Source organism: uncultured Tissierella sp. (assembly GCF_902479755.1).
Lineage (GTDB): Bacteria > Bacillota > Clostridia > Tissierellales > Tissierellaceae > Tissierella > Tissierella carlieri.
Genome location: NZ_CABSQO010000029.1, coordinates 1 through 52,757, shown reverse-complemented (window position 1 = coordinate 52,757; position 52,757 = coordinate 1). Strand labels below are relative to the sequence as shown.

At 31.0% G+C, this 52,757-nt stretch carries 43 protein-coding genes and 2 riboswitches; of the genes, 7 read left to right on the top strand and 36 right to left on the bottom strand.

Annotated features, from left to right (window positions below; genetic code table 11):
* The 9 genes from RDK80_RS14600 to RDK80_RS14560 all read right to left on the bottom strand — a co-directional run.
* On the bottom strand, positions 1–553 hold a 553-nt coding region (locus RDK80_RS14600; RefSeq protein ID WP_308524685.1), incomplete at its 3' end, for a DUF5700 domain-containing putative Zn-dependent protease.
* Positions 554–620: 67 nt separating this feature from the next.
* Positions 621–1,169: a hydrolase gene (locus RDK80_RS14595; protein ID WP_256310886.1), complete on the bottom strand. Its 549-nt coding sequence runs from the start codon at positions 1,167–1,169 to the stop codon at positions 621–623.
* 16 nt (positions 1,170–1,185) lie between these two features.
* Positions 1,186–2,118: a PfkB family carbohydrate kinase gene (locus RDK80_RS14590; protein ID WP_308524684.1), complete on the bottom strand. Its 933-nt coding sequence runs from the start codon at positions 2,116–2,118 to the stop codon at positions 1,186–1,188.
* A gap of 113 nt (positions 2,119–2,231) precedes the next feature.
* Positions 2,232–3,401 (bottom strand): iron-containing alcohol dehydrogenase, encoded by a 1,170-nt coding sequence (locus RDK80_RS14585; RefSeq protein WP_308524683.1) that lies wholly within the window; start codon positions 3,399–3,401, stop codon positions 2,232–2,234.
* A gap of 50 nt (positions 3,402–3,451) precedes the next feature.
* Positions 3,452–4,423, bottom strand: a complete 972-nt coding sequence (locus RDK80_RS14580; RefSeq protein ID WP_216557181.1) for an MBL fold metallo-hydrolase — start codon at positions 4,421–4,423, stop codon at positions 3,452–3,454.
* A gap of 768 nt (positions 4,424–5,191) precedes the next feature.
* Positions 5,192–7,567: a homocysteine S-methyltransferase family protein gene (locus RDK80_RS14575; protein WP_308524682.1), complete on the bottom strand. Its 2,376-nt coding sequence runs from the start codon at positions 7,565–7,567 to the stop codon at positions 5,192–5,194.
* Positions 7,557–8,234: a methionine synthase gene (locus RDK80_RS14570; RefSeq protein WP_216557184.1), complete on the bottom strand. Its 678-nt coding sequence runs from the start codon at positions 8,232–8,234 to the stop codon at positions 7,557–7,559. The genes RDK80_RS14575 and RDK80_RS14570 overlap by 11 nt, the downstream gene beginning before the upstream one ends.
* A 90-nt stretch (positions 8,235–8,324) precedes the next feature.
* On the bottom strand, positions 8,325–9,209 hold the full coding sequence (gene metF / locus RDK80_RS14565) for a methylenetetrahydrofolate reductase [NAD(P)H] (RefSeq protein WP_216557187.1): 885 nt from the start codon (positions 9,207–9,209) through the stop codon (positions 8,325–8,327).
* A gap of 111 nt (positions 9,210–9,320) precedes the next feature.
* The gene (locus RDK80_RS14560; protein ID WP_216557190.1) at positions 9,321–10,613 is read right to left on the bottom strand and encodes a homocysteine synthase; all 1,293 of its coding nucleotides are present in this window, start codon (positions 10,611–10,613) and stop codon (positions 9,321–9,323) included.
* Between the two features lie 117 nt (positions 10,614–10,730).
* A riboswitch (SAM riboswitch) is annotated at positions 10,731–10,846 on the bottom strand.
* 191 nt (positions 10,847–11,037) lie between these two features.
* A riboswitch (SAM riboswitch) is annotated at positions 11,038–11,136 on the bottom strand.
* Between the two features lie 187 nt (positions 11,137–11,323).
* Between RDK80_RS14560 and RDK80_RS14555 the strand changes: the two genes are divergently transcribed.
* Complete coding sequence (locus tag RDK80_RS14555; protein ID WP_308524681.1) at positions 11,324–13,285, top strand: amidohydrolase family protein; 1,962 nt, start codon at positions 11,324–11,326, stop codon at positions 13,283–13,285.
* Between the two features lie 50 nt (positions 13,286–13,335).
* Here RDK80_RS14555 and RDK80_RS14550 read toward each other — a convergent pair whose 3' ends face one another.
* The 3 genes from RDK80_RS14550 to RDK80_RS14540 all read right to left on the bottom strand — a co-directional run bounded on the left by RDK80_RS14550 (position 13,336) and on the right by RDK80_RS14540 (position 16,872).
* On the bottom strand, positions 13,336–14,769 hold the full coding sequence (locus RDK80_RS14550) for a HAMP domain-containing sensor histidine kinase (protein ID WP_308524680.1): 1,434 nt from the start codon (positions 14,767–14,769) through the stop codon (positions 13,336–13,338).
* Between the two features lie 3 nt (positions 14,770–14,772).
* Positions 14,773–15,447, bottom strand: coding sequence for a response regulator transcription factor (locus RDK80_RS14545; protein ID WP_308524679.1), 675 nt, complete (start codon positions 15,445–15,447; stop codon positions 14,773–14,775).
* 126 nt (positions 15,448–15,573) lie between these two features.
* The gene (locus RDK80_RS14540) at positions 15,574–16,872 is read right to left on the bottom strand and encodes a hypothetical protein (RefSeq protein WP_308524678.1); all 1,299 of its coding nucleotides are present in this window, start codon (positions 16,870–16,872) and stop codon (positions 15,574–15,576) included.
* A gap of 240 nt (positions 16,873–17,112) precedes the next feature.
* Here RDK80_RS14540 and RDK80_RS14535 point away from each other — a divergent pair, with 240 nt between their 5' ends.
* The 6 genes from RDK80_RS14535 to RDK80_RS14510 all read left to right on the top strand — a co-directional run bounded on the left by RDK80_RS14535 (position 17,113) and on the right by RDK80_RS14510 (position 26,489).
* Positions 17,113–17,757, top strand: coding sequence for an undecaprenyl diphosphate synthase family protein (locus RDK80_RS14535; RefSeq protein WP_216557199.1), 645 nt, complete (start codon positions 17,113–17,115; stop codon positions 17,755–17,757).
* A gap of 64 nt (positions 17,758–17,821) precedes the next feature.
* On the top strand, positions 17,822–18,490 hold the full coding sequence (gene sdaAB, locus RDK80_RS14530) for an L-serine ammonia-lyase, iron-sulfur-dependent subunit beta (RefSeq protein WP_216557202.1): 669 nt from the start codon (positions 17,822–17,824) through the stop codon (positions 18,488–18,490).
* 4 nt (positions 18,491–18,494) lie between these two features.
* Positions 18,495–19,364: an L-serine ammonia-lyase, iron-sulfur-dependent, subunit alpha gene (gene sdaAA / locus RDK80_RS14525; RefSeq protein WP_216557205.1), complete on the top strand. Its 870-nt coding sequence runs from the start codon at positions 18,495–18,497 to the stop codon at positions 19,362–19,364.
* Positions 19,364–24,178, top strand: a complete 4,815-nt coding sequence (locus RDK80_RS14520) for a cytidyltransferase (protein WP_308524677.1) — start codon at positions 19,364–19,366, stop codon at positions 24,176–24,178. The genes sdaAA and RDK80_RS14520 overlap by 1 nt, the downstream gene beginning before the upstream one ends.
* Positions 24,179–24,192: 14 nt before the next feature.
* Entirely contained in the window at positions 24,193–25,443 is a 1,251-nt protein-coding gene (locus tag RDK80_RS14515; RefSeq protein WP_308524676.1) for a lactate dehydrogenase, read from the top strand.
* Complete coding sequence (locus RDK80_RS14510; RefSeq protein WP_308524675.1) at positions 25,440–26,489, top strand: NAD(P)H-dependent oxidoreductase; 1,050 nt, start codon at positions 25,440–25,442, stop codon at positions 26,487–26,489. The genes RDK80_RS14515 and RDK80_RS14510 overlap by 4 nt, the downstream gene beginning before the upstream one ends.
* A 6-nt stretch (positions 26,490–26,495) precedes the next feature.
* Here RDK80_RS14510 and RDK80_RS14505 read toward each other — a convergent pair whose 3' ends face one another.
* From RDK80_RS14505 to dpsA, 24 genes are all read right to left on the bottom strand, one after another.
* Entirely contained in the window at positions 26,496–27,863 is a 1,368-nt protein-coding gene (locus RDK80_RS14505) for an MATE family efflux transporter (RefSeq protein WP_216557214.1), read from the bottom strand.
* A gap of 110 nt (positions 27,864–27,973) precedes the next feature.
* Positions 27,974–29,359 (bottom strand): NADPH-dependent glutamate synthase, encoded by a 1,386-nt coding sequence (gene gltA, locus RDK80_RS14500; protein WP_094900836.1) that lies wholly within the window; start codon positions 29,357–29,359, stop codon positions 27,974–27,976.
* Positions 29,359–30,225, bottom strand: a complete 867-nt coding sequence (locus tag RDK80_RS14495) for a sulfide/dihydroorotate dehydrogenase-like FAD/NAD-binding protein (protein WP_308524674.1) — start codon at positions 30,223–30,225, stop codon at positions 29,359–29,361. Before RDK80_RS14495 ends, gltA begins: the two co-directional genes overlap by 1 nt.
* A 161-nt stretch (positions 30,226–30,386) precedes the next feature.
* On the bottom strand, positions 30,387–32,075 hold the full coding sequence (locus RDK80_RS14490; protein WP_308524673.1) for a phospho-sugar mutase: 1,689 nt from the start codon (positions 32,073–32,075) through the stop codon (positions 30,387–30,389).
* A gap of 146 nt (positions 32,076–32,221) precedes the next feature.
* Positions 32,222–34,165 (bottom strand): CotH kinase family protein, encoded by a 1,944-nt coding sequence (locus RDK80_RS14485; RefSeq protein WP_308524672.1) that lies wholly within the window; start codon positions 34,163–34,165, stop codon positions 32,222–32,224.
* 15 nt (positions 34,166–34,180) lie between these two features.
* Positions 34,181–34,873: a DUF4956 domain-containing protein gene (locus RDK80_RS14480; protein WP_308524671.1), complete on the bottom strand. Its 693-nt coding sequence runs from the start codon at positions 34,871–34,873 to the stop codon at positions 34,181–34,183.
* A gap of 26 nt (positions 34,874–34,899) precedes the next feature.
* A complete protein-coding gene (locus RDK80_RS14475; RefSeq protein WP_094900830.1) occupies positions 34,900–35,586 on the bottom strand; it encodes a polyphosphate polymerase domain-containing protein in 687 nt (228 codons plus the stop codon).
* Between the two features lie 253 nt (positions 35,587–35,839).
* Entirely contained in the window at positions 35,840–37,255 is a 1,416-nt protein-coding gene (locus RDK80_RS14470) for an ATP-binding protein (protein WP_308524670.1), read from the bottom strand.
* 17 nt (positions 37,256–37,272) lie between these two features.
* Complete coding sequence (locus tag RDK80_RS14465; protein WP_308524669.1) at positions 37,273–37,956, bottom strand: response regulator transcription factor; 684 nt, start codon at positions 37,954–37,956, stop codon at positions 37,273–37,275.
* 135 nt (positions 37,957–38,091) lie between these two features.
* Positions 38,092–38,229, bottom strand: coding sequence for a hypothetical protein (locus tag RDK80_RS14460; RefSeq protein WP_216557231.1), 138 nt, complete (start codon positions 38,227–38,229; stop codon positions 38,092–38,094).
* Positions 38,230–38,386: 157 nt separating this feature from the next.
* Positions 38,387–38,899: a thiol peroxidase gene (gene tpx / locus RDK80_RS14455; protein ID WP_216559716.1), complete on the bottom strand. Its 513-nt coding sequence runs from the start codon at positions 38,897–38,899 to the stop codon at positions 38,387–38,389.
* Between the two features lie 88 nt (positions 38,900–38,987).
* Complete coding sequence (locus tag RDK80_RS14450; RefSeq protein ID WP_216559718.1) at positions 38,988–39,869, bottom strand: YitT family protein; 882 nt, start codon at positions 39,867–39,869, stop codon at positions 38,988–38,990.
* 152 nt (positions 39,870–40,021) lie between these two features.
* On the bottom strand, positions 40,022–40,807 hold the full coding sequence (locus RDK80_RS14445; protein ID WP_216559720.1) for an IclR family transcriptional regulator: 786 nt from the start codon (positions 40,805–40,807) through the stop codon (positions 40,022–40,024).
* A gap of 185 nt (positions 40,808–40,992) precedes the next feature.
* Positions 40,993–42,138 carry an alanine--glyoxylate aminotransferase family protein gene (locus tag RDK80_RS14440; RefSeq protein WP_308524668.1) on the bottom strand — a complete coding sequence of 382 codons (1,146 nt, stop codon included), beginning with the start codon at positions 42,136–42,138 and terminating at the stop codon, positions 40,993–40,995.
* 208 nt (positions 42,139–42,346) lie between these two features.
* A complete protein-coding gene (locus RDK80_RS14435; RefSeq protein WP_094903781.1) occupies positions 42,347–43,408 on the bottom strand; it encodes an alanine--glyoxylate aminotransferase family protein in 1,062 nt (353 codons plus the stop codon).
* Between the two features lie 138 nt (positions 43,409–43,546).
* Positions 43,547–44,953: an alanine/glycine:cation symporter family protein gene (locus tag RDK80_RS14430; RefSeq protein ID WP_308524667.1), complete on the bottom strand. Its 1,407-nt coding sequence runs from the start codon at positions 44,951–44,953 to the stop codon at positions 43,547–43,549.
* Positions 44,954–45,171: 218 nt separating this feature from the next.
* Complete coding sequence (locus RDK80_RS14425; RefSeq protein ID WP_308524666.1) at positions 45,172–45,582, bottom strand: hypothetical protein; 411 nt, start codon at positions 45,580–45,582, stop codon at positions 45,172–45,174.
* Complete coding sequence (locus RDK80_RS14420) at positions 45,569–46,036, bottom strand: YkvA family protein (protein ID WP_308524665.1); 468 nt, start codon at positions 46,034–46,036, stop codon at positions 45,569–45,571. The genes RDK80_RS14425 and RDK80_RS14420 overlap by 14 nt, the downstream gene beginning before the upstream one ends.
* Positions 46,037–46,330: 294 nt before the next feature.
* Positions 46,331–47,338, bottom strand: a complete 1,008-nt coding sequence (locus RDK80_RS14415; protein ID WP_308524664.1) for a BMP family protein — start codon at positions 47,336–47,338, stop codon at positions 46,331–46,333.
* A 78-nt stretch (positions 47,339–47,416) separates the two neighbouring features.
* A complete protein-coding gene (locus tag RDK80_RS14410; protein ID WP_308524663.1) occupies positions 47,417–48,349 on the bottom strand; it encodes an ABC transporter permease in 933 nt (310 codons plus the stop codon).
* On the bottom strand, positions 48,349–49,449 hold the full coding sequence (locus RDK80_RS14405; protein WP_308524662.1) for an ABC transporter permease: 1,101 nt from the start codon (positions 49,447–49,449) through the stop codon (positions 48,349–48,351). Before RDK80_RS14405 ends, RDK80_RS14410 begins: the two co-directional genes overlap by 1 nt.
* Before the next feature lie 13 nt (positions 49,450–49,462).
* Positions 49,463–50,968: an ABC transporter ATP-binding protein gene (locus RDK80_RS14400; RefSeq protein ID WP_308524661.1), complete on the bottom strand. Its 1,506-nt coding sequence runs from the start codon at positions 50,966–50,968 to the stop codon at positions 49,463–49,465.
* 211 nt (positions 50,969–51,179) lie between these two features.
* Positions 51,180–51,758: a dipicolinate synthase subunit B gene (locus RDK80_RS14395; RefSeq protein ID WP_308524660.1), complete on the bottom strand. Its 579-nt coding sequence runs from the start codon at positions 51,756–51,758 to the stop codon at positions 51,180–51,182.
* Positions 51,759–51,760: 2 nt separating this feature from the next.
* Positions 51,761–52,621 carry a dipicolinate synthase subunit DpsA gene (gene dpsA / locus RDK80_RS14390; RefSeq protein ID WP_308524659.1) on the bottom strand — a complete coding sequence of 287 codons (861 nt, stop codon included), beginning with the start codon at positions 52,619–52,621 and terminating at the stop codon, positions 51,761–51,763.
* Positions 52,622–52,757: the final 136 nt, after the last annotated feature.

Sequence of the window (52,757 nt, the reverse complement as noted above, 5' to 3'; positions counted from 1 at the left end):
CATAAGTATATCTATTATTAATATTATCAATAAATAAATTTTTAAATTTATTATTTAAAGAAACTAATCTACAATGAAATAATTCATGACTAATCACCTTAGTAAATTCCTCTAGGTTATTAAAATACTTTATATAATTAATAAATATATCTTTTCTATATACTGTAAAACCTCCATCTATACCTCCTGCATAAAGATAAATATTAGGTTGGATCTTTATATTTTTAGGAATAAAATTATATACCTTAGATAATGATTCATTTATAATCATCTCTCCATTCTTATCTATATATAGTAATGCTTTCTTTAATCTAGATACATTTTCTCTTAATATATAAAAATCATATATATCCTTATATTCATTGCCTTCTTCTAATTTTATTAATTCTGCTATTATCTTTGATTTACTTATATCTCTATTGAAGCTCTTTTCATGATCTATAAATCCCTTTGTACCCTTTGATTTTGTAAACTTTATTAAAGTATCATAGTTCAGGTAATTATCTTCAAATATTTTTTCTAATAATTTAATTCCCTCAATATTAATTTTCACAAGAAACTCCTCTCCTAAAGCGTTATACTAAATATATATGGCTTTAGAAGAGGAGTATTCTTTATTCTTATTTAATTAATTTAGATAATACTTTAAATTCTGGAGTACCAGCAATTTTAAGAAGATCAAATACAATTGCTTCAGTATTTGATATAACTGCTCCAACATCTTTCATCAGTTCTAATCCATTTAAAAAGTTTTCTTTGGTTCTTGAACATACAGCATCTCTTGCAATAAATACCTCATATCCATTCTCTATTAAATCCCTAGCCGTTTGGAAAACACATATATGGGTTTCCATCCCTGTTATAATTACTTTTTTCCTACCAGTAGCATCCAATGCTTCTTTAATTTTACCTATATATGCAGAAAAATTAGTTTTTTCAAATGCCTCCTTATTATCTACAGCTTCCTTTATATCAGCTATTGTAGGACCTATTCCCTTTGGATATTGTTCTGTAACGATAATAGGCATGTTCATTTCTTTAGCCGCAGTAATCAATATCTTTGTATTATCGATTATTTGTTCCTTATATTTCATTATAGAGGCTAATTTCTCTTGAATATCAATAATAAGTAATGCTGTGTTATCTCTGTTTAATGCATATCTAGCCATTACACCACTCCTCTGCTTAATAATTAATAGGATAAATTTCTATTTGACTCATAAGTCTTTTAATATCACTTGCTTCGATCTTCATTATATCTGACTCTAAATTAGATACAATATTAAATGCTTGTCCTAATCTTATGGTCATTTCAATATCATAATTTCTATTGATACCTAAGGCAAACCCCGCTGACATACCATTATAGTCTATATTAGCTATTGTATTACCTAGATAAGGAATCTCCACCCTATAACCTCTATCTTGTCCAAGTACTAGACTTCCTCTATTTTGTAAATCTATAACTATAAACTCCACACCTCTGTCAAGGATATATCTACCAGATTTAATTATTTCATTTTCGAAATGTAAACTTACTTTAAGAATATCTTCAAGTTCTCTTTGATTAAGTATTACCATATAAGGAGTAGCATCAATTCCATAGGATAATCCATCTTCTCCTATATCTAGGATAAATTTTTTCCCCCTTTTATTAGCTAAGGTTATTAAATCAAAGTAAATATCCTTTGGCACACCTTGGGGAAGAAGAGAGCCTAATCCACAGATAATATTAGTTCTTTCAACTAGCCGAGAATATAGCTCATAAAAACTCACTATTTCCTCTCGAGTAATCCTAGGTCCTTCTTCTAATATAGTTGTATCATTCTCATTATCTTTTAATCTAATTATTGTTCTAGTTTCTTCTTTTATAGGTATAAATTCATGTGCCATCTTCATCTCTGTTAATCTTTTATGAAAATATTCTCCATTTATACCACCAAGAAATCCAGTAATGAAAGAATCTTCATTAAAGGCATCTAATAAAATTGAAGAGATGAAAGCTTTTCCACTAGGGCTACAACTAGAGAATTTAGTGTTATTGTTCTTACCCAGATATACCTTGTCTAATATATAATTTCTATCCAAATTAGGATTCAAATCTATGTTTAAAATCACATTCTCCCCCCCTTTATACAGTGCACAATTGATAATTCACAATTCACAATTAAAACCAAAATCTTAGTTTCTACTTAAACAACTACTAAGTAGAAGTAATAACCTTTTTACTTTTACAGTGCTTTCTTATAGATACTCAACACATCTTCATAGTTTAAGGCTTTGAAATTACCTACAGTTCCTCCAACGTAGTCTATTACATCTCTAGCCATGATCTCAAGTTTGTCTTCACCTATGCCTACTTCTCTAAGGGTCATTGGAATATCCAAGGATTTGAAAAACTCACTAGTCTTTTCAATAGACATCTTAGCTATTTCCATATCATCAAGACTTGAATCTATATTCCATACATTTACACCATACTCTACAAATTTCCATATAGTATTTTCATCTAATACATGTTCCATCCAATGAGGTGTTAGTATTGCTAATCCTATACCATGTGTAATATCATAGTATGCAGATAGTTCGTGTTCTAATGGATGAACTGCCCAAGCAGAGTCTTTTCCATATCCTAATAATCCATTTATAGCTAATGAAGAGGCCCACATAAGGTTTGCTCTTGCCTCATAGTTTTCTGGCTCATCTATAGCAATTCTACCATATCTCATACAAGTCTTCAGAATCGATTCTGCCAATCTATCCTGTAAATATGCTCCTTTTTCATTGCTAAAATATTCTTCAAAAGTATGGCTCATAATGTCAGCTACACCAGATGCTGTCTGATATTTTGATACAGTATAGGTATATGTTGGATCTAAAATTGAAAACTTAGGAAACATTCCAGAGTGACCAATTCCATATTTTTGATTAGTTTCCATATTACTTATAACAGCACCAGCATCCATTTCTGAGCCAGTAGCTGCTAATGTAAGTATAGTTCCAATAGGTAATACTTTTTCGATCTTTGCTTTACGAATTACTAAATCCCACGGATTACCATCATAATAATATGCAGCAGCTATAACCTTACAGCAATCTATAGTACTTCCTCCACCTACAGCTAAGATAAAATCAATATTATTATCTCTACATATCCTTACGCCTTCAGCTACAGATTCTACTCTTGGATTTGGCTCTATTCCAGAAAGCTCATAATAGGGTATATTATTCTCTCTTAAAATCTCAACCACCTTGTCATATAGTCCAATCTTTTTAATACTTCCTCCACCATAAGCTAAAAGCACCCTAGAGCCATATTTCTTTATCTGTTTTCCTAGAACTTCTATTTTCCCTTCACCAAAGAAAATTTTAGTAGGAATATTATAGTTAAAATTAAGCATATCATCATCTCCCATATAATATTTATCTTACTATTAATACCCAAAGAAATCTATTTTAACTTAAAAAACAGCTTTCCTTCTCTTAATTCTTTATTTAGCTTGCCTGTACAATATAAATGTTCTAGATGTGACATAGCTTCACCTGCCGCAAACCATTTCTGTGGAATAGGAAAATCCTCCCAACCCCTAGCTCTAATACTCCAATGCATCTGTGCAGCTACATCTCTTACAGATAATTCTCCATCCTTTAATATATGAACAATTTCACCAAGTCTTTCTTTATGATGGAATATTAATTCATTTATTCGTCTAGTATGATCTCTGATTATATTTCTATGGGCAGAAAATAAATAATCTATATCATAGGAATATACTTTTGCTAAACTATTAAAATATGTTGCTAATATATTCTCTTCAAATCCCCAAAACCCTATATTAGGTGTAATCTTATCTAATATATGATCACCACAGAAAAATAGCTTATGATTTCTTTCATACAGTCCAATATGTCCTGGAGTATGTCCTGGAATATCGATTACTTCAAAAAAATATATTCCTACCTGTATGCCTTTTCCTTCTTTCAAGTAGGTAAATTCCACAGGCTCTTTTAAACAATATTTATATCCTGGATGTTCAGAAAAGGTCACCTTATCTCTTTCTAAATCAAATAAAATCTTAAATTCTTCAAACCTTTCCCAATAATCAATTCCTGTCATTTCATTAATTAATCTTCCATCTATTTCACCTGCATAGATTTTTACTCCTGCTTCTTTAAATATGGAGGCCATTCCTGAATGATCTGCATGTAGATGGGTTATAAACAGTTCTGTATCTTTTATATCTATATTCAGTTCTTCTAACCCATTGAAAAGAGCATCAATACATTCCTCTCTATTAAATCCAGTATCTATTATCAGAGATTTATCGTTACCTTTTATTACATAGGAATTTAATGCCTTTAAAGGATTGTTAGGTAGTACCACTTCTATCATATATATATCCTCATATACCTTTGTAATCAATTTTTTCACCCCACCTTAGTATATTAACTATATGATATTTTTTTATTTATGTATTGTCAAATGAATTTAAAATAGGGACACTAATATGTCCCTATTATCCTACCACACTTATTTATTAACTACATAATTCTATCTTAAAATTCTATTTTATTCAAAATTCAATGACTAAAAATCATACTATCTCTAACCCTTATATAGATGAGCTATTTATATCGATAAATTTTCCAATTCCTAGCCTATTGAACCTAGAAAATCTTTCCGTATGAATTTTATAATACACCCAAAATATAACTTGTGTTAGTATATAGTTATGGACACAAAATTAAGTGAGCCAGCAGTTCAGAAAAATTATTAGATTCCCAAGAATCACCTACGTCTGATAGGCAAAAAACAAACTTGGAAATAACCTGTAGAATATGAAGAAACATATAAAATATTGAGGAGGATATTATGGATTATATTGAGTTTATTTGGGGGATATTAGTTATGCTTATTATTTTCATAGTGTTAATAAATTTTTGGATGAAAGTTTCAAATTTTATTGGGGAAAAGCTTGTTAAAATGATTATCTTTTTTATAAGCTCACTAAAAAACAAAAAAACATAGATAAGCAATTAATATTTTTCTAGTTAATTTACAGACTATCTATTGCTAGAAGGTATTTATTCGTATGTGTTATATATTGTTCTTATTAGTTTTATTGTTTTCCATAGTCATTGCTTTTTTGAAATAAACTGAGCACTCATTTCTCACTCAGTTTATTTTATTCTACCCTAATACCTTCCTTGCTATGGTTACAGCATCCCTTGCATCTTTAGCATAGAAATCTGCCTTTATCATATTAGCATAATCCTCATTTAAAACTGCCCCTCCAACCATAACTACAAAATTGGAATTTTCTTTTTTTAAAGTCTTTATTGTATCCTCCATATTCTTTACTGTTGTAGTCATTAAAGCGCTAAGTCCTATGAGCTTAACATCATTTTTAATTGCTTCTTCTATTATCTTTTCCTTGGGTACATCCTTTCCTAAATCTATAATTTCGTAGTTATAATTCTCTAATAGGACCTTCACTATGTTTTTACCTATATCATGGATATCCCCTTTTACAGTGGCTAGTATTATCTTACCTCTAGAGATTGAAGTTTCTGATTCCTCTTTTAGATGTTCCTTTATGATTTCAAAGGAGTTCTTTACAGTTTCAGCTGATCGTATTAACTGAGGAAGAAATATCTCCCCCTTTTCATATTTGTCCCCCATCAAATCCAGTGCAGGCACTATATATTCATTGACTATATCTAGGGGTTCCCTATATAATAGTAGATTTCCAGTTACACCTTTAGCTTCTTCTCTAATTCCCTTCAATATTATATTAAACAAATCTTCTTCACTGGTTTTATAAATCTCTTTGAAATCACTCCTATTCTTTATGTTTTCGTAGGAGTTAATATATTCTTTAGCTCCTTTGTCATCATTCCATAATACTCTAGATGATATTATTGTATCCATCATTTGCTTATTCATTGGATTTATTATCGGTAAATCCAAACCTGCATATATACTTGATGCCAAGAATGTTCTATTTAGTAATTCTCTATTTGGCAGTCCAAACGACACATTAGATACCCCAAGTACAGTCTTTACTTTTAATTTCTCCTTTACTAATTCAATAGCCTTTAATGTTTCCTTTACACCTTCTTGCTGTGCTGCAGCAGTTAATGTTAGACAGTCTATATAGATATCTTCTTTATCTATCTTATACTCCTCTGCTCTTTTCACAATTTTTTCTGCAATCTTAAACCTCTCTAAAGCCGTCGATGGTATTCCTCTTTCATCTAATGTAAGACCTACCACAGAAGCACCATATTTCTTTACTATAGGCAGAATATTATCTAGACTTTCATCTTCTCCGTTTACTGAATTAACTATAGCTTTACCATTATAAACCCTTAGTCCCCTTTCAATAACTCTAGGATTAGTAGAATCAATTTGGAGAGGAACATCTAGAATAGATTGTATTTCTTTAATAACTCTAACCATAGTTTCTTCTTCATTTATCTCTGGCAACCCTACATTTACATCTAAGATATCTGCTCCTGCTTCAACTTGAGCTATGGCTTCTCTTAATATATAATCTATATCTCCTTTAATTAAGGCTTCTTTGAAAAGTTTTTTTCCTGTAGGGTTTATCCTTTCACCGATTACCTTTACTCCATCAATAACTACTGCATTTGTAGGAGTACATATACCATTTATAGGATAATATTCTCTGTCTTGTGCTACTATATTATTTAAAGAACTAACCAAAGTCTCTATATGTTTATCCGTCGTTCCACAACATCCACCTATAACCTTTACACCCTTTTCTCCAAATCTCCTTACATATAGAGCAAATTCTTCTGGAGAGATATTATAAACTGTATTTCCATCAACTATAGATGGCAGTCCTGCATTTGCTTGAACCATAACTGGTACCTTAGAAATCTTTAATATTTCATCTACTATAGGTTCTATTTCTTTAGGACCTAACGAGCAATTAACTCCCAATGCATCTACTCCTAATCCTTGCAGTACCATGACCATAGATATAATATTGCAACCTGTAAAAGTTCTTTTATCTTTTTCAAAACTCATAGTACAAAATACTGGTAAATCTGAATTTTCCTTAGCTGCTAATATAGCTGCCTTTGCTTCATATAAATCTGTCATAGTTTCTATCAGTATTAGATCTACTCCGTTTTTTACCCCCTGAATCACTTGATCTTTAAAGATATTATAAGCATCTTCAAATCCCAATGTTCCCATAGGCTCTAATAACTCTCCAATAGGTCCTATATCTAAAGCTATATATACATCTTTTCCGTCAATAGCTTCTTTTGCATTTTTAACTGCCCTATGAATTATTTCTTCAACAGTATAACCACTATTTTTAAGTTTAAGTTCATTGGCACCAAATGTATTAGTAGTTATAATCTTTGAGCCTGCTTCTATATATTTCTTATGGATTTCAACTATTATTTCAGGTGATTCAATATTTAATTTTTCTGGTAATTCACCTATCTTTAGTCCTCTGCTTTGAAGCATAGTACCCATAGCTCCATCAAATATTATAATTCCTTCATTTAAAAAATCTCTAAGTCCCACATCTAGCATCTCCCTTACTAAAATTACATGTAGCATATTTATTACAGTTTAAACAGGTAATTTCTTCTGCCTTACTATCTATGTCTATGATTCCTGCTATTGCTGTAACTGATTTTCTAGGTATTAATATACTTTCAGATGAAGCCATAAGTCCCATGAATTTTTTTGCTCCCAATACTTCCAAAAAATCACTTTGGATATTCAATGGAAAGTCTCCATAGCCAGGACTATATCTAGAAGTTAATTTTTTATTATCTTGGGCTATAATATCACTTATATCTTTACATAATCTATTACATATTTCTTCAATAGCAGCAGTAGCACAAGCATCCAATATCAATGCCTTTGTCATATTAGTTTTTTCATAGTACCTTATTTTAGTATCCACATCATGACCTAAAGTTGCAGCCATTAGTACACAAGACTCTGATTTGTTTAAATGTTTCTTAATATCATTTCCTATTAGTTTTAGACTGCTATTATCTAACAATAGCTTACCCTTCCTCTTTGAAATACAAAAAAATCTATAAATATATTTCTCTTTCTTTAAATAATTTATTTCATCTATAGATTCTTCGATTATCATATTAGTAACACTGTCTATTTCTTGATTCTTATATCCTAAATATCTTAAAATTTCAGTCTTATTTCTTTCAATTCTATCCATGAATTATCACAACCTCTTTATATCTTTATATTAAATGAAATTTACAGACTTTCAGTTCTCTTTAATGATGCTGTAACTACTCATTGATTATTAAATCACCTTTTTTCTATTTATGGAGCTTACTATAAATTCAATATTATTAGTTATACTTTTAGCTATATAAGGATTATTCATAGTATATAAATGAATTCCCTTAATCCCAGATGATGCTAAATCTACTATTTGTTCCAGTGCGAAGGCTATTCCAGCATCCCTTAAAGCAAGCTTATCATATTCATATTTATTCATAATTCTAAGGAACTTATTTGGAAGTGAAGCTCCGCAAAGGGAGATTACTCTTTCTATTTGCTTTTTATTTATTACTGGCATAATTCCTGCCTGTATTGGAGCTTTAATTCCTTTTTGTTCTGCCTTATCTAAGAGATTATAGAAATAGGAGTTATCAAAGAAAAGTTGAGAAATAAAATAATCTGCACCAGCCTCTTCCTTTAATTTAAGTATTCTAATATCTTTATCAATATCTTTTTTGCTTTCTATATGTCCCTCAGGATAGCAAGCGGCAGCTACTCCAAAATCTCCACTTTGTTTTATATATTGTATAAGTTCTTGAGAGTTATTGAACTCTCCTACTCCTATGCTTCCAATATCACCTCTTAGGGCTAATATGTTATTTATACCTTTCTCTTTTAGTTCTTCTAGTACACAATCCATATACTCTTTACTAGAACCTATACAAGTTAAATGTGCTAAAGATTCAATATTATATCTATCCTTCATTAAATGTGATAACTGACAGGTTCTGTTGTTGTTAACACTACCCCCTGCTCCATATGTAACACTTATATAATCAGGATTTAAAACACTTAATTCTTCTATGGTATCATATACTGTCTCTATTGGATAATCAGGCTTAGGGGGGAATATCTCAAAGGAAAAAACTAAGTTTTTCTTATCAAATAATTGTTTTATATTCATATTTGCCTCCTTTAATATCTCATTATAATATTTCAATTTTATATAGATAATTATTAGGCAAATTGCTAAAACTCTTGAAGTTCTAGCAATTTGTCTATAATATGTGCTGCTTTAAGATCTTACTGCTCTCTCAAGTGCTTGCTCAATGTCTTCTATTAAATCCTCTACATCTTCTATTCCTATTGATAATCTTATTAAGTCTGGAGCAACACCTGCTTTTATTTGGTCTTCCTCATTTAGCTGTGAATGTGTAGTACTAGCCGGATGAATGACAAGAGATTTTGCATCAGCCACATTTGCAAGGTGTGAAAATATCTCTAGTGATTCTATAAATCTCTTTCCTTCTTCAACTCCACCCTTTATTCCAAACGTAAATATAGACCCTGCTCCTTTAGGAAAATACTTCTTAGCAAGATAGTTGTATTTATTTCCTTCTAAGCTAGGATAATTTACCCAAGAAACTAAAGGATGTTTGTATAGAAACTCAGCTATTCTTTTTGCATTAGCCACATGCCTTTCAACTCTCAATGATAAAGTTTCAAGTCCTTGTAAGAATAAGAACGAATTGAATGGACTTAGGGCTGCACCAGTATCTCTTAAAAGCTGTACCCTAGCTTTTACAATATAAGCCGCTTCTCCAATATCTCTTGCATATACTAAACCATGATAGCTTGGATCAGGTGTATTGAATCCTAGAAACTTAGGGTTATTTAGCCAATTAAATTTTCCAGAATCAACTATTACTCCTCCTATTGAGGTCCCATGACCTCCAATGAATTTTGTTGCAGAGTGAACTACAATATCTGCTCCAAATTCTATAGGCCTTATGAGATACGGTGTACCAAATGTATTATCTATAATTAAAGGTATATTGTTTTCATGTGCAATCTTAGCCACAGCCTCAATATCAATAAGATTTATTCCAGGATTTCCTATACTTTCTATATAAACTGCCTTAGTATTCTCATTTATAGCCTTTCTAAAGTTTTCTGGATCATCTGGATCAACAAAAACTGTATTTATACCTAACTTTGGTAAAGTTGTAGAAAACAAAGTATGAGTGCCTCCATATAATGTACTTGCTGATATTATCTCATCTCTAACACCAGCAATATTCAAAATTGCATAAGTAATGGCAGCTGAACCAGAACCAACGGCTAATGCTCCAACTCCCCCTTCTAATGCTGCTATTCTCTTTTCAAAGGCATCAGTTGTTGGGTTCATTATTCTTGTATAAATATATCCTTCTTCTTTTAATGCAAATAGATTTGCTCCATGTTCAACACTGTCAAAAACATAGGATGTAGTTTGGTATATAGGCACTGCCCTAGATCCAGTAGTTTTATCAACTTCCTGTCCTGCATGTACTTGTAATGTATCAAATTTTAATTTTCTTTCACTCATTATAATCTCTCCTTTATTCAATAAAATTTATTTGCTACTAGATAATAAAAAACCTCCTTTCCTAATTTTTTAATATTAGATGAAAGGAGATTACACTCATAACAGTATGCAAACACCTTCTCATCTTTCTCTAAGTTCGATTGAACTTAGGGTAGGATTTGGCACCTTTTCAGATTAATCTGAAGGTTGCCGAAGTTTCACAGGGCCTTTCCCTCCACCTCTCTTGATAAGAATATTAAATTATTGAATTTTTAAAATTATACTTATCCATAATTTTTTCGCAGTTTCGCAACTCAAATCTATTTACTCGCTACGCTCGTATAGATTTGGTGCTCATTGCGTTTGACCTACTAAAGCTCACTCTCGTTCGCTAAGTTAGGTCATAAAAAAACCTCTTTAGCTAAAAAGAGGTAAAATAATCGAAATCTTATCTCTCAGCTAATGCTGTAGGATTTAGCACCATGTAATTAATACTGGTTGCTGGGTTTCATAGGGCCTTTCCCTCCACCTCTCTTGATAAGTCTAATTTTAAATTAAGCTAATTATATTAGATAATGAAATAGATGTCAATAGTTGTTTTATATATTTAATTTTATTTTTAATAATTGAATTCCATTAATTGTCTTTGTTTTGTAAAGACTTCTTCTTTTCTTTATGATAAAATATTACATTATGAGACAAGCTATTTAAAAAAGAGAGGAAGTGTGCAAGTGAATCTCAAAAGAGTAATTTTTTTATCATTATCAATTATTATGTTGTTAAATATAATACCCGTTCAAACCTTTGCCGATAACCCGATTATATATGACATAGTCATAAAAGGTGGAACTGTTTATAATCCATCTACGGATCACGAACTTAAGGATTATAATATTGGAATAATTGGTTCTAAGGTAGAAAAAATAACCAAGGAAGAATTGAAAGGAGAAAAAGTAATTGATGCAGATGGTCTTGTTATTTCTCCTGGATTTGTAGACCTTATATCATATGATCCAAACTCTGTGGGTATAGAGTTAAAGGTATTGGATGGTGTAACTAGCAATCTAGCTATGCATGGTGGTACCGAGGATGCTGTCTCTTGGTATAGAGCTTGGGAAAAAAATGGAGTATTGGCTAACTTTGGGGCTTCATCTTTTGTTACAAGACATAGATGGCCTATTGTAGGATATGGCGTAGATACTGAAGTAACTAAGGAAGAGGATATACAAAAATTAGTAGATGTTGTAAGAAAAAATGTTGAAGCTGGTGCATTAGGCATTTCTTTTAGCTTTGAATATGTACCTGGAGTAAAAAATGAAGTTATTCCACTATTAAATTTAGCTAAGGAATATAATCTACCTACCTTCTATCATTTAAGACATTCAGATGAAGAAAAAGGCTTAGATGGCATTCAAGAAGTAATAGATTATGGAAAAGAAACTGGCGCTATAATCCATATTATGCATATCAACAGTACAGGCGGTACTTTTGTTATGGACAAGGCTTTGGATATGGTAAAAAAGGCTAAGGAGGAAGGCTTGGATATTACAACTTGTTTTTATCCATATGACTATTGGGCAACCTATATAGATTCAGCTCGTTTCCGTCCAGGCTGGCAAGATAGGTTCAAAATCACTTATGAAGATTTACAGATAGGCGGTACAGATATTAGAATTACAAAAGATACATTCGATAGGTATCGTCAGCAACATCTATTAGTTGCCGCCCATGGTTCCATGCCTGAATCAGAACTTATAATGCTCTTAAAAGACCCTGACACTATGATAGGAAGTGATACTATCATAGAGCCAAGCTATAATAATCATCCTAGAGGCGCTGGAACTTATAGCCGTGTATTTGGTAAATATGTTAGAGAAGAAAAAGTATTATCTATAATGGATGCAATAAAGAAAGTATCTTACCTCCCTGCTAAAAGAATGGAAAGTTCCGCTCCTTCTATGAAATATAAGGGTAGAATAGAAGTTGGAGGAGATGCAGATATTACTATATTCAATCCAGATACAATAATAGACAAATCTACTGTAAAAGATTCTGGTGCTCCTTCAGTTGGAATCGAATATGTACTCGTCAATGGGGTTATCGTAAAAAATAAAGATGGTATAGTTAAAGGAGTAAAACCTGGAAAACCTGTGAAATCCTACTTTGTAGACAAAACTCCTGATAATGAACCTATTGACTTCAAAATCAAAGTAGATGATAAAGAAGAAGTGTCTATGGAAAAAATATATAAAATTGATGATAAAATATATCTTCCTATAAGAGAAACCTTTGAAACACTAAATATTCCAGTTGAAAACTCAATAGATGGTAGTATAAATATCGGAAATATATTAAATTTAGAAATTGGAAGTAGAAAGGCTAATTTAAGAGAAAAAGAATTGCAATTAATAGGTGAACCAATTATATATAAAGAAAACACCTATATTTCTCTTGAAGATCTCAATATATTGTTAAATGAGGATTATGAAATAAATCAATCTGAAAACTTATTGGATTTAAAACTAATTGCGACAAAAGACGATGCTAGAGAAGCTTTTCAACATAGTGATGATGAAAAACCAACCGAATCAAAAGAATCTCCATCAAAAAATAATAAAACTATATTTATTGTATACGGTGTTTCAGCTCTAATAATAGTTTTAGTATTATTAGGACTTAAACGAAAAAAATAACGATATAATCATTAAAATAATAGGGAAAATCTATAGATTTTCCCTATTATTTATTGTTCTATATTGATAAACTTAACTCTAAAACAAATTCTATCTTCGTAAATTTTATAGTCAATATATGCTTTGTTCTTTTCAGCTAATTCTTTACAAATGAATAATCCTAACCCTGAGCTCATCTGAGTATGTTCTCCATAATTATATTTAATAAATGGCTCTAAAAGTTTTTCTCTTATTTCCTTTGGAATAGGTAAAATTTTATTCTCTACAATAATACAGACATAATCTTCAGATTTACATTTAATGCTTATCTTTCCATCTTGACTATACTTAATTCCATTGTCAATCAAATTCTTAATTATAGTCCGTACCTCTTCCTTTATAGCAAAAATTATAGTATCATCACAATCAAAGCAGATATTAATTTTTTGCTTATTAAAAGTTAGCTCAAACTCATAGATTATTTTAGCTAATAATTCTTTAATGTTAAAACTTTCTGGTTCATATTCCTCTAATTGTTCACATCTAGCAACAACTAACATATTTTGAATAAGCTTATACATTCTTTCAGATTCAGCTATAATCCTGCTGTAAGCTCTTTCCGTTACTTCCTTGTCTAGGTTTCCTTTTTGCAATAATTGAGTATATCCTAAAATTGAAGTAATAGGAGTTTTCATTTCATGAGTTGCATAATTGAAGAAATCCCTAGATTCTTTCTCCAATTCTTCTATCTTTTTCTTTTCTAACTGTAGATATCTCATCTGCTCCATTATTTGATCTTCCATTTTATTAAAATGATCGATCAGTATGCCTATCTCATCATTATTCCTAGTTTTTAATCCATTAGAAAACTTACCTTGTCCTATAAAAGTCATGGCCGTTGCTAGATCGTTTAAAGGATCTGTTGTTTTCTTCAGCCAAATATAATTGACTAGAATCATCACTATAAATAGGATGAGTTGAATAAATATAATCCTTATCATCAAATTAACATTATTATTGTATTCATTTAAATAATTTTTTTGAAATGCAAAAATCCCTATGTAATCATCCTCAATATAAATAGGGTAAGAATAAGTAGCATATAATTTTGTTTTTTGGTTGTGAATATATAATAATGATGATTTTTTATCGCTATCTAGAACTATATTTTCTACACTTTCCTCCTCTAGCAATTCCCCAGCGAATTGTCTGAAATTATCTTCAAAATAATTCATAGACAAATATATATCATATTGTTTACTGACAGTATTTAAGACAGACCATATCTCATTTTTATTATTTAAACTATTTTTTTCACTGCTAATAGGATATTGTCTCTTTATTTCAGAAAAAACAATGTCCCTTATCTTCTCCATATCATTTATAATGAAGGTTTGTAAATTATTTTCAAATATTCCCCATATGATCAAATTAATTAGAATAAGCACAATTATACTAATAAATACAATACCTACTGTAATTTTACCTTTAATAGTTCTTAACATCTTCTACCTCATAACATAGCCTGTACCAAATACAGTTTCTATGATGGTATCTCCAGGCATTTTTAATTTAGCTCTGATCCTTCTAATATGTACATCCACTGTCCTAGCATCTCCATAATAGTCATATCCCCACACTCTATCTAGAAGTTCTGGTCGTGAAAATACTTGATTTCTATGATTAAGTAAATAGAAAAATAGTTTAGACTCTTGCCTCTTTAGCTCTATCTCTTTTCCATTCTTAAATACCCTTTCCCCCATTATATCTACCTCTATATCTCCTTTTAATCTCATTATCTGTTTAGTAAATGAGGATTTATCTTTTTCTAAGCTTCTAAACAATGCTTTTATTCTAACTATAACTTCCCTTATTTCAAATGGCTTTACAATATAGTCATCTGCTCCTAATTCTAATCCAACAATCCTATCAAAGATATTATCTCTAGCTGTAATCATAATCACCAAATAATTATTTGATATCTCTCTGCATATTTCAAAACCATCTATATCTGGTAGCATAAGGTCTAATAAGACCAACTCTGGATTAAAACTTTTTATTGCATCTAATGCAGATCTACCATTAAATACACTTTTGACCTCATATCCTTCATCTATTAATGCTATAGTTAAGATATCATTGATTGAATATTCATCTTCAACTACCAATATTTTTTTACTCATTATACTCACCCTAATCTTCGTAATGATTATATAAGCACTTTAAAATGAGTATAACTATATTTTATTATACTCATTTTAATTGTATCTTAAATTTATCCCACCATCAATGTCTATACTTATATTAAATCAATCATCACTATATTTAATATAGTATTTTTGATATATCATCTTTTCCGTTGTTAATACACCTTTCATCTTATTTATTTCCATAGCATCAAACATCTCTTTTCCATCTTCACTAATTACAATCCACTTATTTAAATACCACTGCTCTGATTCTTCTTTAGGCTCCTCCTCGAGTATGGCATTCATTTCATCATGTAATACCTGTTTTAGATACCTCTTTACAGGTATTACAACTCTATCATTTATCTTAAACTCTTCTATCAGCAATATATTATGTCCCACATACTCAGCATATATATTTATTTCCTTAGGCGCTTCAAGTAATAAATTATATTGATTAGTCTTAAAATTTAATTTACCAATATAAATAGTTTTAAATAAATATCCCTCTACATTTTTATCCATAAACAATATCATCTCGTCATTATCTTTCATTACAGCCTCTATCTTGTCTGCCTTACCATATCTGTTTAAGTCAATATATTCTTCTAAATCATAATATTCATCCTTAAAAACTATCTTATATATTTTAAAATCTTTATCATCTACCCAGACTAATGATTGCAAGGCATTCACATAATAAATTGCCCCCTCTCTTTCCTCATTTTTCATTTTATATATTTTATTATTTTCTATATCATATATATATCTTTTCCAATCACTTCCATCATTAATTATTCCCTCACTAATAATTAAGTAATTTTCATTTTCTGAAACTGGCCGTATAAAGTAAAGCTTATGACGACTATCACCTTTTAACTTATTTACTACATCCGTTAATTCTGGCCAAGGTTTAGGAATATCCTCAACCTTGTAATCTACAGTAAATACCACATCTTCCACAAAATTAATAAATTTTGTATCCTGCGGATAAACCTTTGAATGACGTCCTTGGAGGTAATTATGATACATCTTAGAAGTTCTTACTAAATTATTATCTTTATCTATTTTATATAGATATTCCATTTGAGCCTCTCGTTCCAAATCCGAATGGTTTGAATATCCATGTCCTTCCCAAAAATATCCATATACTTCCCCTTGATAATAGAAACATGGATAAAAATAGTATCCTTCCTCTAATTGAAACTCTACTGTTTTTGAAGTTACATGCTCTATAGAGTTAGAATTCACAGCCTTACTATTTTTATAATTCTTAGAACTACCATCTTCTTTATCATTCACACTTACATCATCTTCGATTACAACTCTTTTTGCATTATATTGTTTCTTTTCTTTACAACCAGTTAATCCAATAGTTAAACCTAAGATTATGGCTATTAATACTATCTTTTTATTCATCTCTTATCCCTCCTAATCCGTATCTTATCATAAAATTATTACAAACTAGGTTGAAGATGTTACCAGATTATTAACTTTTTGTACTTATATAGCTGTGGGCAATTACTCATAGTCTTTAATTTATGTATCATACGCGACTGACTTAATAAATAGTGTTAAACTATTTCGAAACCTTTTATGAATTCTTTTATTTTTTTATGGAATACTAAGTTTAACAAAATTTAGGAGGTAATATTAGTTATGAGAATTCCGAATCATATAGGTGTGATTCCAGATGGAAATAGACGGTGGGCTGTAGATCAAGGAATGACTAAGGAGAAAGGATATAATAAAGGTTTAAATCCTGGTCTAGAATTGTTTAAACTTTGCGAAGAAATTGGGATAAAAGAAATTACCTACTACGGTTTTACAGTAGATAATACTAAGAGACCTAAATTTCAAAGACTTGCATTTACAAAAGCTTGTATTGATGCAGTCAATATGCTATCTAAAGAAAATGCTGATCTCTTAGTCTTAGGAAATACGGAATCAGATATGTTTCCCAAGGCTCTTTTACCCTTTGCACTCAAAAGGCAACGATTTGGAACTGGTGGAATTAAAGTGAATTTTTTAGTTAACTATGGTTGGCAATGGGATCTAAAAGACTATTTTTTAGAAGGAGAAAACAAATCTGATTTATTAAGTACAATAAAATCTCGGGATATATCTAGAGTTGATATGATAATTAGATGGGGTGGTCGAAGAAGACTTAGCGGTTTTTTACCGCTGCAATCAGTCTATTCAGATTTTTATATAATTGATGAATACTGGCCAGATTTTAAACCTGAACATTTTTATGGAGCATTAGAATGGTATAATAATCAAGATATTACTCTTGGGGGTTAAACTTATTGCGAAATTGGGTATAAAATGATAGAATTAGTAGACTATCAAAATAGGGGGTAATGCAATGAAAGATTATGGAGTGTTTGATATACTTGGTCCAGTTATGATTGGTCCATCAAGCTCACATACTGCTGGTGCTGCTAGATTAGGTAAAATTGCTAAAGATATTGTTGGTACTGAGTTTCATAAGGTAGTTTTCTATTTACATGGTTCATTTGGTAAAACCTTTGAAGGCCATGGTACTGACAAAGCCTTAGTAGCAGGTATTCTTGGAATGGACCCCTCTGACGAAGAACTTAGAGATTCTTTTGAGATTGCAAAGTCTAAAGGCATAGATTTTGAGTTTATAGAAGCTGATCTAGGTTATCAACATCCAAATACTGTAAAAATAGTTTTTAAGTTTGAGGATAAAGAGGACATTTATATTATAGGTTCATCTATTGGCGGTGGAAGCATATTAATTACAGATATCAATGGAAATAAAGTAGAATTTAGTGGAGATTATCCAACTATCATTATTAAATATATAGATCAAAAAGGTGTCATATCTCGTATTAGCTCAATCCTTTCAACTAGTGAAATCAATATTGCTACAATGAAAGTAACAAGGGAAAATGATATTGCTACTATGGTGGTAGAAACAGACTCTGATATTAATAAAAAAGTTGTAGATGAAATCGATCAATTAAACGAAATAATATACATTAAAGGGATAAATCCAATCAAGAGGTGATTTTATGTTTAATAAAGCTGAAGAGCTAATAAAATTATGTAACGAAAATAACAAGAGAATATCTGAAATAGTAATTGAAAAGGAAATTAAAAACGCTGATATTTCATACGATGAATTGATGAATAGAATGAGAGACACCTTATCTGTAATGAAAAGTTCTGCCACATCTGCCTTAGATAAAGAAGTGAAATCCGTTAGTGGACTAACTGGCGGCGACTCTAAAAAAGTTGAAGAATATAAGAATTCTGGAAATACTTTATCTGGTAGTTTGATAGTATCTGCTATGGCTAAGGCACTATCTACATCGGAGATAAATGCTTCTATGGGTAGAATAGTTGCAGCTCCAACAGCTGGTGCTTCAGGAATTGTGCCCAGCGCATTATTATCTGCTAAAGAAAAGTTAAATCTAACAGATGATCAACTTATTATGGGTCTTTTCACAGCCGCGGGTATTGGAGAAATCGTAGCCAAAAATGCAACAGTTTCTGGGGCTGAAGGTGGTTGTCAAGCGGAATGTGGGACTGCCGCTGCTATGGCGGCAGCTGCTATTGTAGAAATGGCTGGCGGAACACCTGAATCTTCTTTTAATGCCGCATCCTTTGCATTAGTTAATATAATGGGTCTTGTATGTGATCCTATAGGTGGATTAGTAGAATATCCCTGTGCTCTTCGAAATGCATCTGGTGTTGTAAATGCACTTACTTCTGCTGATTTAGCATTGGCTGGTGTAAAATCATTAGTTCCCTTTGATGAAGTAGTTGAAGCTATGTATAAAGTGGGTAAACTATTGCCAGAATCATTGAGAGAAACTGCATTAGGAGGTGTTGCCACTACCCCGACAGGCGAGAGACTTAGAAGGGAGATTCAACACTAATGAAAGAAATTATTAATAATTTTTTTAATAAGGAAATAGATAAAGGTTATTTAGTAAAATATAAAGAAACTCTTCTCAAATATATTAGTAACGAAAAGTTTCAAAACCAATTAGACTTTAAATTTGAAGACAGAAACTTTTCTGTCTTTTCTTTATTAGATCTATTCTTAGATTATTTTAATGAATATAATCCAGATACACAGGAAAATTGGTTAAAATCCATATTTAATTGGGTTATTAATAAATCATTTCCCCATAAGGGCATAAAGGATTTTAACCCTAATTTAACTTCCTTATATGAATTTTTCGTAAGATCTATGAATTATTTTATAGTAGAACTAAAACTTTTTGATAATAATTTTATTGAAAAATATCCTATTTCTTTTTTAACTGGTGAAGAAGAGCTGAATAAGAATATATCTAAAGAATATTTTATATTTAAAAGTATATTTAATAATTGTTATATTAATGAGCTAATGCATTTAGATATGGCAATCACTGGTCATAACACTCTAGACCATGTAATAGGAGTAAATCATCTTAGTATGTATATAGCAAGACAGCTTTATGCTATTGGTCTTCCTGTAGATTTAGGGGTTGTGGCAGGAGCCAGCCTAGGACATGATATAGGTAAATATGGAGTATTAGATGAAGATAGTAAAAGAGTTCCTTACCTTCACTATTATTATACTGAAGAATGGTTTAAAAGATTTAAAATGGATAAAATTGGACATATTGCAACTAATCATTCAACTTGGGATTTAGAATTAGAGACATTGCCTATTGAATCTCTAATACTTATATATTCGGATTTTAGAGTTAAAAACAAAGTTGAAAACAATGATTATAATATGCATATATTCTCCTTAGAAGAATCCTTTGATGTAATACTCCAAAAATTAGACAATGTAGACGAAACCAAAGAAAATAGATATAGAAAAGTATATAAGAAATTAAAAGATTTTGAAGATTATATTATATCCTTGGGAATAGACACTACATTAAATGGTTCTTTAACAGAACCATTTAAAAAACCATTTGAGTTAATGAATAAGCAAGAGGTAATCAGTAATATAAAATATATGTCTATAGAACACAATATCAATTTAATGTCTAGACTAACAGATAGTGTTTCTTTTAATACTATTATAGAAATGGCAAGGGGAGAAAATAATTGGAGGAAACTTCGACTCTATCTCCAAATCTTCAAAGAATACTCAACTTATTTAACGCAAAGTCAGAAAATCACTACATTACATTTTCTATCAGATTTGCTTCTTCATACTGGAGATGATATTAGAAAAGAAGCTGCTGAGCTGATTGGTAAGTTAATTGCACTATTTGATGAAGAATATCGAAAGGAATTGCCAAAGTCAATAAAATTTAACGCTCGATCAAAGCCTTCAGAAGACTTGCTAGATGAATTTCTAAATAATTTATTGTTTCCTGACCATAAAATTGCAGATTCTCAACGAGAATGGCTTTATAATCTAAAAAATACAATAAAATCTTTATTTGAGGAATCTCACAAGTCCAATCATAGAAAATATTTTGATATCTTAGCTAAATACTATGATGACTATGCTAATTTATCCATCATAGGACAGTTCTATTTATCACAAACAATTGACTATATACCAATTCCCAGTCTAGATGAGAAAAGACTATTTAAATTATTCACCTATACATTAAAACAATTAGATTCAGATAATATGGAGATAAGACTAACTACTTTAGATAGTATATCACAGATGTTAATAAATACAGATAACGTTATATTTATAGCTTCTATTAGGAATTGGCTTATAGCAAATTTAAACAAGTCCCCTATCTTAGGAGAAAACTATTTAAAATATATAATAGGGAAAAAGATAAATATCTCTCCTAATTATCAAGTAATATTAAGTAAAAATTATAGTGAAAATGAAACCTCAGAAATTTTTCTTCAAAATTTAAAAACTGCAACTGAGTGGGTAAAAAAGAAAATAAATATAGATATGCTTTATGACCAAGTAGTTAAGAACCCTTCTGCTAAAGGGCTTCATACTGCAATGCACCTATGTAATATACTTAAGGTAAGTGCTATAGAGAGGGTTAGAAATTATAGTGGCATTACCCTATTAAATATATTTCATCTATTATCATTAGAAGAGAGAAATGATGTGGCTATAGAGCTTTTAAGAGCCTTAGAAATGGATTCTTATCAATTTGCAAAATTTATTCCTCTTTATTTAGGTCAATTGCTACTATACTTGCCTCCTAAAGAATTAGATGAAATCATAGATGATTTTGAAGATAAAATTAAAATATCTAGCATAAGTGTTGTCTTCTTGCTTCTAAATACTATAGCCATATGTATAGAAAACTATAAATCTTATATAACTAAATTTGAAGAAGAATCACAAATTCATAACCATAGAATAGACAGACTTCTAGGCTTATTCTCCATAGCTATGGCTTCCTATAATAATGATATAAAAAATGAATCTCTAAGGGTTTTAAGCTCTACTCTATTTAAATCGAATATCTTAAGTTTGGATGAAAAATATAATATATTCAATAAGATCGGAAAAAAAATCTTAACTCTTTCAGATGATAATAGAGAAGATGATTTCTTATTCTATAATAATGCAGCTTCACTAAATCATATATACAGATTTATATCAGACTACGAGTTTTTCCACGGTTCTTTAGAACCAGTTGATGATCAAAATATAGCATTTTTCCCAGGTAGCTTTGATCCATTCTCCCTAGGCCATAAGGAAATAGCTATTGAAATAAGAGATCAAGGATTCCAAGTATATTTGGCAGTAGATGAATTCTCATGGTCCAAACGAACTGAACCTCATAACTTTAGAAGAAATATTGTAAATATGAGTATTGCAAATGAAAAGGATATTTATTTATTTCCAAAAAACACACCAATAAATATCAGTAATCCAATAGATTTAGACAGCTTAAGAAAATTATTTCCTAAAAAGGAAGTATATATTGTAGTTGGCTCTGATGTCTTAATCAATGCAGCTGCATATAAAAAAGAGAGTATTATTTTGGATTTTCCTCACATAATTTTTGATAGGAAATCTAGTATTTCTAAAGATGATGACGAGAAGACTCTAGAGAAAAGTATTAAAAATATAAGATCTAAAGTCATTAGACTCTCTCTACCTCCTAGATATGAAGATATTAGCTCAACGCAAATAAGACAAAATATAGATTTAAATAGAGATATATCAAAATTTATAGATCCCCTAGCAGAATCTTATATCTATAACTATGGACTATATCTAAGGGAACCACAATACAAAACATTGATTCAATCTAAAATAATTGAAATAGAAACTATAAGGAACCTGAATCAAAATATTTTAGAAGAAATAAAAGAACAGTTTGGAGATGCAATAGACATAAATCATTTTAATTCTCTTAGAAAAAAACTAAATTATAGAATTCTATTAGTAAGGGATTCTGTAACTAATAATCTATTAGGCTTTTCTAGTTTTTATTGGGTTCGCCAAAATATGCTATATGATGAATTCCATGATTCAAATATCACAGACTATATAAGGAAAAATGCAAAGGGAAGGATTATCTTAATATCAGGAATATGTGTTCAAAACGATGATGAATATCTCGTAGAGATAGTTCTAAATGAAACATTATCTTTAGCTATAACTAGAGATTACAATTATGCTTTATATAATAACTCCTTACTGAAGAATAAAAATTCTGAGGTTGAAAGACAGTTATTATTGCAAGGCTTCCTAATGACAGATTTTGTATATAATGAAAACTCTCTGTTTATAGTGGATATGAATAATCCAATGACTTTGAATCTAGACTTAGAAAATATGTTGAAGCCTCCATATAGCACTGATACAAAAATACTGGAAACCATAAGAAATACTAGAAACAAACTTAAAGAAGCCTTATCTGCTCTTTATCCAGGTGAGCTCTTACTTACCTATAATAGGGATATGACTTATAGTAAATTGATTCAAAAAATTTGTGATGCAAATGAAGTAAGTATAATTCCATCACCAATTAAAGAATTTGGTCCTAATATGTGTGTACCATTTGGCTCAATATTAAACAGCAGTATAATACCAAATACAGTTACTAAAACTATGCACACAGAAAAAATATTCGAACCTGATATTGTTAATTTTACAGTAGGCTCATCTCCTTACTATTTATCCCTAGAAGAACAGGCTAAGGTATTAAAATCTTTTAATAAGCCCGTCATATTAGTTGACGATTTACTTAGTAAAGGCTATAGAATAAATGTCATAGAACCAATTTTAAGAAATGCAGGTGTAGAAATAAGAAAAATTATAGTAGGTATACTTTCTGGAAAAGGAAAAGAAATAGGTGAAATAAAAGGTATAGAATTAGATTATGCCTACTTTATGCCTAACCTAAAGCTGTGGTTTAATGAAAGTAGTCAATATCCTTATATAGGTGGGGATATGGTAGGAGATAGTATCTTAGAATCATTTTCAATCCCTAGTATCAACATGATTTTACCCTATGTATCGCCTAGATTCATAAAAAATACTAAAAACGATGCAATATATAATCTATCAGAAATTTGCCTAGAAAATAGTCTTAGTATTTTTAAAGCAATAGAAGAAGTCTATCAATCAGTCAATGAAAAGAACCTTAGCATTAAATGCTTAGGAGAAGTTCTCGTATCACCAAGACATCCAGATATAAATAAAAATATGGACTTAAATAAAAATATTAAGCCTTCTACTTATATAGAAATGGACTTACAATATTTAAGAAGATTAGAAAATATCATAAGACGATAAATAAGGGGGATTATATGTTTAAGTACTATAAACTTGAAGATAAATATCTATTTTCCAAATTTGATTATAATAATCTAGCAAAATCATCTGAAAAAGAAATGAAAAATACTGATGGATTAATATATTTTCTTAATCAATTACCTCAAATGAATTCTAGAAAATATTTTTCTATATCTCATCCCTCCCTATTAAATTTAAAGGATGAAGGATTAAATATATTGAAATTGGAAAATAGGAATTCAGTAGATAATATTCCAGATTGGATTCTAAAGAAAATTGAAAATAAAAAGCTAGTAGCAGTAAATACAAATTATCCAAACTGGAAAGATGTATTAAATAAATCTATAAAGAAAAAATGGAGATTAAACCTTATAGCATTGGGAGATGTAGGCAGCACCTTAACTTTGGGACTTCGATTGCTTGGCGGAGACTGTATTAGTGAAATAGGGATATATGATAGAGACATCAGTAGATTAAAAAGATGGGAATATGAACTAAATCAAATAAGACGTCCATTTGATGAGCTCGCATTTCCTGCAGTAGAAATTATTGATGAGAAAGATTTATTCAATTGTGATATCTTTGTTTTTTGTGCATCAAAAGGAATACCTCCTGTAGGTAGTAATATAGCTGACGTTAGAATGGCACAATTTGAATCAAATTCTGAAATCATTAAAAAATATGCTAGAATGGCAAGAGACTCTAAATTTCAAGGCATATTAGCAGTAGTGTCTGACCCTGTAGATTTACTTTGCAAAGTAGCTTTCCTTGAAAGTAATAAGGATGAATCTGGAAATATGGATTTCCATGGATTATCTGCAGACCAAATAATAGGATATGGGCTTGGAGTTATGAATGGCAGAGCTTGTTTCTATGCAGAGAAATCTCCTGAAATGGTCCATTATCTTCATGAAGGAAGGGTCTTTGGTCCTCATGGTGAGGGACTAATTATAGCAGATAGTATAGAAAACTATAATGAGGAAATCTCAGATTATTTAACTAATAAAACTATAAATGCAAATAAAGAAGTAAGGGAATTTGGGTATAAGCCTTTTGTTGCTCCATCTATTTCTTCTGGTGCACTATCCCTTATAGCCACAATTAAAGGAGATTGGTTTTATGGCTCCACCTATATGAGAGAAGTATATATGGGAGCCAAATGTAGACTATTACCTTCTGGCATTGAAGTGGAACAACTGAACTTACCTGAATCATTAGTAAATCGACTGGAAGAAACTTATAGCAAATTGGCGGCGATAATATGAAAAAAATTTTAGTTATAATGCCTGAAGAACCTAGCACCCTATTATTTAATATGATGACTAAAGTATTAGGTAATGAAGACTTTTCTATAATAACCTCAGCTAAGGAATTAAAAAATTTACAAAATAAGAAAATATTATTTGTATTGGAATTAAATGAGATTGGTACATCTAATGCATTAAATAATATTTTTTTGGAGCTCTATAATACAGGAAAGGATTCTTTGCTTAACTCCGAAGGCGCAGTATTAATCCATAGTAATTATAATATATTATTTACAAAAACTACGGCTCAATCCATTATATTTCTTGCGAATAACTTAGGATGCAGTTTTATAGGAAGACCTCTTGTAGAGGCCACAGCTAAGCTGGAAAATTTTATATCTATGGAAAAGGTATATAATATGTCCTTAGAAGAGATATGCTTACAACAATGCAAGGAACTAGGCAATAGGTTTTTAGAAGATAATACTACTAATAATGAAAGGGAGAAAAAATTATTAGTAGTACATTCAAGTAATAGAGAAATATCAAATACCCTTATGCTTTGGGATATGGTAAAGTCATACTTACATGAAATTGAAATATCTGAGATAAATGTTGGCAATGGAAATGTACTAGATTGTAAAGGATGCCCCTATAAGACTTGTAAGTATTTAGGTAAGCAGACTAGGTGTTTCTATGGAGGAATAGTGGTAGAAGAGGTGTATCCAGCCATACTTAGGTCAAACTCCATATTATTCATATGTCCTAACTACAACGATATGGTAACTGCAAATCTTGTGGCCACCATAAATAGACTTACAGCTCTCTATAGACAAACTAAATTCTATGATAAAACTATATTCTCTATTATAGTATCTGGCTATTCCGGAGGAGATGCTATAGCAAAACAATTAATATCTAGCTTAAATATGAATAAGACTTTTAGACTCCCTCCTTATTTTTCACTTATGACAACAGCTAATGATAAAGGAGCTATAAAAGAAGTACCAAATATAGAAAATTTAGCAAAAGAATTTGCACATAAGATAAATAGCCTCAATTGAGGCTATTTATCTTATAGTAATATATTTCCATTTATTAGTTCTAAATCTAATTGAAATAAAGGCCCATCTTATTCCCTGGTCAACTAACACTGATAACCAAGCTCCTTGAAGTCCCATTCCCATTTTAATAACAAATATATAAGCAAAAATTAACCTGATTACTAAGATTCCTAGAAAGGTAGATATAAGGGTCCATACTGTATCACCTGCGCCTCTAAGTCCACCAGCAATAATTAGCTGCGAACACTGAAAAGGCTGAATAAATGCCACAAGTTTCAATACCTTGCCTGCTTGCACAACTACTTCCTGATTATCAGTATACAGCCCTGCTATAAATGATCCAAATAGAAAGAATACAATACCCATACCTGCTGCTATTACAGCACCTATTCTCATACACATCTTTATGTATTCCTCCGCCTTATCTGGCTCTTCTTCTCCTAAGCTTCGCCCTGCCAAAGTTGATGCTGATATACCAAATGCCTGCCCCGGAGTAAATGATAGATTAAGTATACTAATACAAATTTGATGGGTTGCATAGGCTACTGTACCTAGAGAAGCTATAATCTTTGTAAAAACCAACATTCCTGCTCTCATAGCAAGTTGCTCCCCTGAAGCTGGTAATCCAATTTTAATTAAGTTGTATATTATGTCTTTATCGAACTTAAATTTCTTCTTTAACTTTATATGAACTATATTCTTTTCATTTAATACAACTCTAGTTAGCAATATACTTGCTACCACCTGTGATAGAGATGTTGATATACCTGCTCCTAACACACCTAACCTTGGAAATCCAAATAAACCGTAAATCAAAATAGCATTACCAACAACATTTAATAAATTAGATATAATATTTATTTTCATAGGTGTCTTCGTGTCCCCTGACCCTCTTAAAGAAGCAAAAATAGAAAAATTAAAAGCTTGAAATATAAATCCCAAGGCAATTACTCTAAAATAACCCCTGCCTATTAGAAGAGTATCTTCATGTGCACCAAAGAACTTCATGGCGGTATCTGTCATACCTAGACCTATAAACAATATAGGAATAACTAAAAGTATCTGAGTTAATATCATGACATGCTTTACAACAGATTCAATCCTATCTTCTCGCTTTGCTCCTATATAACGAGCTACCATAGTTGTAGCTCCAATATTTAAAGATTGTACTAAAGCTAATCCTAAAAACACTAGCTGATTAGTAACACCAACTGCAGCAATAGATGCAGCAGTAGTAGCAGCATCTCCTGATCTGCCTAGCATCATCATATCCACCATACCAAATAGAGTACCCATTAGTAATTCTATAAATACAGGCCCTGCTATTTTCACTATTTCCTCTCTTAGATGTTTTTTATCCAGACTAGACTCCATTCACAAATCACCTTTACTTTCCCTTATTTAATTCGATACTCTAAATATTATAACATAAAGAATTAAAAAAATAAACTCTCTAAAGGAGAGTTTATTTTCATACTTAATTACTATTTATTCTTTGATTTTATATATTCATCCATAGCCTTAGCTGCATCTTTGCCAGCACCCATAGCTAAGATTACAGTAGCTGCACCTGTTACAGCATCCCCACCTGCAAATACACCTTCTCTTGATGTTTGACCGCTTTCATCAGCTACTATACATAGATGGTTATTTACTTCCAAGCCTTCAGTAGTTGAAGAAATTAGTGGATTTGGTGATGTACCTAATGACATAATAACAGTGTCTACTTCAAATTCAAACTCTGAACCTGCAATCTCTCTAGGTCTTCTTCTACCTGATGCATCTGGTTCACCTAATTCCATTCTCACACATTTAAGAGCCTTTACCCAGCCATTTTCATTTCCAATTACTTCGATTGGGTTTGTAAGAAGTTCAAATATAATTCCTTCTTCCTTAGCATGATGAACCTCTTCAACTCTTGCAGGCAATTCTGCCTCTGTTCTTCTATATACTACATATACTTCTGCTCCTAGTCTCTTAGCTGTTCTAGCAGCATCCATAGCAACGTTTCCACCACCAACTACCGCTACTTTCTTCCCAACCTTAATAGGTGTATCAAAATCTTCTCTAAATGCTTTCATTAGGTTATTTCTAGTTAAAAACTCATTAGCAGAGAATACTCCATTAAGGTTTTCTCCTGGAATATTCATAAACTTAGGAAGTCCTGCTCCTGAACCTATAAATACAGCTTCATAACCTTCTTCAAATATTTGATCTATAGTAATAGTTCTACCAACTATGACATTAGTCTCAATTTTAACGCCTAATTTTTTCAAGTTATTTATTTCATTTTTAACTACAGTTTCCTTTGGAAGTCTAAACTCTGGAATACCATATACCAATACTCCACCTGGTTCATGAAGAGCTTCGAAAATAGTTACTTCATATCCTTCCTTTGCTAATTCACCCGCACATGTAACTCCTGCAGGACCTGAACCTATAACGGCTACTTTATGTCCATTACTTGGCTTAGCCTTACCAACTTCAATATTATTTTCTCTAGCCCAGTCAGCAGCAAATCTCTCTAATTTACCTATTGCAACTGCATCTCCCTTATTTCCTAAGACACATTTTTGCTCACATTGAGTTTCCTGTGGACAGACTCTACCACAAACCGCTGGAAGAGCTGAATACTCTGCTAAAACTTGAGCAGCTTCACCAAAATTACCCTCTGCAATATGTTTAATAAATCCTGGTATATCTATAGATACTGGACAATTTCCTCTACATAGAGGTTTTTTACATTGTAAACATCTCTTCGCTTCACGAACAGCTTCTTCTTCAGTATATCCTAAACATACTTCTTCAAAATTATGATTTCTTACCTGGGGATCTTGTTCCGCAATGGGAGTTCTCGTAAATCTATCCATTATTTTCTGGCCTCCTCTATTTTGCATGTAGTTGCTTCATCTTTCTTTATTTCTTCAGTCTTATATTGTCCTTGTCTTTTTAAAGCTTCATCAAAATCAACAAGATGACCATCAAACTCAGGTCCATGAACGCATGCAAATTTAGTTTCATTGCCTACTGTAACTCTACAAGCACCACACATACCTGTACCATCTACCATTATAGGGTTAAGTGATACTACTGTAGGAATATCTAATTTCTTAGTTGTTAGTGCAACAAATTTCATCATTATCATAGGTCCAATTGCAATACATACATCGTATTCTTTACCTTGATTATTTACTAATTCTTCTATGTAATTAGTAACTAAACCATGGAATCCATAGGAACCATCATCTGTTGCAACATATAGGTTACCAGCAACTGATTTTAGCTTGTCCTCTAAGATAACTAAATCCTTAGTCTTTGCTCCCATTATAACATCAGCTTCTACTCCGTGCTCATGTAACCATTTTACTTGAGGATATACAGGTGCAGTACCAACTCCACCAGCTACAAATAGTATTCTTTTCTTCTTTAATTCTTCGATGTCTTCATTTACAAACTCTGATGGGATTCCTAATGGTCCGACAAAATCCTTTACGTAGTCACCTTTTTCTAATATAGCAAGTTTTTTAGTGGAACTACCCATAGATTGAACAACTATTTGTACTGTTCCTTTTTCTTTATCGTAATCACAGATTGTTAGAGGTACTCTTTCACCTGTTTCATTGGCAATTACGATAACAAATTGTCCTGGATTAGCTGAATTTGCTACTCTTGGTGCCAAAATATCCATTGAGAAAATATTTGGAGCAAGAATTTCTTTTTCGACAATTTTATACAATTGCATTTCCCCCTTATAATATAATTTATTTAAGTTATTTTTTGGTGCTGTGTTCCAAATCTTTATTAAATTTAGTCACTAAAATTTTAACACAATAGTTTATTTAATTCAACCTATTAAGACTATAATACAATTACCTTTCTTTGTCAAATATATATCATTTATTTGATTGAATTCATTCTACCGGTTACAGTGGATTCTATTAGTTCTATTTTTCTTGCTGAAACTTCACTATTTTTGTCTTTAGAATAAATATATAATTTTATCTTTGGCTCAGTTCCAGATGGTCTTATGGCATACCAAGAACCATCATCTAAATAATATTTTAAAACATTTGATTTAGGGCTGCCTGTTTCATCCAATAAATAATCTACAACTTTAATAAGTTTCATATCTTCAAATGAGTTGATAGGTTCTTTCCTAAACTCCTCCATCATTCTGCCTATTCTCTTACTACCTTCCAGTCCCTCTAATACTATGGATACAAGTTTCTCTTTATAATATCCATACTCTTGATATAATTCTTCTAATACATCTAATAATGACTTTCCTTGCATTTTATAGTATCCAGCCATTTCTGCGATGAACATAGAAGTATTTACTCCATCCTTATCTCTAACTATGGTATCATAAACATATCCAATGCTTTCTTCATATCCAAAAATGAATGTATGCTCACCAGTTCTATCAAATTCATTTGCCTTACCGCATATATGTTTAAATCCTGTCAATGTTTCAATAGTCTCTACATTATATCTTTTCGCTATGGCTTTGCTTAGATCACCTGTAACTATAGATTTTACAATTGCTCCATCAGCAGGAATATCTCCTCTTTTTTGTCTCTGTGACAATATATAATTAACTAGTAAAACTCCTGTTTGATTCCCGCTAATGAATCTAAATTCTCCATCCTTATCTTTTACCATCATAGCTACTCTATCACAATCAGGGTCGGTGGCTATGATTATATCTGCATTTTCTTCTTTCCCTAATTTTTTTGCAAAATCAAAAGCCTTTACATCTTCTGGATTCGGATATCCTACAGTAGTAAAATTTGGATCTGGTTTTTCTTGCTCCGGTACTACTATTATATTAGTAAACCCTCTTTGTTTTAATATTCTTCTTACAGGAATATTTCCAGTACCATTCAATGGTGTATAAATAATCTTTATATCTTTATCTATCTCATCATTTAACCTTAGTTTAAGCAGGTCTTCATCATATGCTTGATCAATTTCTTTTCCTATATATTGAATAAGTCCTTTTTGAATAGCTTCATCTAAGTCCATAAGTTTTATTTCAGAAAAATCTTTGATATTGTTTATTTCGGATAATATTTCATCTGCAATATCATCTAATATTTGGGATCCTTCTTCCCAGTACACCTTATATCCATTATAATCTCTCGGATTATGACTAGCTGTAACCACTATGCCAGATATAGTCTTTAATTTCCTAATAGTATATGATAATACCGGTGTTGGTCTAATTCCTTCAAAAAGATAAACTTTAATCCCATTTGCTGCTAATACTCTAGCAGCTATTTCAGCAAATTTATCTGAATAATGCCTAACATCATAGGCAATAGCAACTCCCCTACTCATTGCTTCTTTACCTTTCTTTACTATGGTCTGAGCTAATCCTTGAGTAGCTAATGATACAGTATATCTGTTCATTCTATTAGTTCCAGCTCCCATCTTACCCCTAAGTCCAGCAGTACCAAAAGATAAATCGGCATAAAATCTATCCTCTATTTCCTTATCATCAATTATACCCATAAGCTCTATTTTTGTTTCTTCATCAAAATAATCATTTTCTAGCCAATGGTTATATTTATCCCTATAATTCATAATATCACCCCAATATCTGATTTGCTTTTTATTACTTTATTATATTCTATTTGTTATTTACTAATTTGTCTATACATCAGAGGGAATATTAAAATTAATTGCAAAAGCATCCCTTGGATGCTATTGATTCCTTGGAATGCTTTTACTTATTTTAAAGAGGTCGGACTAGAAGTAATATACTTTCTTCGTTTTAATTTACTTATAGGGATTAATGCTAATAATAGTGCTAATATAGATGTAATCGGTATAACTAATCTCTCTATATCTATATTGTTTTGCTGAATTCTGTTATCATGAATCATATCTCCTTGTTGTGGAGGAAAATTTCTCTCATCATTAGATCGAAAATTATTATTTTCTTGGGGCCTTCCTTCCCTATCAACAGGCATTCGACTTCTCATATCTATCATTTCTTCTATCTGATTATCATTCAAGCCCAATTCCTTTAACTTTGTCCTTTGTTCATCTGTCAATTCTTCACTGGAAGAATCTCGGATAATCTCCATTGCTTTCACCATAGTATTTCTATTATCATTATTTCCAAAATTATCAGGTGATACCATTCCCTCTCGATTCATATCTGGCATATTGTTCCCAAAGCCTCTACCCATAGATCCTAGGGCTGCCAAGTCTATATTAGTATTAATATTTCCATAAGTTGTAGTTGGCTGCTCTCCATTAAGTTGTGCTATAATACTTTCAGCTCTATCCTTTCCAAATTGAAGTAATATAGGTAAGGTATTTTCATACTGTTCATAAGTAAAAAACGCTGTAGGGTCATTTCTAACATATTCCTTTATTAGCTCATTAACTTTACTAATAGATGCTTTATATTTTCCAGATTTAATATAATTTATGACTAAATCTTCTAGATATTGATGATAAATCTTCTTATATTCTTCTTTTTCAAGTAACTTAGATATAAGAGGACTATTTTCCATAGTATCGCTAACTGGATTATCTATAGGAAAGTTTATAGCAGATGAAGCATTATTTACTTCATGTCCTGCAAAGGATAGATTAAAATCCCAAGGAAGTATTTGGAACTTGCCATCTCTTTCATATAAATAGTAATTATGTTTCAAACTACCAGCATAGCTATCTAAATTTACAAGAAATGTATTTACAGCAAAATATCTTAATATTTCATCTACATCAAGGAATTCATCTAGATTTGTACCTGTGCTTAAATTCTTCATCATATCAATTACAGTATTATAGTCTTTTTTATCTGTTGTCTTGAATATAGCATTATCAAAAATCCCTGAATAGTTGGAAATATCATCTCCAGTATATACTAAGTTTGTTCCGCTACTACCTCTACTAGGGACCCCAAAATTTCTTGGATTTACAGATTCCTCATTCTCTATTCTTATGTTTTTGGGATCTACTCTCATAGCATTATCATCATTCTTTATATTTGGATTCCCCATATTCATACCTCTAGCACCCATTTCCATACCTTCAGGTTTATATAAGTTTCCATCCATACTTCCAAAATATCTTTCAATAAAGCTTTCTTCCATCACCTCAACAGCTAAATATAATCCCCATATTTCTCCATTTACCTTAATACTAGTGTATGCAAATCCAGGTGTAGCAATTCCCATTTCTTCAAATATCTCATAGGATAAATATTCCTTCATATTTGTAGCATCAAAAATATTATTATTAAGTGCTAACTTATCTAAGCCATAATAGTTCTGCCCCTTAATATATTCACTAAATTTGATTTTAAAACTATATCTATCTGTGGTGCTATCATTAGCTACCATACTTAGACTAGAATTACCTTTAGCTCTAATTCCTACATTTGTAAAGGTCTCTCCGTTTATTATAATATCACAATTATAATACTCTTCCTTTATGGAATTTTCTAATAGATCATTCCATGAATTTTCATCTATAATAATATTTATTTCTGATACCATATCCTTATTAAATATCTTGTTAACATAATCTGGTTGTTTGATACTAATATTAACTAAGTTATTATCTTTCTGTATAAATCCAACAAAAACTACTAATGCTAAAGCCACTAGAAAGATAGAAGCTAGAGATATAATTGTGGCAAACTTTTCTTTTATCATTACATCACCTTCTTTTTATTCCATATAATCCCCATTATAACTAACCATAACTACATTAGAAACTCCTTTAAGACTAGATAACTCATTTATAAAATCAGTGGTGATTTCTTTTAATCTAATCTCAACAGTAAGCTCTATCCCGCTATATTTTGAGGCAGTCTTAGATTTTATTAAATATTTTTGTACCTTATTATTTATGATGTCTAAGATATCTTTCTCGCATTCATTATCTTCATAATTAACTACCATTATATATGGAGTTTCATTTGACTTTTTATTTACAAATAATACCATTACAATACCTATGAATATTGAACCGAATATAGCTAATGGAATTAAACCAGCACCTAACACTATCCCTCCAGAAATTGACCAGAATAAAAATGCTATATCAATTGGTTCTTTTATTGCAGATCTAAAACGAACTATTGACAATGCACCAACCATACCAAGAGATAGTACAACGTTGGAAGTAACAGCCAATATAATTAAAGTTGTAATAAGTGTTAAAGACATAAGGGCTACACCAAAACTTGGGGAATACATAACTCCTTTAAAAGTTTTTTTATAGACTGTCATAATAAATAAACCTAAGACAAAAGCAAGTCCTAATGCTATAATCATATCGACAGCTGATATGGATCCCACTTTATTTAAAAAACTTGATTTGAAAATATCACTAAAGTTTATTGTATTTGTTGTATTCATTTTTTCATCTCCTGATTTTATTAAATTTAGCCGAATACTCTGCAAAGGGCGTATTTTGAAACCGCGGTAAATCTCCTATCTCCAACTTGGATAATATCAGCTATAACATCGGGAAGGAACTCATCATATTTTACCTCTAGAATAATTATCTTTGAATCCAATACATTTACAGCGGGAAGATTCTCATTGAATATATTTCTCGAAAACACCCCTGATTTTATGGTTCTATCAAAAGTTATTCTAACATTACCTATTGGATAAATATACGCCTCACGATTATAATCCACTATTGTCTTTGGCTTAAATAACTCACTTTTCATTTTAATATAGAGTTCTTTTAATAAACTATTATCAATAAATTTGATCCAATCAATATCTCCACTCAAAATTCTATTACATTCTTCTATGGAGATTTTAGTACTAAACTTCGCTGTAAGACCATTATCTTTCACCTTTTTTTCTAATTTAATAAAAGAGGCATCATTATTATAAAGTCTAATCCTAAATTTCTCCCTATGATTAACACCAGATATCTTTTCAAATAAAGCCTTATCATTTATATCATCAAAGTATATGCTTCTTATAAAATAACCACTATCTCCCTTAGAATTTTCATCTAATCTCATTATATTTTTGAGTCTAGATCTGAGTATATAATAATCTCCTAAATTTATATACAGTTTATGCTCATGTCTATATTTAATACTATGCACATTTTTCACCTCCAAGCTTTAGATTTATATTAAGGATATATTTCTTTTGTGAAATCTAGATGATAACTAATCGAAATATTTGTGAAAATCATTTTCCGCAGCCTTGGAACCCAAATCTATTTGTTATCTTAATTTGCCCCACAGGGTATAATTCAGTAATCTTTTAGGGCTCGTTACTCTCATATAAATCTGATGTTCATTGGGTTAGGCCATAAAAAAGACAAGAATAAATCTTGTCTTTCATAAATTATATCTATTTGTTAGTCTTTAATTGAAACCAAAATGTAGTTCCTTGATTAACATGACTTTCTACTCCAAAGTCTGAATTATGAGCAGTTAATATATTTTTAACAATAGAAAGTCCTAGTCCAGTCCCTATTACTGCTCGCTTATGGGTTTTACCTACCATATAGTATCTATCCCATATATGATTTAATTCTTCTTCGGGAATACCTTTCCCAGTATCTTTGACCTCATATTTAACAAAATCGCCAACATTTTTAATATTTATAAATACTAATTTATTATCTCCAGTAAAATTCACAGCATTACCAATTAGATTATAAATTACCTGCTCTATTTTTTTCTCATCACCATATACTTTTATTTCATCGTTACAATTTAAGCGAAAAATAAATCCATCTTTTTCTTCAAGGATTAAAAATCTCTTTAGGATTTCCTTTGTAGTTCTAACTATATTAAACTCTTTATAATCAATTTGATTAAGGTCTGCCTCAATCTTAGATAAATCTAAAATATCATTGACAAGCCTAGTAAGTCTATCTGATTCATCTATAATTACATCAACATGAGATTGTCGTTTTTCTGGATTATTGCCAGATATATCTCTTATCATTTCCGCATAGGATTTGATCAATGTAAGCGGTGTTCTTAAATCATGGGAAACATTTGCAATTAAGTCTCTTCTTAGTCCTTCAATTTTAGATAATTCTGTAGTAGTATAATTTAAAGTAGCTACCAAATCATCTATTTCTGTATAATCACCTTTTTCAAATACAACATCATAATTACCTTTAGCTAGAACTGATGCTGCATTAGTTACTTGAGTAATAGGCTTAGATATTTTAGATGCAATAATAAATGATAATCCCAATGCTAAGAGCAAAGATATTATAGTCACTATAATAAGCTGGTTTTTTAAAACAAAAGTAGTAGAGTCTATAGGGTCTAATAATCCATTAATATATAAATATAGATTCTCCCCATCTTCACCTTGCAATACAGCGCCATAGACTATAGTTGGTCTTCCTAACCTAGGATCTTCTATAGTATATAGAATCTTTCCTTGATTATCATTCTCCAGTTTATCTATGAATTTCCTTGAATCCATGGAATTAAATTTAGGTGGTCTAGGGTTAAATGATGTATTCATAGGAAATATAGGAATACCGTCTTCATTTAAAATCTGAATAATTACTCCCCTACTAAAGGATATTGTATAAATAATATCTTCAAAATCATCCTTTCCATATTCAACTACTAGGCTGTCTCCGATTTTCTTAATCTCATTAGTCTTCATTGATTTATAATAGGTATTTAAAAATACAATTTGAAGAAGCCATAATATGGTCATGATTGTTGCCGCAAATAGGATAAAATATGTCCACAATTTAACTTTTAGGCTTTTCATATCTAATTTATTCTTCAAAATTACCACCACTTCTATTATTTTATATATTCAAATTTATATCCTAGTCCCCTTAAAGTTACAATAAAATCTCTATATTGTCCCATACTATTTCTAAGCATTTTTATATGGGTATCAACAGTTCTATCATCACCAAAGAAGTCATAGCCCCATACCTCATTCAATAATTTATCCCTAGTTAAAGCAACATTCTTATTTTTAACTAAATAAAATAATAAATCATACTCCTTTGGGGTCATATCTACTTTTACTTCATCAACAAATACATTTCTTCCTAGTATATCAATCTCAAGACCGTCAAATTTATATATTTCATTAGAATTAATATCTTTTTGCATTTTTTTATTACGGCTGACAATTACATTTAATCTAGCCATAACCTCCTTAGGAGAAAAAGGTTTTACTACATAATCATCGATACCTATCTCAAATCCAAATAGCTTATCATATTCTTCCCCTCGCGCAGAGAGCATAAGTACAGGTATATCCTTTATCTTTTTAATTTCCTTATAGGCAGAAAAACCATCTAGTTTTGGCATCATTATATCCATTACTATAACATCAAAATTTTCTTCTTTACATATATTCACAGCTTCCATTCCATCTTTGGCTTCTAATACTTTATGCCCTTCAAATTCTCCATACTCTCTAATAACTTCCCGAATTTTCTCCTCATCATCTACAACTAATATCCTAAACATATAATTCCTCCTATAATATTTCTAGGAACTAAAGCTTCTCCTCAGCTATATTATAAATGTTCAATGTGTTAATTATGTGATAAATTTTAAGAATTCAAGTGTAAAAAAAGAGGATAGTATTATCTATCCTCTTACTCAATATCTCGTTCTACTCATCTCTTCGGTGTTTTTAGAATGGCACTTCGGACAGTTTACACCCTCTTCATAGTTCTCATCCCAGATATGTCCACAGTCCTTACATATAAATTTAACTAAATTTATGGATGTAGTCATATTCCCACCTCCCATTTGAACATATTAAATTTGTTATTAAATAAAACATTTACGTTTGTTTATATTATATCAAACTTTGATAAAAAAGTCACTAACTCTTTTTATTAAATATATAAAGGACTAGTCTTTTTAACTAGTCCTTATAACTTCTTTTAAACTATATTAACTTCTTTACTTCCACCATAGCTTTATCATAATCTGGATGATTTGTTACTTCCTTTACATATTCTACATATCTAACTACATTATCTTTATCAAATATTACTATACCTCTACTTAGAAGTCTAAATTCCTCTATTACAAATCCATAATTCATGCCAAATGATAAATCCTTATGATCAGATAAAGTGATTACTTTATCTATATTATTAGCGGAACAAAATCTTTTCTGTGCAAAAGGTAAATCTACAGAAATAGTTAGTATAGTCACATCTCCAAGCTCAGTTGCTGTTTCATTAAAGTTTATTGTTTGAAGCTCACATACACCAGTATCTAAAGAAGGTACTACTGATATTATCTTTACTCCATCCCCTGCATCTTCTAAGGTAAATGGGGATAAATCACTTTTTAATACAGTAAATTCTGGTGCCTTATCTCCAACCTTTATTTCTTTTCCTAATAATGTAACTGGATTTCCTCCCATAGTCACAAGGTCTTTTCTTTTTTCCATAATCTATTTCTCCTTTCATTGGTATCTAAAATAATTGATTTCCCAATGAATTTACCCTGAAATAGTCGGAACTAATCATTTGATATTATTATATTTCCGTAGATTTAAAACCTTTACCCTTTACTTCTACTACATCAGTTATAGTGAAAAAGGCTTTTGGATCTACTTCATTGACTATTTCTTTTAATTTAGCAATCTCACGAGATGTAAGAATACAGTATATAATATTCTTATCTTCATGAGTATATCCACCTTGACCCTTTAGAAATGTAACTCCCCTATGCAACTGTTCTATAATTGCAGTTGATAGTTCTTTGGATTTCTCTGATACTATTACTACATTCTTCTGTACATTAAATCCAGTTTGAACCTTATCTAGTATTTGATATCCTATATACATAGAAATCAAAGTATACATAGCAGCTTTATATCCAAATAGCAAGGATGATAGAGTTATTATAACAGTGTTTACCATCATCAAGCCTGTCCCAATATTTACATTAAGCTTTCTTTTAAGAATTGCAGCTATAACATCCAGCCCTCCTTGGCAAGTACCATTTCTAAACATTAATCCCATACCAAGTCCATTTAATACTGCTCCAAAAACTGACCCTAGAAGAATATCTTCAACTATAAAGTATTTGGAAATATCTTTAGTTATTGTAAGCCATGATGAAAAAACAAGCATAGATATAAATGCATAGGTAATAAACTTCTTATCTATCATTCTGACACCTACTACAAATATAGGAAGATTTATTAAAAATACTGATATTCCTGCTGGCATCTCTGTCAAATACTGAGTCATTATAGCAACGCCTCCAACTCCACCACTTAAAAGTCCATTTGGAACAAAGAATAAATTAAAAGCTAGAGAACATAGTAAGTTTCCAATTACTATGAATAATATTTTTGTAAATATCTCCCTAATTCCTCCTAGTTTTGATTGTGCTACATCAATTGTTTTCATTTATAAACTCCTCATTTTTATAATATATTGGTGGTAAATGTATACCCAAATAATACTACTTTATCATACAAATATCAATTGTTACTTATAGATTAATCGTAATAAAATAAAAAATCCACTCATATAAATAAGGAGATTTTTTATTTTATATTTTAACTTATAGTTCTGATATAATTAGTTGCCTCCTTGGAAACATCTAAGATCATCTTTATCCATCTATCTTTATTTTCTTTCGTAAATCTTGATTTTGGACCTGAAATTGAAATACAAGAAATAATCTCATTATTAACTCCAAATATTGGAGCTCCAATACAACTAACTCCTATTTCTCTTTCTTCATCATCTAAACCATATCCTTGCTTTTTTATAAGATCTATCTCTTCCATTAATTTATCCTTGTCTGTAATTGTTTTATTAGTATATTTTATTAATTCAATACTATCTAGTATATGCTCCTGTTTAGATCTAGGTTGATAGGCTAGTAGAATTTTTCCTGCACCAGTACAATGTAATGGAGCTGATACGCCTATTTTAGTAAACATCTTTAACAATCTATTACTTTCTTCTTGGGCAATATATACAATTTGGTTATTGTCTAAAATAGTTAAGTTAGAAGTTTCTCCGGTCAATTCTTTTAGCTTTCTTAGATATGGTTTTAGAATAATAGAAATATCATTTTGTTCATAAGCTCGCATTCCTATTTGCCATAGCTTCAACCCTAATTTAAACTTTTTAGTCGTTTCATTTTGTTCAATTATATTACATTCTTTTAAAGTATTTAATAAATGATATGTGGCGCTAACCCCATAGTTCAATGCCTCACTTATCTCCGTTACTCCTAATTCTTTTTCAGATAATGCCATGTAATCTATAACATCAAAAGCCTTAATAACTGATCTTATGGTTTTCTTTTGTTTTTCTTCTACTTCATTAGTCATATTGTCCTCCTGATATTCAACATTTATCTTATGGTATTTATTTACTATTGGTAAATTATTATACCATTTAATATGCTCTTTTACCATATTTATCTTTATACTAATTAAAGGAGGCTGTTTTAAAATTATAATTTTAAAACAGCCTCCAGATTAATGATATATATGATGTATTTCTAGTTTTTAATTTAAGCCATTAATTCTTTTAATAACGTAGTTATCCCAGCTCCAAGCTCACTGTTTTTGCCCATTCTGTACAATGTTCTCTCGATTGCAGAGATTGCACTTACCATATCATGTGTATCGATATTACCCATATGTCCGATTCTACACATTTTTCCAGCATATGCTGCTAAACCTCCTGCTACCACTGCACCTTCTTCTGCTAATATTTTTCTGAACTCAACATCATCTATTCCTTCTGGATATATTGCATTTGATAATGTAACTGCTCTATGTTCTTTATCTGCTAATAATGTAAAGCCCATAGCCTCTAAAGCTGCCTGCATTGCTCTTGCATTTTTTCTATGTCTTTCATATCTATTTTCTATTCCTTCTTCTTTGATTATTCTTACTGATTCTTTAAGTGCCCAAATCATATTTACTGCTGGTGTAGCAAAGTATTTTGAAGGATCATTCATAATTGGAAGCCATTTATCAAAATCAATATAATACTCTGGAATTCTTCCAAGTTCTTTTCTTCTCTCCATTGCTTTAGGTCCTGCCCATACTATTGCAAGTCCTGGCGCTACTCCAAATGCTTTCTGTGACCCAGTGATTAGAATATCTATATTCATATCATCTACATATTCTGGTTCAGCTGCAGTAGCACAAACTCCGTCAACTATATACATTGTCTCAGGGAACTTTTTCATTATTTCACCAATTTCTTTTATTGGAGCACAAACTCCTGTTGATGTATCAACATGAGTTACTGTCATAGCAGCATATTTCTTTTCACTTAATTTTGCTTCAATATCTTTTACAGGTACAATTTTTCCCCACTCACTGCTTATCACATCCACATTTATACCTTTTCTCTCTGCAAGATCAATAAATCTATCTCCAAAGAATCCATTTGATACAATAAGTAAATTATCACCTGATTTTAAAGTATTTGCTATACCCATTTCCATTGCCATTGTACCAGTTCCTGCAACAACGAAAACTTCTCCTTCTGTTTTCCATAGTGTTTTCAAATCTTCAACAAGTTCTTTAAAATCTTTAATAAAGTTAGAATCACCGAATGCAACTGTTTCTCTTCCCATTTGATCTTGAATTGACCTTACTACAGGTGTAGGTCCTGGGATCATTACTAATTTACGATTTTTCATTATTACTTCCTCCCTTTTTACTATTGTTAATTTCTATTTTACCATGTTAAATATAATGAATCAATAAATAAAATTATTTATAAGAAAATTTCGTATAAAAACTACCACTTTTTATAAAAGGATCGCTTATTTCACCCATCTAAAAAGATACTCCCCTTTCAGTATTAAATACATTTAAGAGAAGTATCTCCTTTAATTTATTAAGTTTTTATTTTATCTTTGCTAATGCTTCAAGAAAGGCTTCTACATCTTCCTTATACACATATCCCATAGTACCTACTCTAAACATATCATCAGCAATAGGGTCTAGTCCTCCATTTACTACTATCCCTTGCTCTCCCAGAGCTTTGACTATTTCTTTAGCTTTTCCTGGAGCATATACTGCTGTTAAAGTTTTAGAAGCGTATTTTTCATCTTTGGGAAATATACTATATCCAAGTTCTTTAACCCCTTCTATTATTCTCATTGTATTTTCAGTATGTCTCTTATATACATTATCTAATCCTTCTTCAAATATCATTTTTAGAGCCTCATCTACTGCAAACACATTATATACAGATGGAGTATTTGGTGTTTGATTTTTTTCTTGGAATGCTCTTGCCTTCTTTAAATCAAAGTAGAATTTTGGAATATTAGAATTTTCTACTGCCCTCCAAGCCTTATCATTTAAAGATATGAATGATAATCCTGCTGGTACCATAAGTGCTTTTTGAGAGCTTGATAAAACTACGTCTATATTCCATTCATCCATTCTCATTTCTAATCCGCCTGCCCCACTTACGGAGTCTGTTATTAATAGTATATCACTATCTCCTAATGCTTTGCCAAATGCTTCTAAATCATTAGATATTCCTGTTGCACTCTCATTATGAATTATAAATACTCCTTTAGTATTAGGAGTTAAATGATCCATCACCTTACCAACGTCTGCTGCTTCACCTAAATCAAATTCTACTCTAATGACTTTTAACTGATAAGCTTCTGCCATATCTGCAAACTGCTTGCTAAAAGTTCCTAAAACTGGTACTACTACTTCATCTCCAAAGGAAAAACAATTTTGTATAGCTGCTTCCATGGCTCCTGTTCCTGATGATGTTAATATATAAACTTCATTTTCTGTTTTAAATAATTTTTTTAATCCATTTCTTACTCTTTCATGAATTTCACAATATTCCTTGGATCTATGGGATATTGATTTTCTATTCATTGCATTTAAAACCCTCTCTGGGACCGCCGTTGGTCCTACCATCATTGATATTTCTCTTTTCATATTTACTCCCCCTCTTTTACTATACGTAAAAATCATTTACTATTGTTAAATTTATTGTAACTCGTTCTAATACTTATGTCAATATATAAAAATAAAAAAGACCTTCTTATTTACATAAGAAGATCTTAAATCTAGTATCTATTCTTCATTCCACCAATCTACATTCCCTAGTTGCGGAATACTTTTAGATTTGAATTTTGGATTTTTTCCCTCTCTTAACTGTCCAACGTAATCCTTTAATGCTGCAAATACTATAGGAGATAATTTAGTTATTACCAATAAATTAATAACTGCTAAAATACCCATAAATACATCTGCCGTATCCCATACTAATGAAAAACTACTTATTGAGCCAAAGAATACCATAGCTAAAGCTAATATTCTATACCCAATTAGAAACACTGGATTTGTATCTAAAAATTCAATATTTGTTTCTCCATAATAATAGTTTCCAATTATTGAGCTATAAGCAAATAAAAAGACGCATATTGCAATAAAAGTGCTACCCCAAGAGCCCACTTGGGAAGCTACAGCTGCCTGTGTAATCTGTACTCCTTTGAGTCCTGATGAATTTTCAAGAACTCCTGATAATAATATTATAAATGCAGTAGCACTACATACTAGAAGGGTATCTACAAAAACTCCAATACTTTGTATAAAGCCTTGCTTTATTGGATGCGATGTATCTGCTGTTGCAGCTGCATTTGGAACGCTTCCCATCCCCGCTTCATTTGAAAATAATCCTCTTCTAACACCATTCATAATTGTTACGCCTAGTGTGCCACCTGCTATCTGTGTAATCCCGAAAGCATTCTGAAATATTAATTTAAACATAGATGGAATTAAAGTTATATTTTTTATCATTATGAATATGGCAACCCCTATATATAAAGTAGCCATAATAGGTACTATAATTGCAGATACTGAAGCTATTCTCTTAACTCCACCAAATATTATATATCCTGTAATAATAACTAAAATAATTCCAGTAATAATTTCTTTAATTCCAAAAGCTTCATTAAACGCTCCTGCTATGGTATTGGACTGCACAGTATTAAATACAAATCCAAAGGTTATTGTAATTAGTACTGAAAATATTACTCCAAGCCACCTCATATTTAGACCTTGATTAATATAATATGCTGGCCCTCCTCTGAAGGTTTCCCCATCTCTAACTTTATAAATTTGTCCTAATGTACTTTCAACTAAACTTGAACCTGCACCAATTAAGGCAATAATCCACATCCAGAATACTGCTCCTGGTCCACCTGTGGCTATGGCAATAGCTACACCAGCTATATTTCCAGTTCCTATTCTAGAAGCAGCAGATATACAGAAAGCTTGAAATGATGATATTCCTTTCTTACCGTCTCTCATTTCTACTTCCTCTGTCAATAGGCCAATACTATGACCTAATAGTGTAAATTGAGAAAATTTGCTTTTAAAAGTAAAGTAAACTCCAAGTCCAATTAGTAAGACTATTAAGATATAAGAATAAAGCCAGTTGTTTAAAATTGAAACAATTCTTTCAATGCCTTGTAACATAGTATACCTCCTTAAGTAATATTATACTGTCTATCACTATTGCATTACTGTTCTAAAGTAATGTTAAATATTTTTTTATTATACTATGTTTCATTAAATATTGCAAGTTTTTTATATTTTGATTCTTTTATTGAATTATACTGAATATTCAGCTTTATCGTGTTATTTTTTTACATTTTTGCAAAACAAAAAGAGAGGAACTCTCTCTTTTCTTATACTCAAGTTGCACATATCGTCTTATACATTTTGAAGAAGGTATAAGTAGTATCAATTTCTTCTTCTGTTAGTTGGTTAGAACTAAGGATTTCCGTGGACTCTTTATCTTCATCTTCAAATATTTTCTCCATTCTAAACACATATACAAGATTAATAGCTTCATCTCTTACTAGATTTAGAGCTTTAATAAATTTTATCTTATCATTTTTATAGATTTCTCCAACAATCTTAGCAAATTCTATTGTAAACTCTCCAGAAGGATTGCTATATAGTTTCAAAATTTTACCCAATTCTTCTATATTTCTTGAATCATAGTCCCTTATATATGCAAAGATTTCATTTAATTTCTCTGGTTTTCTTGATATTTCATTCCAATCAACCCAATATAGTTCTTCTATATCAATTTTCTTCACCATTATTCTCCTCGTAGTCAATATTTTCTACATCCTCAACAATTTCTACCTCCACTTCTATTGAATCCTCATTATCATTGGCAACTTTCCATTTTTTATATACATTTAGCTCATCTGAGATTTTTTTAATCACATATGCAATCACGGCTAAATCATCAATAAATCCAGCCACTAAAAAATCTGGTATCAAATCTAATGGATTTACTAAGTATAGCAAAGATATTATTATCATTATTATAGAGCCTTTCGATATTTCTCTATAATCTCCTCTCATCCAATCTTTAAGCAAATCTAAAAATAGTTTTATATCTTCCCAAACTTCCATCAATGTTTTATTGCCTTCTACCTTTTTCTTAGTTGAATTCAACAGATTCTTTAATCTGTCTCTATCAAAATAAATTGTATTAGCCTTTCCTTCTAATCGTCTTAAAATTTCTTCAACATCTATCTTCATTTTCAAACCTCCATCTTAAGTTTCCTTCATTTCTTTATCTATAGCTTTATCTTAATTATACTATAATTCTAGCTTTTTTATCCCTAGTTTAATTTAATATTTTTGATTTCAATTATAATATAGCAAATAAAAATATAAATAAAATTTTAACGAAATATTGATAAGATACCATTCTTAAGAATCTATATAGATCAAGTTCTTTCTACAAAATCAAAATTAAATGAGAATTCCCCTATATGCCATAAAAAATTCCAATCAGATTAATGAACCTGACTGGAATCCTTTATATTTCAATTATTGACCTTTATATGGATTTGCAATTTTTCCTTCTTTAAGCTCTTTAATAGCTTCATTTACTTTGTCTTTCACCTCTTGCTTTACATCTTTTCCCCATTGCATATCAAGTACATCGTCTGCCCATCCTAGTGAAGCTCCTACAGGCTTAAGCTCACCATTTATTAATTGCTCAACAGTATTTTTAAATAATCCCGGAGTATTATAAGTAACAGATGAAATAACAGTATCTGGGGCAACATCGTTTTGTGGTGAAATATATCCTACAGCTTTAACACCCTTTGATTTTGCAGCTTCTATTGAACCTAAACCAACTTGATTAGCACTACAGAAAATAACATCTGCCCCAGCTTCTGCCATTGCAAGAGCAGTTTCTTTACCTTTTTGTATATCCTCCCAAGAGTTTACATAGGTTTTTGTAACCTTTATTGAAGGATCAATAGTTTGTGCTGCCACTTCAAATGCATCCAAAGTACCAGCTATGACCGGGAATGGGAATGAGCCAATAGCTCCTAACTCTTTACTTTCAGTATTCATAGCAGCAATTATACCTGCTATATATCCGCCCTCCCATTCTCTAACACCGATTCCACCAACATTTGGCTCTTGACCTTCTTCACTATTTATAACCATATAGAAAGTATTAGGAAATTGAGGTCCTACTTTTTTTGCTGCATCAAAAAACTGAGTTCCATGGGCGAATACTAAATCATACCCTTTTGTTCCATAGTCTGTAAATACAGCTTCAAAATCAGCTTGTTGAACAGATTCTATATACTCCATTTTTATACCTAAATCCTTTTCTACTAGCTTTAATCCTTCATAAGCCGTAGCATTCCACCCCTGATCATTTATAGGTCCTGGTAATAATAATACTATTTTATAATCTTTTTTTCCATCTGCTGTAGTGGAAGTATCATTATCTTTTCTTGATGAACAACCTGCTAATAAACCAACTAAAAGCATTGAAACTAGGAGTAATGCTAAAATTCTTTTCTTTGTAAACATTTTTATTCCCCCTTAATTTTATATACATTGGATTGTAATAGCGGATGGTATATTAAAACACCTCCCTTCCTTTTGTAATTATTTCTCGTATGCCCTTCCAAGCGCCTTTGGTGACGTAGTGCGTCCAACAATTCCTGTGACTGCCACTACAGTAAGTAAATATGGAAACATCAGCAGAAATTGATAAGGTATTCCTAGTCCTGCCATTTGCATCCTTATTTGAAGTGCATCTGCAACCCCGAATATTAAGGAGGCCATTAATACTCCTTTGGGATTCCACTTTCCAAATATTACAGCTGCTACTGCTATAAATCCTCTTCCCGATACCATATTATCAACAAACATATTAAATTGCCCAAGTGATAAAAAGCATCCTCCAAGCCCCGCCAATGCGCCAGATACCAATACACATATTGTTCTTACTTTATTTACAGGTATACCTACAGTATCTGCTGCCATTGGATGTTCTCCTACTGTTCTAATACTAAGCCCTATAGATGTCTTATAAAAAATGTAATAAGATATTGGAACAAGTAAAAATGCTATATATACAAGTATGGTTTGTCTAAAAAATATTTCACCTATTATTGGTATGTTTGAAAGGATTGGGATATTCACTGGTTCAAAAGCTTTTACAGTTATAGGTACAGTAGTTATTCCAAATAGAGCTCTATAAAAAAAACTAGTTAGTCCTATGGCCAAAAGATTTATTGCAACACCACTAACTATTTGATTTATTTTGATTTTTACTGTTATAAAAGCAAAAAGTGCAGATATTAAAATTCCACTTAGTATTGCCACCAAAGCTCCAATCCAATAGCTTCCTGTAAAATAAGACCCTACTACTCCTGCAAAAGCTCCAACTAACATCATGCCTTCCAGACCTATGTTTACTACTCCAGATCTTTCTGAATACATTCCCCCTAATGCAGCAAATAGTATTGGAACTGAAAGCCTAATGGATGCAGATAATAACGCAACAATAAACGTAATACTTAGTATGTCTTTCATCACTCTAACACCCTTTCTTTGCGATTTAACATAAGTTCAATCTTAGGTCTTATGGCATTTCCCCCTAGGACAAATATTATAATTAAAGCTTGGATTATGCTTACTATGTTTGCTGGAACTCCTACCCCTCTTTGCATTGAATTTGCTCCTGTTTGAAGCATACCAAGAAGTATTGATGATATAACCACACCTATAGGATTTGCATTACCTAAAAGTGCTGCTGCTATCCCATCAAAACCAACATTTTTAGAGAAATTATCCAAGAGTCTATGGTGAATACCATTTATTTCTGTAAAGCCCGCTACCCCTGCCAAAGCTCCGCTTATGGCTAGAGAAATTATAATATTTTTTCTAATATTTATACCTGAATATTCTGCGCCATCTGAATTATATCCTACAGCCCTAAGTCTATAACCAAAGGGAGTTTTCCATAAAATAATATATACCGTTATTGAAATTATCACTGCTATAATAAAACCTATATGTAGTCTAGTGTTGGAAACTACATAGGGAAGAAATGCATTTTCTCCTATTAGATCTGTTTGTGGATAAAATCCACTTGATTCTCTAAGCGGTTTATCTACTAAATAACTAATAAAATATAATGCCACATAGTTAAACATTATTGTAGTAATTATCTCAGATGAGCCAAATATTCCTTTAAGTATCCCTGGTATCATTCCCCATATTCCACCTGCTATTATTGCTGCCAATAAGCAAAGGGATATGGTGATAAACGGACTGAGATGCCCAGTTTTTAATCCTACAAATGCTGCCGCCATAGCACCTGCGAACATTTGTCCTTCCCCACCTATATTAAATAGCCCTGTCCTAAAAGCAAATGCAAAGGAAAGCCCTGTTAATATAATAGGTGTAGCTTTTACAAAAATCTCAGCAATATTGTAGATGTTTGTGAAATTCCCAAAGATTAAATATTTATAAGCTTCTAGTGGATTAACCTCTATAAATAGTAAAAGTACGCTCCCAATCAGCAATGCTAATAATACTGAGACCAGCGGTATAAAAATTGTCAAAATTTTATTCCTATTAAAGACTTTACTTGAGATTTTCTTATTAAGATAATCCTGGATTTTGTTCACAATTTTTCCTCCTTTAATTAGCTCCTGCCATCATTAAACCTATTTTGCTTTCTTCAAAATCATTCTTATCCATCTCCCCTACTATACTGCCTTTATATATTACAGCGATTCTATCAGATAGTAGGTTAATCTCTGAAAGTTCTGTAGAAATTAACAGTACTGCAGTGCCTTGCTCTTTAGCTTTTATAATCTGTTGATGAATAAATTCCGATGCTCCTATATCTACTCCTCTAGTAGGCTGGACAGCAATTAGTAATTTTGGCAATTTATCTACTTCCCTTGCTACGACTATTTTTTGCTGGTTTCCACCTGATAGTTTCCTAGTTTCAGAATTTCTACATGGAGTTTTAATTGAATATTTTTCAATCATATGGTCAGCATGTTTATTTATTGTATTGAAATCAAAGAAAAATCTTTTTCTAAATGGATTCTTATAATAATCTTTCAGTATTAGATTCTCACTAACAGAAAAATCTAATATTAACCCTCTTTTATGTCTATCTTCTGGAATATAACCTACACCTCTTTTTATTATTTCTGAAATGGATTTCCCTTTAATTTCCTCGCCATTTAATAAAATGCTGCCTGAATTCCCTTGAATTAGTCCAACTATTGCCTCTGCCAATTCTTTTTGTCCATTACCATCTACTCCAGCAATGCCTAAAATTTCTCCAGAGCATATTTTTAAGCTTATATTCTCTAAAGCTTTTATTCCTTTTTCCATTTCATAAGATAAATTCTTTAATTCAAGTACAGGCCCTCCTGGACAACAAACACTATCTTTTTCCATAGCTGAAAGTTCTCTGCCTATCATAAATTTTGCAAGTTCAAGGTCATTTGTCTCTTTAGTATTAACTGTCTTTGTTACTCTACCATCCCTCAATACAGTAACTCTATCGCATACAAACATTACTTCCTTTAATTTATGAGTAATCAATATTATAGACATTCCAGTATCAGCCATTTTTTTTAGTGTAGTAAACAACTCTTCAGTTTCCTGTGGAGTAAGTACAGCTGTTGGTTCATCCATTATAAGTAATTTTGCTCCTCTATATAGAGCTTTAACTATTTCAACTCTTTGTTGTTCTCCTACAGATAGGTCTGAAACCTTTGTATCTAAGGATATTTCCATTCCATATTTGGCTGCAATTCTTTCTATTTCCTCTTTGAGTTTTTCCTCCTTAATTACCAAACCTTTTTCCTTTCCCATGCCCATGATGATATTTTCTAATACTGTATGAACTGGTACAAGCATGAAATGTTGATGTATCATTCCTATTCCTAAATCTATGGCATCTTTAGAGGATTTTAAGTTAAGCTTTTTGTCTTCAAAAAATATTTCTCCCTTATCAGGTTGATATAGACCATATAATACATTCATCAATGTTGACTTTCCCGCACCATTTTCTCCTAGAAGAGAATGTATTTCTCCTTTCTTTACTTCAAAATTAATATCTTCATTTGCTACCAATGTTCCAAAATACTTGGATATTGAACACATCTTTAATATTGTATCCATATTATCCCTCCCGTCTAATATTAATTACTACTCTATATGCATAATTTCTCTAAAATATTAGAATATCCTTTGTTATATTTCTATAAAACCGAGGTTGAAAATTTAAAATATTTTGATTATTTTTTATATATTAATTACATCCTTTTTAAAATAAATAAGTAACGCTTTTGGTGCCAGGCACCAAAAGCGTTACTTATTTACAACTCTTTTATTATAATAGCAATGGCTGTATTTGCTTATTCTTTAATGCTTCAATTATAGTAGGTATTATCATATCATAGTGAGCTATTAATGAGGTAGATTTTTTTACAGGGTCATCTTGCCCAAAAGGTACAAAATAAACATTTTTTTTATCTAGCAACATACCTAAATTTTTTGCATTTCCACTGAGTCCATCATTAGTAGATATAGCAATTATTGCAGGTTTGTTATTCCTTAGATGGGCCTTAAAAGCCATACATACTGGTGTATCAGTAATGGCATTTGCCAGTTTTGCAAGGGTATTTCCTGTACATGGGGCTACAACTATTATATCTAGGAAATTTCCTGGACCTATACCCTCTGCATCCTGTATAGTAGATATAATTTCCTTACCTGTTGCCTTTGTTATCTTATCTTTCCATTCTTTTGCTAATCCAAACCTAGTATCAAAATCATTTGCATTATATGACATAATTGGATATACATCTGCTCCTTCATTAACCAGTCTCTCTATTTCAACTAAAATTGTTTCAAATGTACAAAATGAACCTGTAATAGCTATACCAACCTTTACATCTTTCAATAACATTCCTATCCCCCCAACTCTTCAATAATATTATAAATAGTATCTTTCATAATTTCAGCTGCTGTCATAGGTGCTACTTTACCAGGTAGTCCCAATGCCCAAACAGTTTTTATCCCTAGTTCTTTAGATTTTTCAAAATCTACTCCACCTGGTATAGAAGCAAGGTCAACTATCAAGGATTCTTTCCTTAGCTTCAGTAACATCTCTTCATTTAAAACCATAGATGGAATAGTATTGAATATTACATCCATCTCATGAATATAAGCCCCTATCTCATTTAAATGTAATGGAATATAGCCATAGCTGCTGACCCATGCTAAGTCCGTATAATTTCTAGCCTCAACATATACATTTGCTCCTATGCCTTGAAGCATATTAGCTAAAACTTTACCTATTCTACCAAATCCTAAAACCATAGTGTTTGCTCCATGAATAGTAATATCTAGTTCTTCCATAGCTACTTGAATAGCACCTTCTGCTGTAGGAATAGCATTTAATACTGCCATTTCCTCTCTTCTGAGGAGATCTATAGTATTAATATTGTAGAAGGATGCAATACTAGATATTTCCTTAGATATTTTACCTGCTATAAATAGTTGATCGGAATTCATATTCTTAAATATTTCTTCTATAATTATTTTCTCCGAATACAAAGGTGTATTTAGTAGAGTATTGTCATTAGAGCATGGTAGTGGTCCTATAACTATATTAGATTCTTTAATAGCTAAGTCTAGTTTCTCACTTATTTCTAACGTGTTATTTTCTAACCTATCAAAACCAAATAATTTAATATTATGACCATCTTTTCTAAGCAGTTTTGCTAATTTAATACTTCTCTCATCTCCACCTAATACTGATATTCTCATACCTTCCCTCCCATACTTAAAAAGACATTAAGTAATACATATTATGTATTTAAAAATTTAAGGTGCTTGTATATCTATACAAAATCATGACCACCCGTAAAACGGGTGGTTTGCTCTAGCCCTATAAGGGCATGGT

What these genes read in the sequence shown, in the direction of transcription:
- RDK80_RS14595 (WP_256310886.1), bottom strand. Translation starts at nt 1,169, where the DNA reads ATGGCTAGATATGCATTAAACAGAGATAACACAGCATTACTTATTATT.
- RDK80_RS14585 (WP_308524683.1), bottom strand. Translation starts at nt 3,401, where the DNA reads ATGCTTAATTTTAACTATAATATTCCTACTAAAATTTTCTTTGGTGAA.
- RDK80_RS14570 (WP_216557184.1), bottom strand. Translation starts at nt 8,234, where the DNA reads ATGGATAGAATTGAAAGAAATAAGACTGAAATTTTAAGATATTTAGGA.
- metF (WP_216557187.1), bottom strand. Translation starts at nt 9,209, where the DNA reads ATGAATATAAAACAATTATTTGATAAGAAAAACTTAGTTTTTTCCTTT.
- RDK80_RS14560 (WP_216557190.1), bottom strand. Translation starts at nt 10,613, where the DNA reads ATGAGTGAAAGAAAATTAAAATTTGATACATTACAAGTACATGCAGGA.
- RDK80_RS14550 (WP_308524680.1), bottom strand. Translation starts at nt 14,769, where the DNA reads ATGTTAAGAACTATTAAAGGTAAAATTACAGTAGGTATTGTATTTATT.
- RDK80_RS14545 (WP_308524679.1), bottom strand. Translation starts at nt 15,447, where the DNA reads ATGAGTAAAAAAATATTGGTAGTTGAAGATGAATATTCAATCAATGAT.
- RDK80_RS14540 (WP_308524678.1), bottom strand. Translation starts at nt 16,872, where the DNA reads ATGAATAAAAAGATAGTATTAATAGCCATAATCTTAGGTTTAACTATT.
- RDK80_RS14535 (WP_216557199.1), top strand. Translation starts at nt 17,113, where the DNA reads ATGAGAATTCCGAATCATATAGGTGTGATTCCAGATGGAAATAGACGG.
- sdaAB (WP_216557202.1), top strand. Translation starts at nt 17,822, where the DNA reads ATGAAAGATTATGGAGTGTTTGATATACTTGGTCCAGTTATGATTGGT.
- sdaAA (WP_216557205.1), top strand. Translation starts at nt 18,495, where the DNA reads ATGTTTAATAAAGCTGAAGAGCTAATAAAATTATGTAACGAAAATAAC.
- RDK80_RS14520 (WP_308524677.1), top strand. Translation starts at nt 19,364, where the DNA reads ATGAAAGAAATTATTAATAATTTTTTTAATAAGGAAATAGATAAAGGT.
- RDK80_RS14515 (WP_308524676.1), top strand. Translation starts at nt 24,193, where the DNA reads ATGTTTAAGTACTATAAACTTGAAGATAAATATCTATTTTCCAAATTT.
- RDK80_RS14510 (WP_308524675.1), top strand. Translation starts at nt 25,440, where the DNA reads ATGAAAAAAATTTTAGTTATAATGCCTGAAGAACCTAGCACCCTATTA.
- RDK80_RS14505 (WP_216557214.1), bottom strand. Translation starts at nt 27,863, where the DNA reads ATGGAGTCTAGTCTGGATAAAAAACATCTAAGAGAGGAAATAGTGAAA.
- gltA (WP_094900836.1), bottom strand. Translation starts at nt 29,359, where the DNA reads ATGGATAGATTTACGAGAACTCCCATTGCGGAACAAGATCCCCAGGTA.
- RDK80_RS14490 (WP_308524673.1), bottom strand. Translation starts at nt 32,075, where the DNA reads ATGAATTATAGGGATAAATATAACCATTGGCTAGAAAATGATTATTTT.
- RDK80_RS14485 (WP_308524672.1), bottom strand. Translation starts at nt 34,165, where the DNA reads ATGATAAAAGAAAAGTTTGCCACAATTATATCTCTAGCTTCTATCTTT.
- RDK80_RS14480 (WP_308524671.1), bottom strand. Translation starts at nt 34,873, where the DNA reads ATGAATACAACAAATACAATAAACTTTAGTGATATTTTCAAATCAAGT.
- RDK80_RS14465 (WP_308524669.1), bottom strand. Translation starts at nt 37,956, where the DNA reads ATGTTTAGGATATTAGTTGTAGATGATGAGGAGAAAATTCGGGAAGTT.
- RDK80_RS14460 (WP_216557231.1), bottom strand. Translation starts at nt 38,229, where the DNA reads ATGACTACATCCATAAATTTAGTTAAATTTATATGTAAGGACTGTGGA.
- tpx (WP_216559716.1), bottom strand. Translation starts at nt 38,899, where the DNA reads ATGGAAAAAAGAAAAGACCTTGTGACTATGGGAGGAAATCCAGTTACA.
- RDK80_RS14450 (WP_216559718.1), bottom strand. Translation starts at nt 39,869, where the DNA reads ATGAAAACAATTGATGTAGCACAATCAAAACTAGGAGGAATTAGGGAG.
- RDK80_RS14445 (WP_216559720.1), bottom strand. Translation starts at nt 40,807, where the DNA reads ATGACTAATGAAGTAGAAGAAAAACAAAAGAAAACCATAAGATCAGTT.
- RDK80_RS14440 (WP_308524668.1), bottom strand. Translation starts at nt 42,138, where the DNA reads ATGAAAAATCGTAAATTAGTAATGATCCCAGGACCTACACCTGTAGTA.
- RDK80_RS14435 (WP_094903781.1), bottom strand. Translation starts at nt 43,408, where the DNA reads ATGAAAAGAGAAATATCAATGATGGTAGGACCAACGGCGGTCCCAGAG.
- RDK80_RS14430 (WP_308524667.1), bottom strand. Translation starts at nt 44,953, where the DNA reads ATGTTACAAGGCATTGAAAGAATTGTTTCAATTTTAAACAACTGGCTT.
- RDK80_RS14420 (WP_308524665.1), bottom strand. Translation starts at nt 46,036, where the DNA reads ATGAAGATAGATGTTGAAGAAATTTTAAGACGATTAGAAGGAAAGGCT.
- RDK80_RS14415 (WP_308524664.1), bottom strand. Translation starts at nt 47,338, where the DNA reads ATGTTTACAAAGAAAAGAATTTTAGCATTACTCCTAGTTTCAATGCTT.
- RDK80_RS14410 (WP_308524663.1), bottom strand. Translation starts at nt 48,349, where the DNA reads ATGAAAGACATACTAAGTATTACGTTTATTGTTGCGTTATTATCTGCA.
- RDK80_RS14400 (WP_308524661.1), bottom strand. Translation starts at nt 50,968, where the DNA reads ATGGATACAATATTAAAGATGTGTTCAATATCCAAGTATTTTGGAACA.
- RDK80_RS14395 (WP_308524660.1), bottom strand. Translation starts at nt 51,758, where the DNA reads ATGTTATTGAAAGATGTAAAGGTTGGTATAGCTATTACAGGTTCATTT.
- dpsA (WP_308524659.1), bottom strand. Translation starts at nt 52,621, where the DNA reads ATGAGAATATCAGTATTAGGTGGAGATGAGAGAAGTATTAAATTAGCA.